Source organism: Bacillus sp. 1A, from assembly GCF_052682215.1.
This window is the reverse complement of the sequence record NZ_JBQYLZ010000001.1, coordinates 6000287-6050000: the sequence shown is the minus strand read 5'-3', so window position 1 is coordinate 6050000 and position 49714 is coordinate 6000287. Positions and strand designations below refer to the sequence as shown.

Annotated in this window: 36 protein-coding genes, 16 tRNA genes, 2 rRNA genes and 3 pseudogenes (2 of these 57 cut by a window edge); 54 read left to right on the top strand and 3 right to left on the bottom strand. The window is 35.1% G+C overall.

Going from position 1 to position 49714, the window contains the following annotated elements; genetic code table 11:
• The 17 genes from ACUN0F_RS31005 to ACUN0F_RS30925 all read left to right on the top strand — a co-directional run.
• A 23S ribosomal RNA gene (locus ACUN0F_RS31005) occupies nucleotides 1-1055 on the top strand (it extends 1867 nt beyond the left edge of the window).
• 101 nt (nucleotides 1056-1156) lie between these two features.
• A 5S ribosomal RNA gene (rrf, locus tag ACUN0F_RS31000) occupies nucleotides 1157-1272 on the top strand.
• A gap of 8 nt (nucleotides 1273-1280) precedes the next feature.
• Nucleotides 1281-1355 (top strand) — tRNA-Asn (locus ACUN0F_RS30995).
• A gap of 2 nt (nucleotides 1356-1357) precedes the next feature.
• A tRNA-Ser gene (locus tag ACUN0F_RS30990) sits at nucleotides 1358-1449 on the top strand.
• A gap of 17 nt (nucleotides 1450-1466) precedes the next feature.
• Nucleotides 1467-1541: transfer RNA gene (locus ACUN0F_RS30985), tRNA-Glu, on the top strand.
• A 5-nt stretch (nucleotides 1542-1546) separates the two neighbouring features.
• A tRNA-Val gene (locus tag ACUN0F_RS30980) sits at nucleotides 1547-1622 on the top strand.
• Nucleotides 1623-1646: 24 nt separating this feature from the next.
• Nucleotides 1647-1723, top strand: a tRNA-Met gene (locus ACUN0F_RS30975).
• Nucleotides 1724-1726: 3 nt separating this feature from the next.
• A tRNA-Asp gene (locus tag ACUN0F_RS30970) sits at nucleotides 1727-1802 on the top strand.
• A 9-nt stretch (nucleotides 1803-1811) separates the two neighbouring features.
• Nucleotides 1812-1887 (top strand) — tRNA-Phe (locus ACUN0F_RS30965).
• Nucleotides 1888-1905: 18 nt separating this feature from the next.
• Nucleotides 1906-1981: transfer RNA gene (locus ACUN0F_RS30960), tRNA-Thr, on the top strand.
• A gap of 10 nt (nucleotides 1982-1991) precedes the next feature.
• Nucleotides 1992-2075, top strand: a tRNA-Tyr gene (locus ACUN0F_RS30955).
• Between the two features lie 7 nt (nucleotides 2076-2082).
• Nucleotides 2083-2156 (top strand) — tRNA-Trp (locus tag ACUN0F_RS30950).
• 19 nt (nucleotides 2157-2175) lie between these two features.
• Nucleotides 2176-2251 (top strand) — tRNA-His (locus ACUN0F_RS30945).
• 63 nt (nucleotides 2252-2314) lie between these two features.
• Nucleotides 2315-2389 (top strand) — tRNA-Gln (locus ACUN0F_RS30940).
• A gap of 5 nt (nucleotides 2390-2394) precedes the next feature.
• Nucleotides 2395-2469 (top strand) — tRNA-Gly (locus ACUN0F_RS30935).
• A gap of 14 nt (nucleotides 2470-2483) precedes the next feature.
• Nucleotides 2484-2554, top strand: a tRNA-Cys gene (locus tag ACUN0F_RS30930).
• Nucleotides 2555-2563: 9 nt separating this feature from the next.
• Nucleotides 2564-2645: transfer RNA gene (locus ACUN0F_RS30925), tRNA-Leu, on the top strand.
• A gap of 212 nt (nucleotides 2646-2857) precedes the next feature.
• Here the strand turns inward: ACUN0F_RS30925 and ACUN0F_RS30920 are convergent.
• Nucleotides 2858-3178, bottom strand: a complete 321-nt coding sequence (locus tag ACUN0F_RS30920) for a DUF3884 family protein (RefSeq protein WP_264463231.1) — start codon at nucleotides 3176-3178, stop codon at nucleotides 2858-2860.
• Between the two features lie 351 nt (nucleotides 3179-3529).
• Here ACUN0F_RS30920 and ACUN0F_RS30915 point away from each other — a divergent pair, with 351 nt between their 5' ends.
• From ACUN0F_RS30915 to ACUN0F_RS30850, 14 genes and pseudogenes are all read left to right on the top strand, one after another.
• Nucleotides 3530-4249 (top strand): YebC/PmpR family DNA-binding transcriptional regulator, encoded by a 720-nt coding sequence (locus ACUN0F_RS30915; protein WP_000532975.1) that lies wholly within the window; start codon nucleotides 3530-3532, stop codon nucleotides 4247-4249.
• 148 nt (nucleotides 4250-4397) lie between these two features.
• Nucleotides 4398-4863: pseudogene (locus ACUN0F_RS30910) on the top strand (NUDIX hydrolase).
• Nucleotides 4864-5290: 427 nt separating this feature from the next.
• On the top strand, nucleotides 5291-6067 hold the full coding sequence (locus tag ACUN0F_RS30905) for a transglycosylase domain-containing protein (RefSeq protein ID WP_445540732.1): 777 nt from the start codon (nucleotides 5291-5293) through the stop codon (nucleotides 6065-6067).
• A gap of 188 nt (nucleotides 6068-6255) precedes the next feature.
• Entirely contained in the window at nucleotides 6256-6906 is a 651-nt protein-coding gene (locus tag ACUN0F_RS30900) for a DsbA family protein (protein WP_445540731.1), read from the top strand.
• Between the two features lie 114 nt (nucleotides 6907-7020).
• Nucleotides 7021-7094, top strand: a tRNA-Gly gene (locus ACUN0F_RS30895).
• 234 nt (nucleotides 7095-7328) lie between these two features.
• Entirely contained in the window at nucleotides 7329-7592 is a 264-nt protein-coding gene (locus ACUN0F_RS30890) for a MerR family transcriptional regulator (RefSeq protein WP_000816200.1), read from the top strand.
• The gene (locus ACUN0F_RS30885; protein ID WP_193674382.1) at nucleotides 7589-8746 is read left to right on the top strand and encodes an RNA-guided endonuclease InsQ/TnpB family protein; all 1158 of its coding nucleotides are present in this window, start codon (nucleotides 7589-7591) and stop codon (nucleotides 8744-8746) included. The genes ACUN0F_RS30890 and ACUN0F_RS30885 overlap by 4 nt, the downstream gene beginning before the upstream one ends.
• Before the next feature lie 159 nt (nucleotides 8747-8905).
• A complete protein-coding gene (gene queG, locus ACUN0F_RS30880; protein WP_264462961.1) occupies nucleotides 8906-10048 on the top strand; it encodes a tRNA epoxyqueuosine(34) reductase QueG in 1143 nt (380 codons plus the stop codon).
• Nucleotides 10049-10092: 44 nt separating this feature from the next.
• Nucleotides 10093-10980, top strand: coding sequence for an amidase domain-containing protein (locus ACUN0F_RS30875; RefSeq protein ID WP_445540730.1), 888 nt, complete (start codon nucleotides 10093-10095; stop codon nucleotides 10978-10980).
• Nucleotides 10981-11038: 58 nt separating this feature from the next.
• Nucleotides 11039-11527 (top strand): tRNA (uridine(34)/cytosine(34)/5-carboxymethylaminomethyluridine(34)-2'-O)-methyltransferase TrmL, encoded by a 489-nt coding sequence (gene trmL, locus ACUN0F_RS30870; protein ID WP_000538149.1) that lies wholly within the window; start codon nucleotides 11039-11041, stop codon nucleotides 11525-11527.
• 127 nt (nucleotides 11528-11654) lie between these two features.
• On the top strand, nucleotides 11655-13724 hold the full coding sequence (locus ACUN0F_RS30865; protein WP_445540729.1) for a sensor domain-containing protein: 2070 nt from the start codon (nucleotides 11655-11657) through the stop codon (nucleotides 13722-13724).
• Nucleotides 13725-14116: 392 nt separating this feature from the next.
• Nucleotides 14117-16012, top strand: coding sequence for a PrkA family serine protein kinase (locus tag ACUN0F_RS30860; protein WP_000353275.1), 1896 nt, complete (start codon nucleotides 14117-14119; stop codon nucleotides 16010-16012).
• Between the two features lie 446 nt (nucleotides 16013-16458).
• Entirely contained in the window at nucleotides 16459-17634 is a 1176-nt protein-coding gene (gene yhbH / locus ACUN0F_RS30855) for a sporulation protein YhbH (RefSeq protein ID WP_046957378.1), read from the top strand.
• A gap of 129 nt (nucleotides 17635-17763) precedes the next feature.
• The gene (locus tag ACUN0F_RS30850; protein WP_445540728.1) at nucleotides 17764-20700 is read left to right on the top strand and encodes a leucine-rich repeat protein; all 2937 of its coding nucleotides are present in this window, start codon (nucleotides 17764-17766) and stop codon (nucleotides 20698-20700) included.
• 212 nt (nucleotides 20701-20912) lie between these two features.
• Here the strand turns inward: ACUN0F_RS30850 and opuD are convergent, their stop codons facing one another.
• Complete coding sequence (gene opuD, locus ACUN0F_RS30845; RefSeq protein WP_445540727.1) at nucleotides 20913-22463, bottom strand: glycine betaine transporter OpuD; 1551 nt, start codon at nucleotides 22461-22463, stop codon at nucleotides 20913-20915.
• A 328-nt stretch (nucleotides 22464-22791) separates the two neighbouring features.
• On the opposite strand from opuD, the gene colA reads away from it, so the two are divergent.
• From colA to ACUN0F_RS30810, 7 genes and pseudogenes are all read left to right on the top strand, one after another.
• On the top strand, nucleotides 22792-25689 hold the full coding sequence (gene colA, locus ACUN0F_RS30840) for a collagenase ColA (RefSeq protein WP_445540726.1): 2898 nt from the start codon (nucleotides 22792-22794) through the stop codon (nucleotides 25687-25689).
• 246 nt (nucleotides 25690-25935) lie between these two features.
• Nucleotides 25936-26484, top strand: a complete 549-nt coding sequence (locus tag ACUN0F_RS30835) for an NfeD family protein (RefSeq protein ID WP_001173145.1) — start codon at nucleotides 25936-25938, stop codon at nucleotides 26482-26484.
• A 12-nt stretch (nucleotides 26485-26496) separates the two neighbouring features.
• On the top strand, nucleotides 26497-28071 hold the full coding sequence (locus ACUN0F_RS30830) for a flotillin family protein (protein WP_000154996.1): 1575 nt from the start codon (nucleotides 26497-26499) through the stop codon (nucleotides 28069-28071).
• A 112-nt stretch (nucleotides 28072-28183) separates the two neighbouring features.
• Nucleotides 28184-29353: pseudogene (locus ACUN0F_RS30825) on the top strand (HAMP domain-containing protein); the annotation flags it as partial.
• The gene (locus ACUN0F_RS30820; RefSeq protein WP_370458318.1) at nucleotides 29348-30295 is read left to right on the top strand and encodes a methyl-accepting chemotaxis protein; all 948 of its coding nucleotides are present in this window, start codon (nucleotides 29348-29350) and stop codon (nucleotides 30293-30295) included. The pseudogene ACUN0F_RS30825 and the gene ACUN0F_RS30820, both read left to right, overlap by 6 nt.
• A gap of 189 nt (nucleotides 30296-30484) precedes the next feature.
• Nucleotides 30485-32095, top strand: coding sequence for an ATP-binding protein (locus ACUN0F_RS30815; RefSeq protein WP_445540725.1), 1611 nt, complete (start codon nucleotides 30485-30487; stop codon nucleotides 32093-32095).
• Nucleotides 32095-32787: a response regulator gene (locus ACUN0F_RS30810; protein ID WP_445540724.1), complete on the top strand. Its 693-nt coding sequence runs from the start codon at nucleotides 32095-32097 to the stop codon at nucleotides 32785-32787. Before ACUN0F_RS30815 ends, ACUN0F_RS30810 begins: the two co-directional genes overlap by 1 nt.
• Nucleotides 32788-32834: 47 nt before the next feature.
• On the opposite strand, the gene ACUN0F_RS30805 is transcribed toward ACUN0F_RS30810, so the two are convergent.
• Complete coding sequence (locus ACUN0F_RS30805) at nucleotides 32835-34139, bottom strand: CitMHS family transporter (RefSeq protein ID WP_000880457.1); 1305 nt, start codon at nucleotides 34137-34139, stop codon at nucleotides 32835-32837.
• 256 nt (nucleotides 34140-34395) lie between these two features.
• Here ACUN0F_RS30805 and ACUN0F_RS30800 point away from each other — a divergent pair, with 256 nt between their 5' ends.
• The 16 genes and pseudogenes from ACUN0F_RS30800 to ACUN0F_RS30725 all read left to right on the top strand — a co-directional run.
• Entirely contained in the window at nucleotides 34396-34650 is a 255-nt protein-coding gene (locus ACUN0F_RS30800) for a hypothetical protein (protein ID WP_000857650.1), read from the top strand.
• A 131-nt stretch (nucleotides 34651-34781) separates the two neighbouring features.
• Nucleotides 34782-35285: a nitrous oxide reductase accessory protein NosL gene (locus ACUN0F_RS30795; protein ID WP_046956759.1), complete on the top strand. Its 504-nt coding sequence runs from the start codon at nucleotides 34782-34784 to the stop codon at nucleotides 35283-35285.
• A 439-nt stretch (nucleotides 35286-35724) separates the two neighbouring features.
• Entirely contained in the window at nucleotides 35725-36603 is an 879-nt protein-coding gene (locus ACUN0F_RS30790) for an ankyrin repeat domain-containing protein (protein ID WP_431098246.1), read from the top strand.
• A 575-nt stretch (nucleotides 36604-37178) separates the two neighbouring features.
• On the top strand, nucleotides 37179-37745 hold the full coding sequence (locus ACUN0F_RS30785) for a glycerol-3-phosphate responsive antiterminator (RefSeq protein WP_000472008.1): 567 nt from the start codon (nucleotides 37179-37181) through the stop codon (nucleotides 37743-37745).
• Complete coding sequence (locus ACUN0F_RS30780; RefSeq protein ID WP_264462944.1) at nucleotides 37742-38839, top strand: ABC transporter ATP-binding protein; 1098 nt, start codon at nucleotides 37742-37744, stop codon at nucleotides 38837-38839. Before ACUN0F_RS30785 ends, ACUN0F_RS30780 begins: the two co-directional genes overlap by 4 nt.
• Nucleotides 38839-39771: a carbohydrate ABC transporter permease gene (locus ACUN0F_RS30775; protein ID WP_264462945.1), complete on the top strand. Its 933-nt coding sequence runs from the start codon at nucleotides 38839-38841 to the stop codon at nucleotides 39769-39771. Before ACUN0F_RS30780 ends, ACUN0F_RS30775 begins: the two co-directional genes overlap by 1 nt.
• Nucleotides 39768-40589: a carbohydrate ABC transporter permease gene (locus ACUN0F_RS30770; protein ID WP_264462946.1), complete on the top strand. Its 822-nt coding sequence runs from the start codon at nucleotides 39768-39770 to the stop codon at nucleotides 40587-40589. The genes ACUN0F_RS30775 and ACUN0F_RS30770 overlap by 4 nt, the downstream gene beginning before the upstream one ends.
• A 21-nt stretch (nucleotides 40590-40610) precedes the next feature.
• Nucleotides 40611-41987: an ABC transporter substrate-binding protein gene (locus ACUN0F_RS30765; RefSeq protein ID WP_000060583.1), complete on the top strand. Its 1377-nt coding sequence runs from the start codon at nucleotides 40611-40613 to the stop codon at nucleotides 41985-41987.
• Nucleotides 41988-42404: 417 nt separating this feature from the next.
• The gene (locus ACUN0F_RS30760) at nucleotides 42405-43109 is read left to right on the top strand and encodes a metallophosphoesterase family protein (protein ID WP_000821979.1); all 705 of its coding nucleotides are present in this window, start codon (nucleotides 42405-42407) and stop codon (nucleotides 43107-43109) included.
• A 150-nt stretch (nucleotides 43110-43259) separates the two neighbouring features.
• On the top strand, nucleotides 43260-43931 hold the full coding sequence (locus ACUN0F_RS30755; protein ID WP_264462947.1) for a response regulator transcription factor: 672 nt from the start codon (nucleotides 43260-43262) through the stop codon (nucleotides 43929-43931).
• Nucleotides 43928-45178, top strand: a complete 1251-nt coding sequence (locus tag ACUN0F_RS30750) for a sensor histidine kinase (RefSeq protein ID WP_418910060.1) — start codon at nucleotides 43928-43930, stop codon at nucleotides 45176-45178. The genes ACUN0F_RS30755 and ACUN0F_RS30750 overlap by 4 nt, the downstream gene beginning before the upstream one ends.
• 206 nt (nucleotides 45179-45384) lie before the next feature.
• Nucleotides 45385-46206: a hypothetical protein gene (locus tag ACUN0F_RS30745; protein WP_000728598.1), complete on the top strand. Its 822-nt coding sequence runs from the start codon at nucleotides 45385-45387 to the stop codon at nucleotides 46204-46206.
• Between the two features lie 13 nt (nucleotides 46207-46219).
• Nucleotides 46220-46969 carry a C39 family peptidase gene (locus ACUN0F_RS30740; protein WP_264462949.1) on the top strand — a complete coding sequence of 250 codons (750 nt, stop codon included), beginning with the start codon at nucleotides 46220-46222 and terminating at the stop codon, nucleotides 46967-46969.
• A 253-nt stretch (nucleotides 46970-47222) separates the two neighbouring features.
• A pseudogene (locus ACUN0F_RS30735) lies at nucleotides 47223-48266 on the top strand (HAMP domain-containing protein); the annotation flags it as partial.
• Complete coding sequence (locus tag ACUN0F_RS30730) at nucleotides 48258-49205, top strand: methyl-accepting chemotaxis protein (protein ID WP_438264006.1); 948 nt, start codon at nucleotides 48258-48260, stop codon at nucleotides 49203-49205. The pseudogene ACUN0F_RS30735 and the gene ACUN0F_RS30730, both read left to right, overlap by 9 nt.
• A gap of 79 nt (nucleotides 49206-49284) precedes the next feature.
• Nucleotides 49285-49714, top strand: partial view of a sensor histidine kinase gene (locus ACUN0F_RS30725; RefSeq protein ID WP_000746410.1) — the start only. 1172 nt of this gene lie beyond the right edge of the window; the window shows 430 of its 1602 coding nt (coding positions 1-430); it begins with the start codon at nucleotides 49285-49287; its stop codon lies beyond the right edge, outside the window.

Below are 49714 nucleotides of genomic sequence, written 5' to 3'. Positions count from 1 at the left end.
GGAAGGTTAAGGAGAGGGGTTAGCGTAAGCGAAGCTCTGAACTGAAGCCCCAGTAAACGGCGGCCGTAACTATAACGGTCCTAAGGTAGCGAAATTCCTTGTCGGGTAAGTTCCGACCCGCACGAAAGGTGTAACGATTTGGGCACTGTCTCAACCAGAGACTCGGTGAAATTATAGTACCTGTGAAGATGCAGGTTACCCGCGACAGGACGGAAAGACCCCGTGGAGCTTTACTGTAGCCTGATATTGAATTTTGGTACAGTTTGTACAGGATAGGCGGGAGCCATTGAAACCGGAGCGCTAGCTTCGGTGGAGGCGCTGGTGGGATACCGCCCTGACTGTATTGAAATTCTAACCTACGGGTCTTATCGACCCGGGAGACAGTGTCAGGTGGGCAGTTTGACTGGGGCGGTCGCCTCCTAAAGTGTAACGGAGGCGCCCAAAGGTTCCCTCAGAATGGTTGGAAATCATTCGTAGAGTGCAAAGGCATAAGGGAGCTTGACTGCGAGACCTACAAGTCGAGCAGGGACGAAAGTCGGGCTTAGTGATCCGGTGGTTCCGCATGGAAGGGCCATCGCTCAACGGATAAAAGCTACCCCGGGGATAACAGGCTTATCTCCCCCAAGAGTCCACATCGACGGGGAGGTTTGGCACCTCGATGTCGGCTCATCGCATCCTGGGGCTGTAGTCGGTCCCAAGGGTTGGGCTGTTCGCCCATTAAAGCGGTACGCGAGCTGGGTTCAGAACGTCGTGAGACAGTTCGGTCCCTATCCGTCGTGGGCGTAGGAAATTTGAGAGGAGCTGTCCTTAGTACGAGAGGACCGGGATGGACGCACCGCTGGTGTACCAGTTGTTCTGCCAAGGGCATAGCTGGGTAGCTATGTGCGGAAGGGATAAGTGCTGAAAGCATCTAAGCATGAAGCCCCCCTCAAGATGAGATTTCCCATAGCGTAAGCTAGTAAGATCCCTGAAAGATGATCAGGTTGATAGGTTCGAGGTGGAAGCATGGTGACATGTGGAGCTGACGAATACTAATAGATCGAGGACTTAACCATATAATATGTAGCAATGTTATCTAGTTTTGAGAGAACATAAAAAAACTTGTTGACTTTTAAAGTAAATAAGTTATAATAATGATTGTCTCAAAAGAATAATGTCTGGTAATGATGGCAGAGAGGTCACACCCGTTCCCATACCGAACACGGAAGTTAAGCTCTCTAGCGCCGATGGTAGTTGGGACCTTGTCCCTGTGAGAGTAGGACGTTGCCAGGCAATATTATTCCGCAGTAGCTCAGCGGTAGAGCTATCGGCTGTTAACCGATCGGTCGTAGGTTCGATTCCTACCTGCGGAGCCATTGGAGAGCTGTCCGAGTTGGCCGAAGGAGCACGATTGGAAATCGTGTATACGTCACAAGCGTATCAAGGGTTCGAATCCCTTGCTCTCCGCCATAGGATTTATCATATTTGGCCCGTTGGTCAAGTGGTTAAGACACCGCCCTTTCACGGCGGTAACACGGGTTCGAATCCCGTACGGGTCACCACTTTTGGAGGATTAGCTCAGCTGGGAGAGCACCTGCCTTACAAGCAGGGGGTCGGCGGTTCGATCCCGTCATCCTCCACCATATAAATTATATGAATAGTATTATCGCGGGGTGGAGCAGCACGGTAGCTCGTCGGGCTCATAACCCGAAGGTCGCAGGTTCAAATCCTGTCCCCGCAACCAAATGGTCCCGTGGTGTAGTGGTTAACATGCCTGCCTGTCACGCAGGAGATCGCCGGTTCGACCCCGGTCGGGACCGCCATTTTAATAAGGCTCGGTAGCTCAGTCGGTAGAGCAGAGGACTGAAAATCCTCGTGTCGGCGGTTCGATTCCGTCCCGAGCCACCATTTATCTTAATAATATACGCCGGCTTAGCTCAATTGGTAGAGCAACTGACTTGTAATCAGTAGGTTGGGGGTTCAAGTCCTCTAGCCGGCACCATGTAAGTTTCGGAGGGGTAGCGAAGTGGCTAAACGCGGCGGACTGTAAATCCGCTCCTTCGGGTTCGGCAGTTCGAATCTGCCCCCCTCCACCATTTACATAGGGGCATAGTTTAAAGGTAGAACTGAGGTCTCCAAAACCTCCAGTGTGGGTTCGATTCCTACTGCCCCTGCCAAATATATTTACACAACATGGCGGTTGTGGCGAAGTGGTTAACGCACCGGATTGTGGCTCCGGCATTCGTGGGTTCGATTCCCATCAGTCGCCCCATTTTTATTTTTAAAATTACAAATAATCTAATTGATACTTACATATAATTAAGTAAGAATTCGATGGGCTATAGCCAAGCGGTAAGGCAACGGACTTTGACTCCGTCATGCGCTGGTTCGAATCCAGCTAGCCCAGCCATTTTTGCGGAAGTAGTTCAGTGGTAGAATACAACCTTGCCAAGGTTGGGGTCGCGGGTTCGAATCCCGTCTTCCGCTCCAATAAAATTTAACATGGCGGCATAGCCAAGTGGTAAGGCAGAGGTCTGCAAAACCTTTACCACCGGTTCAAATCCGGTTGCCGCCTTTCTTTTGTGCCGATGTGGCGGAATTGGCAGACGCGCACGACTCAAAATCGTGTTCCTTCGGGAGTGTCGGTTCGACCCCGACCATCGGTATCATGAACGGCGTAAAAAACTCTATACAATTAGTATAGAGTTTTTTTGTGTTTTCTTTTCATTACATGACAAAATAAGCACAAAAAGTGTACGGTGAGTAAACTGCGAAACATTAAAAGGATAAAAACAAACATTCATTTTTATCCTTTTAAGTGTGGTATTCTATAAAATTCCAGCAAAATATTGTATATACAATATTCCCTTCGAGCACTCTAGAGAGAATTTCTCCACCCCGGTGACATGAAGTTAAATCCGATAGCACCAGTAGATATTAGTACATTATCAACGGTTAAGTTTGTAATTTCTAAAAACCTCTTTTCAAACTCTTCTTTGTTGTACTTGTACATAGTTGAGTGGCACGCCCACATGTGCGTTGAAGTACTCAACCAATCTCCTAATTCCTTTAATTCAGGAAACGACTCAAATTGAATTGGTTCATCTAATTTCATGAATCTCACTTGATAGATAGTTGGGTTTAACTGCTCTCCTATTCCTTTCAGACCATGTGCTTTTTTCTCATGTGAATGTGTCATAATTCTCCTTCCATCTTTCTTCAAATTTTTTCCTGTTTTTATTATATAACGATAGAAAGTAGTTATAGGGAAATTATAGAAATATGTATCAGCGATATAAAAAGACTCTAACATTTCTGTTAGAGTCTTTTTTGTTAAATTATACTATGTGCTTCTAAAATTCGTAATAAATGTAGAAATTCATGTATAATATAACTTGTCGAAAGAACAAAATGATAGTAATTTATATTATGTCTGTAATATGAATCAAAAATGAACTTTTTATATTTCTTTTAAAAATGTGTTGAATACACATTATATTTCATATTAATATTTTTATGTAGATTTAAAACGGGAAAGAGAGTGGAAAGTATGGGTCGTAAATGGAATAATATTAAAGAAAAAAAAGCATCAAAAGATGCAAATACAAGCCGTATATACGCGAAATTTGGACGTGAGATTTATGTGGCAGCAAAACAAGGCGAGCCAGATCCAGAATCAAACCAAGCGCTTAGAGTTGTATTAGAACGTGCGAAAACATACAACGTGCCAAGAACAATTATTGATCGTGCAGTTGAAAAGGCAAAAGGCGGTTCAGAAGAAAATTATGACGAGCTTCGTTATGAAGGATTCGGACCAAACGGATCTATGGTAATTGTAGATACACTTACAAATAACGTAAACCGTACTGCAGCAGATGTACGAGCTGCATTTAGCAAAAACAGTGGTAACATGGGTGTAAACGGTTCTGTAGCTTACATGTTTGATGCGACAGCTGTTATCGGTCTTGAAGGTAAAACATCAGATGAAGTTCTTGAAATTTTAATGGAAGCAGATGTTGATGCACGTGACATTCTAGAAGAAGAAGATTCTGTTATCGTGTATGCTGAACCTGATCAATTCCATTCCGTACAATCTGCACTTAAAGATGCTGGTGTTGAAGAATTCACAGTTGCAGAATTAACAATGCTTGCACAAAGTGATGTAGAACTTCCTGAAGATGCTCAAGTACAATTTGAAAAAATGGTTGATGCATTAGAAGATTTAGAAGATGTGCAACAAGTTTACCACAACGTAGACTTAGGAGAATAATACGATAGAAGCCCCTATTCATTTAACGGATAGGGGCTTTTTTTCATGAAGTTAATTAAGAGGATGAATTAGTAAAGGTATTTTGTTTTAGATAGGGAATATGCTTATAGGGATATGTGAAATATTCATTATTGCTAGGAGGCTTAATATGGAACATAAAACACCAAAGCATATCGTTGCTGTAGCAGGTTATTTAACAAATGAAAAAGATGAAGTGTTATTAGCTAAAGTACATTGGCGATCGGATACGTGGGAGTTGCCAGGAGGACAGGTGGAAGAAGGAGAAGCGCTCGATCAAGCAATTTGTAGGGAAATAAATGTTTGAGGAAACGGGTTTAACTGTGAAGCCGGTTGGAGTTACAGGTGTTTACTATAATGCTTCTATGCATATTTGATCTGTTGTTTTTAAAGTCGCATATGTGAGCGGTGAAATAAAAATTCAACCTGAAGAAATACAAGAGGCTAAATTTGTTGCTTTAAATGAAGAGAACATAGATGAGTATATAACGCGTCCTCATATGAAATCCAGAACGCTTGATGCGATGAGAGCAACACATTGTATTCCGTACGAAACGTGGGAAGTGCAGCCATATAATTTAATAGGTAGATTGTAAAGAAAAGAGTAGCCGGTTTGAGATACAATCAAATCACTACTCTTTTTTGTATACTGTTTAAGAAAAAGGTCAAAATAATAATAGTGTTAGTGTTGATTTTTAGAACGTTTGTTCTGTATAATGTATGATATATTGTATACATTTAGATTACTAGATACTTACAAATATATATATTTGTAGATGATATAATGAAAATAGGGTGTTTTAATAGGGAAGTATAGGCTTAAGGTATACTCTGCTATTGGTTTAGCATAATCTATATTCAATATTTCAGATGAATAGTAGATAAAAAAAGACTGTGATACAATACTTTTTTATACCTTACAATGATGTAAGGTACGTGTAAGAGAAATCGATGGGATGTTTTTTTACAACAAGGTATTCTTAAAGTAAGAGTTATACGCTGTGTGGAAAAGAGGTGTTCAAGATGAAAGAACGAGTATTATCTAGGGTGAACTATCATCAAAAAGTTGCATTAAATCCAATGACTAAATTCTTTTATAAAGCCATTATTTTATTATTATTGTTAAGTTGTACGTTATTATTCATTGGAAATGTAATGATCGAGCAAAGTGATATTAGTAAATTACATGTACCGGCTAAGTTAGAGGTGCCAGAATCATTAACACATGCATTTATTGCGACAGAAGATAAAAGGTTTTATCATCATAATGGTTTAGATTATATAGCGATTGTCAGAGCGTCTGTTGAGAATATAAAGGCTGGTGGTGTTGTGCAAGGCGGAAGCACAATTACACAGCAGTTATCCAAAAATGCTTTTTTAACGAATGAACGTACATTTTCTCGTAAGTGGAAAGAAATTTTTTATACGAAAAAAATTGAACGTACATTTACGAAGGATGAAATTTTAAAATTGTATGTAAGTAATATTTATTACGGAGAAGGAGCATGGGGAATTGAAAAAGCAGCAAACCTTTACTTCGGTAAAAAGGTGAGCCAATTAACGTTGGCTGAAAGTGCAATGATGGCTGCTGTAGTAAAGGCACCCGCTTATTACTCACCTGCACAAAATTATGATAAGGCCGTAGAGAGACGAAATGTCGTTTTGAGATTAATGGAGAAAGAAGGCTATATCAATCATGATGAGTATGTGCAAGCAGTTAGTGAGAAATTAGTAATTCGTCATGATATAAAAACAGAGCGGTCGATGTTAAATAGTTCTCGTGAAAAAGCAGTAAGCTAAAGGAAGTTCCTACATAGGAGCTTCCTTTTTTTGAATAAATTGTGACAAATTGTGACACAATATCGTCACAAATATTGTGTTTTTGTAATTTATGTGAGCGTGTTCATTGCGTGACATATATAAGTGTTGATATTATGTGTATTGTGTACAATGTTGTATACAGAATATGAATTTAAAGAGGAATGTATATGAAATCAAATAAACTCATGGTTCTTGGTGTAGTTTTTTCTATCGCAGTATTGATTGTAATCGGAACAATAGCGTATAGCATCATAAATGACAAAAAAGATAAAGGGAATGAGATGTTTGCTTATTCCACACAACAATCTTTAGGGAAAGATGATGCCCCAGTTAAGGTAGTTGAATTTGGAGACTTCAAATGTCCTGCTTGTCGTACTTGGGATGTAACAGTATTACCACGATTAAAAGAAGAGTATATCGATAAAGGTAAAGTGCAGTTATACTTTATTAACTTCCCATTTATCGGAAAAGACTCTGATTTAGGTGCAGCAGCTGGTGAAGCAATTTATAAACAAGATCAAGATTCATTCTGGATTTTCTACGATGAGATTTATCAAAGTCAAAAGAAAGACACGGAAGAATGGATTACAGAAGAATTACTTCTTAACATTGTGAAAGAGAAGCTTCCGAAAGTTGATGTAGAACAATTTAAGAAAGATTTACACAGTAAAGAAATGAAAGAAAAAGTACGTAAAGATTCAGATCGTGCTCAAAAATTAAAAGTTCAAGGTGCTCCTTCAGTATATGTCAACGGAAATCTTGCAAACCCTGATTTCGATAGTATGAAGAAGGCGATTGATAAAGAATTGAAAAAGTGATGAGCTACTCATCACTTTTTCGACTTTTTTCGATAAAATTCTTGCTTCCGTTTTTTTTACATGCTATACTACTTTACATAAGTTATTCTAATATCTTATATGTATTTCATATTTGCGGGTGTAGTTTAGTGGTAAAACAAGAGCCTTCCAAGCTCTGGTCGAGAGTTCGATTCTCTTCACCCGCTCCAAATTTTATTAAATGTTTTTCTATAAATTGTGATCAACGCAGTGTTTCGTTTCTAAGATAAACGAGGCATTGCGTTTTTTAATGTTTGGAAAACATTATTTTATGCGAAAATAGAAGTAAAGAATAGTATTCCAAAAGTGAATTGCTAACTAATATAGACGTTACATAAAGGGTGAATTCATCTGAGGAGAAAGAAACAGTAAACAAAAATGTGCGTATATAGTAAAAAGTAATTATGAAACAATATAAACCAAAAGAATTTTCAGAAATGCTTAATGTCTCTGTTAAGACATTACAAAGGTGGGACAATCAAGGTGTTTTACCTGCTTACCGAAACCCAAAAGGAAGAAGATACTATACAGAAGAACAGTATAAGGAATATATGGGGATTCAAGAAGAACTTGTTCAGGATTTAATATCTATCATTCATGTATTTAGCTGTAGAATATATGGGTTGAGAAAATACAAAAAGAAAATGTCGGAGGATGGAGACTTATGAAAAGAACATATTTAATAGAAATCAAACCGACAACTGAACAAATTAATAAAATCCGTCAAACTATTGGGGTGTGTCGATATGTATATAACCTGTATATCTCTAAAAATAAAGAGGCATATGAGTCGGAGGGGAAATTTCTTAGTGGCTATGACTTTTCCAAATGGCTGAACAATATTCATACAAAAGAGTGTGACCAGTGGATTAAAGAAGTGTCGAGCAAAGCGGTAAAACAAGCGATTATGAATGGAGATAAAGCTTTTAAGCGGTTTTTTAAAGGTTTATCTAAGTTTCCACGATATAAAAAAAAGAGAAAGCAAGATGTGAAGTGCTACTTTCCGAAAAACAACAAAACAGATTGGACAGTAGAAAGACATAGAGTCAAAGTTCCTACAATTGGTTGGGTAAGGTTAAAAGAATATGGATATATCCCTAAAAATGCAACTGTAAAAAGTGGCACAGTATATCAAAGAGCAGGAAGATATTTTGTATCTGTACTTTGCGAATTGGAAGAAATGGCAACAAAGTTGGCACTCAATAAAATAGGTCTAGGGATTGATTTAGGAGTGAAGGATTTTGCTACACGTAGCGATGGTATCGTTCATGAAAACATCAACAAAACAATAAAAGTAAAAAAGATAGAAAAACGGTTAAAACGTGAACAACGCTCTTTAGCACGTAAATTTGAAAATCTAAAAAAGAGAGGTGAAAAATCTGTTACTAATAAAAGAGTGAATATAGATAAAAATGTTCTTAGAGTGCAAAAGTTGCATGCTCGATTAGCGAATATTCGAATAGAGTATGTAAAGTCTATTGTAACGAATGTGGTGAAAACCAAGCCAACGTTTATTACAGTGGAAGATTTGAATGTGAAAGGTATGATGAAGAATAAACATTTATCTAAAACAATTGCCAAGCAGTCTTTTTTTGCTTTTAAAACGTGGCTTTTGACGAAATGTGAGGAATATGGAATTGAATTACGTCAAGTAGACCGGTTTTATCCATCGTCAAAGTTATGCTCATGTTGCAGTCAAAAGAAAGCGGATTTAAAGTTATCTGACCGAGTATATACATGTGAATGTGGCAATGTAATGGATAGAGATTTGAACGCAGCGATCAACCTTTTACAAGCAAAAGAATATACAATACTAACGTAAATAGATTGTATATATGTACGGTGGGCTACATCGGAATTTACGCCTGTGGAGTGTCACAGCAAACTGTAGTAGCAAGTGATTAGCGAGGCAGGGCACGTAGAAGCAGGAATACTCTAAGAATATACATTTGTCTATATTTTTAGTAGCAGGCGATTAGGAATGGATTTTGAACAATTAAAGCAAGATGTAATTGCGTATAGTAAAACAATTGGTATAGATAAAATAGGCTTTGCTAGTGCTTCACCATTTGAGGAATTAAAGCAGCGCTTAATCCAACAGCAACAATTAAATTATCAATCTGGATTTGAAGAGCCTGATATAGAAAAGAGAACGAACCCACAGCTTCTACTACCTGGTGCAAAATCAATTATTGCGATTGCATTAGCGTATCCTTCAAAATTAAAAAATGCACCATTAAGTAAGCGCGGAGAACGCCGCGGTATTTTTTGTCGTGCCTCTTGGGGACAAGATTATCATCTTGTTTTACGAGATCGTTTGCAAAAATTAGAAGCATATTTAATTGAAAAACTTCCCGATATAGAAGTTAAGTCAATGGTTGATACGGGTGAATTAAGTGATCGAGCTGTTTCGGAGCGTGCCGGTATTGGATGGAGTGGTAAGAATTGCGCTATTATTACACCTGAATTTGGTTCGTATGTATATTTAGGAGAAATAATTACAAACGTTCCCTTCCCACCAGATCAACCGATAGAAGATCAATGTGGAAGTTGTACAAAATGTATTGATGTTTGTCCTACAGGCGCTTTAATACAAGGAGGACAGTTAGATTCGAAGAAATGTATTGCATTTTTAACACAGACGAAAGGATTCCTACCGGAAGAATACCGCGACAAAATAGGAAATCGTATTTATGGATGTGATACATGTCAGACTGTTTGTCCGAAAAATAAAGGAATGGATTTTCATAATCATCCTGAGATGGAACCAGATCCTGAGTTAGTTAAGCCGTTATTAACACCACTTTTAACAATTAGCAATCGTGATTTTAAAGAGAAATATGGAATTATGTCTGGTTCATGGAGAGGGAAAAAGCCGTTGCAACGAAATGCGATTTTGGCACTTGCGCATTTTAAAGAGGCATCAGCAATTCCAGATTTAATTGGTGTTATGAAAGACGATCCAAGACCAGTACTTCGCGGAACAGCAGCATGGGCACTTGGGAAAATTGGTGGAGATGGCGTGGGCGAAGCTATTGAAAAAGCGATGCAACGTGAGAAAGATGAAGAGGTTCTTCATGAAATGAATCGCGGACTTGAATTGTTAGCGCAGAAAAAAGAGTAGATAATATCTCCCTTCTTCATATTGTAATATGGGAGGGAGACGAAATGGTTGTAAAAGTAAATATTGAAAAGCAAGTACAACAATTTTTAGCATATGTAACAGAGAAACGAACAAATGTAGATGGTATTGCTGAAGATTTATTACAAATAGCACGGAGAAAGAAACAATTGTTTCAAAAGCGTAATGCAGAGATAGTGAAAGCAACTGCGGATGTTTCTTTCATGAGACAATTAAATAATAGCAATCATCAAGAAATTGATTATCAAATACATTTTAAATATTTAATTAAGCATAAAGAATTATTTTATATCGAAGAGGAACAACTAAAACGAAGAGTTTGTTTAAATAATAGCCGGGTAATAGGTGATTATGCTATTGAAGTGCCAGAAGCAGTTGGAATGAGTGAGACGTTAGAAAGGGAAGTTACAAAAGAGAAGTACGGTTCTTATCAGTACAACCGTTTAGAGGCAGTTAAATATGCAGAGCGTTGGTGGGATGATCGAAACCCTGTATATCGTAATTTCCCTGATAATTGTACGAATTTTATTTCTCAATGTCTTCATACTGGAGAAGTACCAATGAATGGATATCCTAATATTCGCAAAGGATGGTGGCAAAGGGAGAATCAGTGGAGTTGGAGCTGGGCTGTCGCACACTCTTTTTATTGGTATTTGTCAGGTGCTACAACAGGGCTTCGAGCTGAAGCGGTAGAAAGGCCAGAGGACCTTATTCTTGGTGATGTCATCGCTTATGATTTCGAGGATGATGGTAGGTGGAATCATACGACGATTGTAGTAGCAAAAGACGCAGATGGTATGCCGCTTGTAAATGCACATTCAGCGAATAGCCGTCGGCGTTATTGGAACTATGAAGATTCTAGTAAATATACACCACAAATGAAATATAAATTCTTTCATATTATTAATGGGTAGAGATTTTTCGCTCAAGTGGTATAATACGTAGTAGACAAAAAACAGAGGTGAATATCGCGTGGGAGTACATGTTGTTTTATATCAACCAGAAATTCCAGCAAATACAGGGAATATTGCTCGTACTTGTGCAGCAACTGGAACAGAATTACATTTGATTAGACCGCTTGGATTTTCAACGGATGATAAAATGTTAAAGCGTGCAGGATTAGATTATTGGCAGCACGTGAAAGTTACGTATTATGATTCAATTGAAGAATTTTATGAGAAAAATAAAGACGGTGAATTCTTCTATTTAACAAAGTATGGCGAGAAAGCTCATACAGCATTTGATTATAGCAAACGTGAGAAGGATTACTATTTTGTATTTGGAAGAGAAACAAACGGCTTACCAGCTAATGTAATCGAAGAAAATTTCGATCATTGTTTACGTATTCCAATGACTGATAAAGTGCGCTCATTAAATTTATCTAATACAGCAGCTATTTTAATTTATGAAGCATTCCGTCAACAAAATTATCCGGGATTAGATTTAGAAATTGTTTATTAAAAGTCGCCATATGGCGACTTTTTTTCTAAAAATAAAAATAATATGTAATCATACATTTAAAAAAGGGTACATATTCATATAGAATGGGATATATGAATAAAAATAGATTAGACGGGTTGAGATAAATATGAAGGAACAATATAATAATCAAAATACCTTTTTAAGTATGATAGATATGGATTTAATAAGAAGAGGACTATTACATGCTATTCAAGATTTAGTATTTATTGTGAAAGTTATGGATGAGGAAACCTTTAAATATATTTATGTAAATAAGATAGGTATGGATTATGCGAAGCTAAGCGAAGAAAGTTATGGAAAAACGTTTGCTGAAGTATTATCAGAAGATACGGCGGAAATATTGCAAGTGCAATATGCAAAAGTAGCGAGCGAAGCGAAAGCACATACCTTTTGTGATGTAGTTAGTTTACCAAAGGGCGAGTTACATTATGAATCTTCACTTAATCCTGTATTCGACGAAGAAGGAGTATGTCAGTTTATTATTTGTATTACGAGGGATATCACAGCTCAGATTGAGGAAAAGGCAGAGATAGAGGAAAAACAAATGTTGTTTAAGTCATTATTAGAATATAATAATGACTCCATTATATCTATAGATTCTATAGGTAGAATTACATATGCAAATCCAGCAACGTATGAAATATTTGGATATCGATATGAAGAATTACATAATAAATTTATTTTTGAATTTATTAATAAGGAATATGAAAAAGATTTTCAAATTATATTTAAAGGAGCCCTGCAAGGAAGGGCAAAACAAATTGTTTCAAAGAAATATGTTCATAAAGAAGGGTACGAGCTCTATATTTCTTTGAGAACTATTCCGATTATTGTGAACGCCGAAATTGTTGGGGTATATATTGTTACGAGGGATGTTACAAGGCAAGTATTGAATGAAATGCGAACAGAATATTTAGCTTATTATGACCAATTAACAGGATTAATGAATAGAATTTCATGTGCAAATAAGTTAAATGTTTTTTTAAATGATAATACAGAGTTTGCGCTTGTTTTTATAGATTTAGATGAATTTCACCTTATTAATGATACTTTTGGTCATAAAGAAGGAGATAAAGTATTACAAAAAGTTACAGAATGTTTAAGCAGTCTTCAAATAGACGGTATGCACTTATTTAGAGAACACGATGATCAATTTGTTATGTTAATAGAAAATATAACGAAAGAACGTGTAGAGATAGTTGCAAAAAGCATACTAAAAAAGATTAGTGAACATTTTGTAATCGAAGAAGACGACGTCTATTTAAGTGCGTCAATCGGAATTGTAATGGCTCCAACAGATGGAGAGGATGAAAAAATATTATTCCAAAGAGTGGATGCTGCTTTGGAAAAAGCAAAAGAAAAAGGAAAAGGGCATTATCATTTTTATTGCAGTGGATTAGATTGTGAGCGTGAACAAAGATTTATAATAGAAAACCAATTGCATCGTGCTATAGAAAAAAATGAATTCTGCTTGTATTATCAGCCACAAATGAATATTGAAACGAAAAAAATAGCGAGTATGGAAGCTTTAATAAGGTGGGAGAATAAAGAATTGGGGTTTGTCTCTCCCAATCAATTTATTCCGCTAGCAGAAAGAACAGGGTTTATTATTAAGCTTGATGAATGGGTAGTAAATGAAGTGTGTCGGCAAATACGTGAATGGTTAAATAAAGGATATGAAGTTGTCCCGATTGCAGTTAATATTTCAGCCAGGCACTTTCGCTCGATTACATTAATAGAGATGATTACACGTGCTTTACATAAGTACAATGTACCAGCTCATCTATTAGCGATAGAGGTTACAGAAGGGGCCCTTATGCATAAAGACATATCAAAAAGAGTATTGCTACAATTAAAAGAACAAAATTTAAAGATTCATTTAGATGATTTTGGGACGGGATATTCATCTTTAAGTTATTTAAAAACGTATCCAATTGATACGTTGAAAATCGATCGTTCTTTTATGGAAGGTATACATGTAGATGAACGCGATACGAATCTTACAGCTGCAATTATTCATTTAGCTCATACTTTGGAATTAAATGTAATTGCAGAAGGAGTAGAAAAAGCGGAACAAATACAATTTTTGAAGGAAAAGAATGTGAAGTTTGTGCAAGGTTATTATTATAGCCGACCTTTATCAAAATATGATGTGGAAAATGTGTATTATAAATGATTGATAAAAAAAGTGATGTGCTAAGAAGCACATCACTTTTTATGTGTACCGGGTTTATCATTGTAACCAGATGTGAAAATAGCTGTAAGAAATGTGAGTGATACACCTAAAATTAATAATAATTTCATACTAATATCCCTCCTATTATTCAGTTTGCGAATCTTAAATATGAATCAAAATGTATGTAAGGTTCTTGGAAGAAAAGAATTTATTTAAAATGAATAGAGGTGTAAAAACTTTAATACCTATATTATACAGAATTTTCTTTGAATTTTGGAGAGAATTTTATAGAACTACTGTATATTTCATTTTGATTTAAAGAATGTTTAAGGACATCCTAGCATACCTTTTATAATAATCCGATTGAACAAGGAGATGGGGGAGGAGCTATAATGGATATTCTAAAAAAGATTGAACAGCATCGAGCAGCAGAAGAACGGTTACAGTGGGAAGGTACGTTTGCGGAGTATTTAGAGCTTGTGAAGGAAAGACCATGGGTGGCTCAAACAGCACACTCTCGCATTTACAATATGATAAAAGATGCTGGAATCGAAGAAGTAGATGGTAGAAGAAAGTATAACTTCTTTAGTAATCAGCTATTTGGATTAGAGGATGCTTTAGAACGTCTTGTGGAGGAATATTTTCATCCATCTGCAAAACGATTAGATGTTAGAAAACGTATTTTATTATTAATGGGTCCTGTTAGTGGAGGGAAATCAACATTAGTTACGATGTTGAAACGAGGATTAGAAACATATTCACGAACAGATCGAGGAGCAATTTTTGCAATTAAAGGCTGCCCAATGCATGAAGATCCACTGCATTTAATTCCGCATCATTTACGGGATGATTTCTTTGGTGAGTATGGAGTTAGAATTGAAGGGAATTTATCGCCATTAAACGTAATGCGTCTAGAGCAAGAATATGGTTCAAGAATTGAGGATGTAGTTGTAGAGCGTATTTTCTTCTCGGAAGATCGCCGTACAGGGATTGGTACATTTAGCCCGTCTGATCCCAAATCACAAGATATCGCCGATTTAACAGGTAGTCTGGACTTTTCAACAATCGCAGAATATGGTTCAGAATCAGATCCACGAGCGTATCGCTTCGATGGAGAATTGAATAAGGCAAACCGTGGGATGATGGAATTCCAAGAGATGCTAAAATGCGACGAGAAGTTTTTATGGCATTTATTATCGCTTACGCAAGAAGGGAATTTCAAAGCGGGAAGATTTGCGCTTATTTCAGCAGATGAATTAATTGTAGCGCATACGAATGAAACGGAGTATCGTTCCTTCATAGCAAACAAGAAAAATGAAGCATTGCACTCAAGAATTATTGTAATGCCAGTTCCATACAATTTACGAGTGAGTGAAGAAGAACATATTTATGAAAAAATGATTCGTGAAAGTGATGTATCCAATGTGCATATTGCACCGCACACACTTCGCGTTGCAGCAATGTTTACGATTTTAACTCGTTTAAAAGATCCGAAGCGTCCAGATATTGATTTAATTAAAAAGATGCGTTTATATGATGGAGAAACGGTAGAAGGTTATAATGCGATTGATGTAGAGGAGCTGCAACGTGAATATCAAGATGAAGGTATGAGAGGTATTGACCCTCGTTATGTTATTAACCGAATTTCCTCTACAATTATTCGAAAAGAGGTACCATCTATTAACGCATTAGATGTACTTAGATCGCTCAAAGACGGGTTGGATCAGCATCCGTCAATTAGTAATGAAGATCGAGAGCGTTATATGAATTTCATCTCATTAGCGAGAAAAGAATATGATGAAATTGCGAAGAAAGAAGTACAAAAAGCATTCGTGTATTCATATGAAGAATCAGCGAAGACACTTATGGATAATTACTTAGATAACGTTGAAGCATATTGCAATAAATCGAAATTACGTGATCCATTAACAGGTGAAGAAATGAGTCCAGATGAAAAGCTAATGCGCTCAATTGAGGAGCAAATTGGAATTTCAGAAAATGCTAAGAAAGCATTCCGTGAAGAAATTTTAATTCGCATTTCTGCTTATGCGCGTAAAGGAAAACGCTTTGATTATAATTCACATGAGCGTCTTCGTGAAGCGATTCAGAAAAAACTATTTGCTGATTTAAAAGATATAGTGAAAATTACAACATCAACGAAAACGCCAGACGAAAATCAACTTAAGAAAATCAATGATGTTGTTGCACGCTTAATTGATGAGCACGGCTATAATTCTTCATCTGCGAATGAATTATTACGTTATGTAGGTAGTCTGCTAAACCGATAGTTTGATAACAAAACGCTGTCTCTTGTATTTTGCGGGACAGCGTTTTATTATCCATTTATATGTGTAAAGTGTCATACCTTGTCCAAATGTAATAAATTAAGATGCAATTTCATGAATTTATTGTCAATTATTTTTACAATATGCATATGATAGAGTAACCAACCATTCATACGAAAAAAGCCAACACAATACAATATGTTGCAAAGTGTAAATGTGTGCAACTATGCATTGTGTTTCTTTCTTATCAACGGCTGAATATTTCTTTCTAGTATGTGAGTGGCAAAACTTTGTTTAGGATGCTCGGAGTATTATATGAAAAACGTTATATATGTTTATGGGATGAATTTCGATGGGCAGTTATCTTTCATTCTAGCTTGCACAGTATAAAACAAAATTTCTAGCTTACTGTTCATAGGGGAAGACAATTACAGTAAGGAGGGAAAGAAATGGGTGAAGAAAACCAACCAAATTATACGATTTCACAGGAAAACTGGTCCCTCCATCGCAAAGGATATGACGACCAACAACGCCATCAAGAAAAAGTACAAGAGGCAATTAAGAATAATTTACCCGATCTTGTAACAGAAGAAAGCATAGTTATGTCTAATGGTAAGGATGTTGTAAAAATACCGATTCGTTCTTTAGATGAATATAAGATTAGGTACAATTATGATAAAAACAAACACGTTGGGCAAGGAAATGGTGATAGCAAAGTTGGTGATGTCGTTGCGAGAGATGGATCAGGTGGTCAAAAGCAAAAAGGACCAGGAAAAGGGCAAGGAGCAGGGGACGCGGCTGGAGAAGATTATTATGAAGCTGAAGTCTCTATTTTAGAATTAGAGCAAGCATTTTTCAAAGAGTTAGAGCTGCCTAATTTAAAGAGAAAAGAAATAGATGAAAACCGGATTGAACATGTTGAATTTAATGACATTAGAAAAACTGGATTATGGGGAAATATCGATAAGAAACGAACGATGATATCCGCATATAAACGAAATGCGATGCGTGGTAAAGCCTCTTTTCATCCGATTCACCAAGAAGATTTAAAGTTCCGTACTTGGAATGAAGTATTAAAGCCAGATTCAAAGGCTGTTGTATTAGCGATGATGGATACGAGTGGATCGATGGGAATATGGGAGAAATATATGGCACGTAGCTTCTTTTTCTGGATGACGCGATTTCTACGAACGAAGTATGAAACAGTAGATATTGAGTTTATTGCCCATCATACGGAGGCAAAAGTAGTTCCAGAGGAAGAGTTTTTCTCAAAAGGAGAAAGTGGCGGAACGATATGTTCTTCTGTATATAAAAAAGCACTCGAGCTAATTGATAATAAATACTCACCAGACCGCTATAATATTTATCCATTCCATTTTTCAGACGGTGATAATTTAACATCAGATAATGCTAGATGTGTAAAGCTTGTCGAAGAGTTAATGAAGAAGTGTAATATGTTTGGATATGGGGAAGTGAACCAGTACAACCGCCATAGTACCCTTATGTCAGCCTATAAAAATATTAAAGATGAGAATTTTAGATATTATATTTTAAAGCAAAAAGCAGACGTATTCCATGCGATGAAGAGCTTTTTTAAAGAAGAAACCGGAGAAAAAATGGCATAACCCCCTTAAAAAGGGGTTATTTTTTTGTTAACTTTTTATTTTTTTAGTTGACAATGATAATGAAAATCATTATCATTTATTCGAGAAATGATTACATTTCGAATTATATATTTTGGAGGAGATGTAAAGTTGAAAAAAAATAAAAGAAAACATATAAATGCAATGTTAGTGGCAGCAGCTTTAGCGCTACCATTTGCTGCATACTCAACGCCTGCTTTAGCGGCAGTAGCAATTGAGGCTAATAAAAAGGGCTATGCTTTAGAAGATGGTACATATGATGCTGTTATGAAAGCATATAAAGATAAAACGAATGAGGAGTCTATGGCAGCAGTTTATATAAAGGATCCTAAGTTAACGATTGAGAATGGAAAGAAAATTGTAACGGCAACGTTAAGTGATAGTGATTTCTTTCAATACTTGAAAACAGAGGATATACATACTCCAGGTGTGTTCCATGATGTAAAAGTAATATCAGAAGATAAAAAGAAAAATGGAACGAAGGTTATTCAATTTGAAGTTGGAGAATTAGGAAAAAGATATAATATGCAAATGCATATTTATATTCCAACAATGGCCTATGATAATAAATATCAAGTGCAGTTTGAAGTGAATGCATTAAATTTAGGGAATATTGATCAAGAAGAGCAAAAGGAAAATACAGAGGATAAAGTGGATCAACAAGATGAAAGTGGAAATGTAATATTAGATAAACAATTACAAAAACATATTAATGAATATAACTTAGGTAGAGATAATCTAGATGCTCCAATAACTAAGGAAGATTTATTGCAGATTGAAACATTATCCATTTACTCAGGTGAAGGAATAAATGAAATAGCCGGTTTAGAACATATGACAAATTTAGAGAAATTAACGTTACAGAAATCGAATGTAAAAGATATAGCACCTTTAAGTAATCTAAAGAAACTAAAATATCTAGATTTGTATTCAAATCAAATTGAAAATATTGAACCAATTGCTCAATTGGAAAAGTTAAATATGCTCTCTTTAAGAAATAATAAAATAGTAGATATTACACCTATAAACAAATTGAAGAAGGTGAAAACATTAGATTTAGTAGGTAATAAAATTAAAGATATTAAACCATTGTTTGCGTTATCATCTATAAGTGAATTGTATTTATCTAATAATGAAATTAGTGATCTTACAGGAATTGAACAATTAAATAAAGTGAAACTATTATGGATAGGGAATAATAAAATTAGTAATGTTGAATCTATTAGTAAAATGAGTAATCTTACTGAACTCGAAATTACTGATAGTGAAATAAAAGATATATCACCATTATCTAAATTAGGAAAATTACAAGTACTGAATTTAGAAGAGAATTATATCTCTGATATATCGCCGCTGAGTACTTTAACAAATTTATATGAGATAAAACTTGGAGCGAATGAAATTTTTGATGTAAGACCTGTTGAGAAGTTAGGTAAGCGAACTTCAATTGATATTCAAAGACAAAAAATCTTTTTAGATGAAGCAAGTGTAGATGAAGAAATAAAAATTCCAGTATACAACCTTAAAGGAGATTCACTTGAAAATATTAATTTAAAAAGTGAGGGTGGTACTCTGAATAACGGATTTATAAAATGGAATAGTCCTGGAGAAAAAATATATGAATTTAAACTAGATACTAATTCTACTGAAAATAAAATAAGATTTAATGGTACGGTTATACAGAATATAGTTGAAAAACAAAAAGAACGTGCAAATGTAATTATTGATAAAACTTTACAAAAACATATTAATAAAGAGAATTTAGGTAGAGAGAATTTAAATGCGCCTATAACAAAAGAAGATTTATTACAGATTAAAGAATTAGAGATACTTAAAGAAAAAGGAAAAGAGATAAAAGATATAGCAGGTTTAGAGTACATGACGAACTTAGAAAAACTCACTTTAGAAGGAGTAGGCTTGAAGAATATTGAATTTATCTCGAGCTTAGAAAAGTTGAACGATGTAAATGTATCTCATAATCAAATTGAGGATATAACACCGTTATCTTCATTAAAAAATTTACAATGGTTAAACCTTACAGATAATCGTATTAAAGATGTGTCGGTTCTTGGATCAATGTTAGACTTACTTAGTTTAAATTTAGCTGGAAATGAGATTCGTGATGTAAGGCCGTTAATACAATTAGGTCAATGGGGAACAATTGATGTCAGAAGGCAAAAAGTCATTTTAGATGATGCAGAAATAAATAAAGAAGTGAAAATTTCTGTATATGATTTAGAAGGAGAGCGAATTGACAAGATTACACTAAAGAGTGAAGGTGGAACTCTTACTGATGAGGGAATCACTTGGAGTACTCTAGGAGAAAAAATATATGAATTTGACTTAGATGCAGATCATTATGAGACTGGGATATTATATAGTGGCATCGTCATGCAGAATATAGTAGAAAAATTAGAACCGAAAGAGGAAGTAAAAGAGCCAACAAAAGAAGTTGAAGAATCGAAAGAAGAAGAAAAAGAACCAACGAAAGAAGTTGAGGAAACAAAAGAAGAAGTAAAAGAGCCAGCGAAAGAAATTGAGAGTTCGAAAGAAGAAGTGAAAGAACCAACGAAAGAAGTTGAGGAAACAAAAGAGGAAGTAAAAGAGCCAACAAAAGAAGTTGAAGAATCGAAAGAAGAAGTAAAAGAACCAACAAAAGAAGTTGAAGAATCAAAAGAAGAAGTGAAAGAACCCGCAAAAGAAGTTGAAGAACCAAAAGAAGAAGTGAAAGAACCAACAAAAGAAATTGCAGAATCGAAAGAAGAAGAAAAAGAGCCAACAAAAGAAGTTGAAGAATCGAAAGAAGAAATCAATCAATCGGCACCAGTTCAAGAACAAAACGTGAATAATCAAGTTGTGAAAGAAAAAGTAGTAGAGAATCAAAGCATGAAAGAAAATAAACCAGTTGTTAATAAAGAAGAAGAAAGTAAGAAATCGCTAGGAGCAACAGGTGGACAAGCGAATACATCAACGTTACTTTCGGGTGTAGCATTAGTTCTTTCAGCACTGAGTATGTTTGTATTTAGAAAGAGATTATTTAAGAAATAAAAACGCTTAATCTTATTATAATGTAAAACAGTTATATAAGGTGTTAAGAAGAAAGCATGTTTACAACACTATATAATAGAGTAAAAACCCATTCGTATGAAAATTATATTTCATACGAATGGGTTTTATTTAATTTATTTTGCAGCCCTCAGTAATAATGGATTCAGGACTAATCGGAGGACCGAATTCTTCTTTAGGAGAGGTGCTAATCGTTACATAACCTTCTTTATTTTTTGCGGAACTTCTTTTGCTTGTAAATTAACATCTTCTTTTCGAAGCTCCTTAAAGAGCGAAATGATCATAAGAACGACTACGATAGAAAATGGTAGCGCAGCAATTATAGCTGCTATTTGCAGTGCATTTAATCCTCCAGCTTGTAATAAAATAGCAGCAATTATGGCGATTGTTAATCCCCATATAAGTTTTAAACTATTTTTCGGTGATAAGCTTCCGTTACTCGTTTGCATTGAAACAACAAACGTTGCCGAGTCAGCAGAAGTAACGAAAAATGTGGCTACTAAAATTAACCCGATAATTGTTAAAAATGTAGAGAACGGTAGGTGTGAAATAACAGCAAATAATCCAATCTCTGTACCATTTTTTGCGATTTCATCAGCTATCCCAAGCGATTGGAACATTTCCATATGGATAGCGGTACCGCCAAATACTGCAAACCAAAATGTACAGATAAGAGTTGGGACTAATACAACTCCAATAATAAATTCTTTTATTGTGCGCCCTTTAGAAATACGAGCGATGAATGTACCGACGAATGGAGACCAAGAGATCCACCATCCCCAATAGAAAATAGTCCAGTTTTCAATCCAAGAAGAAGATTTTTCATTAAATGCTCCTAAATTTAATCCCATACTAGGTAAAGCTGCGATATAAGAACCGAGTGTAGATGTGAAATATTTCATAATAAATACAGTTGGTCCTAAAAGTAAAAAGGAGACGAGTAATATACCTGCAAGAGAGAAATTTAAGTTACTCAAATATTTAATCCCACGATCTAAGCCTGTTTGTGCACTTGTTAAATATAAAACAGCGAAGATGGCGATAAGTACGAGCTGTGTAAGTACAGTGTTATGAATAGAAGGGAATAAATAGCTTAATCCTCCGGCGATTTGTTGAGCACCAATCCCAACAGATGGCACAATACCGAATACTGTGGCTAAAACAGCCAAAATATCGACTGTTTTTCCGATAGGAGAATTTTTCGATCGATTAAATAATGGAGTAACTGTAGCCCCAATTGTGCTACCTTTTTGTTTGCGGAATGTGAAATATGCAATTGTTAAAGCAACCATCGCGTATAGTGACCAAGGAAAGAGTCCCCAGTGGAAAAATGAATATTGCATAGCGAGTTTGGCGCTTTCCTCTGTACCTGCTTTTCCTGTTAATGGATCTGTAAAATGTGAAATCGGTTCAGTGATTCCATAAAAGAGGAGTCCAATTCCCATTCCTGCTCCAAACAACATGGATAGCCAAGATGGATAACTATACTTTGGTTTTTCTCCATCTTTACCGAGACGAATAGAACCGTATTTAGAGAATGCTAAATACGTGGCTAAAATAATCATTGCAGTCATAAGTAGAGAGTAAAACCATCCAAATTTATTGAGGATAAATGAGTTTAAAGAAGATGTAACGCTTTGTAAATCATAGCCTTGTATCCAACTTGCCGGGGTAATTCCCCATATGATGAATAATGTTGTTAGCAAGATGGAGATATAAAATACACTGTTTTCTTTTTTTATCATAGAATCCCACCCTTGTTTAATAAAGTTAACAATTATATTAATCATAACAATTGAAGGGTTAATTGTCAAAAAATTCGATTTTTAACGTGTGTAAAAGGATAGTTTAATCGCTATAGATTCATAACTATTGGAGGTTAGGTCAACTACCCAACTGAGATAAAACGTTTCAGTGGGGGTCTTACTGCCCGTTAATGCGGGATAAAAGTAAAAGTGTTCACGATATGTACAAAATATAGGAAGAAATAATATGAAATATTGCATTTTATATTGTTGTATCTAGATTTTATGTTAAATTCTTCAAGGGAATATATAAATAGGGGGCAATGATATGAACAAGAAATCAAAGATTAATAAAGTGATGCTTAGTATTAGTACAATGGCGCTATCGTTAGGAGCAATTCAAACGAATGTATCAGCAGAAGAAAAGGTGCCATACAATGTATTGCATTCGAAACCAGTTGGGATTGAAAAACCAGTAGATGAGATTGGACATGTTTCTAAAGCACAGGAAACATTATCGTTTCAAGAACGTTTAAAAGTAGGAGACTTTTCACAGCGACCAGCATCTATTATGAAGAGCTCAGAAGTAAAGCAAATGAAAGAAAGCTATTCAATGGCTGATTTAAACAAAATGAATAATCAAGAATTGCTTGAAACGCTAGGAAGTATTAAATGGAATCAAATTACAGACTTATTCCAGTTCAATGAAGATGCAAAGGCTTTTTATAAAGACAAAGGGAAAATGCAAGCAGTTATAGATGAATTAGCTCACCGAGGTAGTACGTTTACGAAAGATGATTCAAAAGGAATTCAAACGTTTACAGAAGTGTTACGTTCAGCTTTTTATCTCGCATTTTACAATAATGAATTAAGTGATTTAAATGAGAGAAGCTTCCAGGATAAATGTTTACCTGCTTTAAAAGCAATTGCAGCCAATCCAAACTTTAAGCTTGGTACATATGAGCAAGATGCAGTCGTATCTGCATACGGTAAATTAATTAGTAATGCTTCAAGTGATGTGGAAACGGTTCAATACGCATCGAATATTTTAAAACAATACAATGATAATCTTCATACGTATGTAGACGATCGTATGAAAGGACAAGCTGTATACGATATGATGCAAGGTATTGATTATGATATGCAATCTTATTTATTTGAAACTCGTAAAGAAGCAAAAGATACAATGTGGTACGGGAAAATAGATGGATTTATTAATGAAATAAATCGTATTGCTCTTTTAAATGAAGTAACACCAGAAAATAAGTGGCTCGTTAATAATGGAATTTATTTTGCTAGTCGTTTAGGGAAGTTTCATAGTAATCCAAATAAAGGTTTAGAGGTTGTTACACAAGCAATGCATATGTATCCGCGTTTAAGTGAGCCGTATTTTGTTGCAGTAGAACAAATTACAACAAATTATAACGGAAAAGATTATAGCGGTAATACTGTAGATTTAGAGACGATACGTAAAGAAGGAAAAGAACAGTACTTACCAAAAACGTATACATTCGACGATGGATCTATCGTATTTAAAACAGGAGATAAAGTATCAGAAGAAAAAATTAAGAGACTATACTGGGCTGCAAAGGAAGTAAAAGCACAGTATCATCGTGTAATTGGGAATGACAAAGCATTAGAGCCAGGTAATGCAGACGACGTATTAACGATAGTAATCTATAATACTCCAGACGAATATCAGTTAAACAGACAACTGTATGGATATGAAACAAACAACGGTGGCATTTATATAGAAGAAACAGGTACATTCTTTACATATGAGCGTACGCCAGAACAAAGTATTTATAGTTTAGAAGAGTTATTCCGTCATGAGTTTACTCATTATCTTCAAGGGAGATTTGAAGTGCCAGGTTTATTTGGAAGAGGAGATATGTATCAAAATGAGAGATTAACTTGGTTCCAAGAAGGAAATGCAGAATTTTTCGCAGGATCTACTCGTACAAATAATGTAGTACCGAGAAAGAGCATCATTAGTGGATTATCATCTGATCCTGCAAGCCGTTATACAGCAGAGCGCACATTATTTGCTAAATATGGTTCTTGGGATTTCTATAATTACTCGTTCGCATTGCAATCTTATTTATATACACATCAATTTGAAACATTTGATAAAATTCAAGATTTAATTCGTGCAAATGACGTGAAAAATTATGATGCCTATCGTGAGAATTTAAGTAAAGATTCTAAACTAAATAAAGAGTATCAAGAGTATATGCAACAGCTAATTGATAATCAAGATAAATATAATGTACCGGAAGTAGCAGATGATTATTTAGCTGAACATGCACCAAAATCGTTAACAGCAGTAGAGAAAGAAATTAGTGATACGTTGCCAATGAAAGAGGCAAAAATGACAAAACATAGCTCCCAATTCTTTAATACATTTACATTAGAAGGCACATTTACAGGTAGTGTAACAAAAGGTGAATCCGAAGACTGGAACGAAATGAGTAAACGAGTAAATGAAGCACTAGAACAACTGGCGCAAAAAGAATGGAGTGGCTACAAAACTGTTACAGCATACTTCGTCAATTATCGTGTGAATAGTTCAAATGAATTTGAATATGATGTAGTCTTCCACGGTATCGCAAAAGATGATGGAGAAAATAAAGCTCCAACGGTTAATATAAATGGACCTTATAATGGGCTTGTAAAAGAAGGAATTCAATTTAAAAGTGATGGCTCAAATGATGAAGATGGAAAAATTGTTTCTTATTTATGGGAATTTGGAGATGGCAGCACAAGTGCAGAAGTTAATCCAATACATGCATATGAAAGAGAAGGAATTTATAAAGTAGCGTTAAGAGTAAAAGATGATAAAGGTAAAGAGAGCAGAAACGAAACCACTGTTACGATTAAAGATGGAAGTTTAACAGAATTAGAACCAAATAATCGTCCAGAGGAAGCAAATCGTATCGGGCTAAACACTACTATAAAAGGTAGCCTTATCGGTGGAGATCACACCGATGTTTATACATTTAATGTAGCATCAACGAAAAATATTGATATTTCCGTTTTAAATGAGTATGGAATCGGGATGACATGGGTGCTTCACCATGAATCAGATATGCAAAATTATGCTGCTTACGGTCAAGCTAATGGAAATCATATAGAGGCAAAATTTAATGCAAAACCAGGTAAGTATTATTTGTATGTATATAAATATGATAATGGCGATGGAACGTACGAATTATCAGTAAAATAAGTGCTTTTCCAATGTATGTTTAACTTTACTTTTTGTGGAAAATAGTATATTATATAGATATATAATATATCGGTTATTTACTAGGAGGAGCCTGTCACAATAGGTTTCTCCTGTTCTTTTTTAGGGGCCTGTCATACAGGCTTTTCTTTAAAAGTGAAATAACTGAAAATTAAGAACTATAATCTTTGAAAGAGGTGGGGCATACACATAACAAAAAAGGGATTGTTTAAGAGAGGGGGATAAGAAATGGCTTTGTTTGGTTATCCACTTGAAACAATTTATTTATACGGATTTATTATTGCTACTATACTCACTGTTATTTATATCTTTTTTGGAGATATATTTGAATCCATATTTAGTTTTGGAGGCGGATCTGTATCCGTTGTTACTTTATTACTTAGTTTTTTCGCCATGTTATGTGGACTCAGCTATATAGGAGAATATTTATTTTCCTTTAATAGCATTCTTATTTTCGGGTCTGCATTTGCTATATCCTTTATTGGTGTTTTCATAATGAAAATATTAATTTTAAAGCCAATTGCAGAAGCAGAACAAAATACTGTGCAGCGTATGGATGAATTTATTGGTTGTAAGGGAGAGGTCATTACGACTATTCCTACAGAAGGGTTTGGTGAAGTATTAATTTCCTCCCAATTTGGAAACAATGCAATCCTAGCTAAAACAGTTGGAAAGAAAGATATTTCACAAGGAACTGAAGTTATTATCGAGGGAGTCCAAGATGGTGTTCTGCTTGTACAGAACATCGCTTATTCTTTAAAGAAACCAAAATTATAAGGGGGAATTTACATGACGATTCCATTAATTATCGGTGGAGTATTACTCGCAATTTTAATTCTACTCATTTTAGTATTCATTACAAAGTATCGAACAGTTGGACCAGATGAAGCATTAATTGTTACTGGAAACTGGCTTGGTGGCGGGAAAAATGTAGTTACCACTGATGATGGAAAGAAGATTAAGATTATTCGTGGTGGTGGTACTTTCGTAGTTCCGATTATGCAAAGAGCAGAGCCTTTAAGTCTATTAAACTACAAATTAGAAGTGGGAACACGTGATACGTATACGAAACAAGGTGTACCGATTACAGTAAACGGTGTTTCTATTATTAAAGTAGGATCTACCATTGAAGAAGTTTCTACAGCAGCTGAACAATATTTAGGAAAAGAAACAGAAGAGTTGAAAATAGAAGCAAAAGAAGTTTTAGAAGGGCATCTACGTGCTATTTTATCTTCTATGACAGTAGAAGATGCCTATAGTAATAGAGAGCAATTTGCTCAAAAGGTACATGAAGTAGCTTCTACAGATTTAAAGAAGATGGGACTTCGCATCGTTTCCTTTACAATTAAAGAAATCATGGATAAGAACGGTTACTTAGATGCACTTGGTCAGCCACAAATTGCGATGGTTAAGCGTGATGCAACAGTTGCAAATGCAGAGCGTGAAAAAGAGGCGCGAATTGAAAAAGCTCGTGCTGAGAAAGAAGCGAAAGAAGCTGAGTATCAACGTGATGCACAAATCGCTGAAGCTGAAAAACATAAAGAGTTAAAAGTACAATCTTATAAGAGAGACCAAGAACAAGCTCGCGCAGATGCAGATCTTTCCTATGAATTACAACAAGCAAAAGCGCAACAAGGTGTTACAGAAGAGCAAATGCGCGTTAAAATCATTGAGCGTGAAAAGCAAATTGAATTAGAAGAAAAAGAGATTGCGCGTCGTGAAAAGCAATATGATGCAGAAGTAAAGAAAAAGGCAGATGCAGATCGCTATGCTGTTGAACAATCAGCAGAAGCGGAAAAAGTAAAACAAATGAAAAAAGCAGATGCAGATCAATATAAAATTGAAGCGGAAGCAAGAGCACGTGCAGAAGAAGTTCGTGTAGAAGGTTTAGCGAAGGCGGAAATCGAAAAAGCGCAAGGTCAAGCAAAAGCAGAAGTACAAAAAGCACAAGGTACAGCGGAAGCAGATGTTATCAGATTAAAAGGTTTAGCAGAAGCGGAAGCGAAACAAAAAATTGCAGAGGCATTTGAGTTATATGGCCAAGCGGCGATTATGGATATGGTTCTTAACATGCTTCCAAGTTATGCGAAGGAAGTTGCAAGCCCACTTAGCAACATTGATAAAATTACAGTTGTCGATACAGGTGGCGGTGGTAAAAATAGCGGTGCCGGAAAAGTTGCAGGTTATGCGACTGATTTAATGGCAACGATGCAAGAAACATTAAAAGCTTCTTCTGGCATTGATTTAAAAGAGTTATTAGAAGGATTTGCTGGAAAAGGAGCAGTACAACAATTATCAAACGATAAACCTGTTGTATCTGTAGTAGAAGATGCGAAAAAAGAAGTAGAAAAAGATAAAGAATAGTAAAGCGGGAGGAACCTCTAGTAAGTGAGATACTAGAGGTTCTTCTGTGAATTTTAATATTTCGAATAATATACATTTTTATATATTGTTTTAATTATTTAATTTATATAGAATGAAAAAGGTATGTATCAACTCTTCAATAGAGAAAGAGATAGAGAGTCGCATTGATACATTTGAATCGTATGATTTATATAAAGAAATTAAATGTAAAACAATTACATTTAAAACGGTATGGAGGGGTAGAAATATGTTTCAAGGGAAATTAAGGAGTAGTAGTTTAAAAGCAAAGTTACTTGTGTCATTTGTTATCATTTTGATTCTTCCAAGTATTGTAATTGGTTGGACGTCTTATCAGCAGACCAAGACGAATTTTAATGAAACGATTGTAAACTCGGCGAAAGATAATATAAAAATTTTGGATAATGTAATTAACAAGGAATTGGATAGTAAAAAAGTAGATGCAACTTATTTTACGAAATTATTCACACACTCAAGTTACCAAGCAGACCAAATTCAAAATATCCAAAATAAACTAGAAGAATACAACAAATTACATCCAGAAATGGAAGCAATCTATACAGGATCTAGTAATGGACAGTTTATTCAATCACCAGCTATTCAGATGCCAGACGGATATAATCCTACAGAAAGAGATTGGTATAAAGAGGCAGTGAAGAAAAGCGGAGAGGTAATTGTAACTGCTCCATATAAGTCACAAACGACAGGGAATATTGTTATTACATTAGCGAAACAAAATGAGGATAAAAGTGGCGTTCTTGGGATTGACTTAATAATTAATGATATTGTTACTACTTCCAAGATGGTTAATATCGGTAAGGAAGGGTATGTAGCAATATTTGATCAAGATAAAAATGTAGTAGCACACCCGAAAATGAAGCCAGGAGAGAAATTAGAAGAGAAACTTAGTAAGGAATTTTATAAACAGGAATCTGGTGATTTTCATTATTCATTAGAGGGTGAAGACCGTAATATTACTTTTAAAACGAATAAGAAAACTGGATGGAAAATAGCAGGAATTATGCCTGCAAAAGAAATTATTGAAGCTGCTGAACCTATTTTCTATAAAACGATAACTGTTATTGGTATTTCATTAATAATTGGTGGGATTTTAATTTACTTCATAATTGCTTCTATTATTAATCCGTTAAAACAACTTGTTATATCATCGAAAAAGATTAGTGAAGGCGATTTAACAGAATCTATTGCAGTTCATTCTAAAGATGAAATTGGACAGCTAGGAGAAAGCTTTAACGAGATGGCAGCATCATTACAGAATGTCATTTCCAATATAAATACTTCAGCAGGTCATGTAGCGGCATCTTCAGAAGAATTAACAGCTAGTATGAAGCAGACGAGTGAAGCAACGGAACAAATTACACAAGCGATAGAGCAAGTGTCGAGTGGAGCGGAAATACAAACGAAAGAAGTCGAAGAAGGCGCAACATTATTAGAAGAAGTTACAGAAGGAATTCAACGTGTGGCAGACAGTTCTTCATTAGTATCCACAGCATCTATGTATACGAAGAAAAAGGCTGAAGATGGTGGGAAGTTAGTTGAACAAACGGTGAATCAAATGCAATTAATCCATGAGTCTGTTTCACAATCAGATAAAGTTATTGTTTTGCTAGATGATAAGTCGAAACAAATTGGAGCAATCCTTGAGGTAATTCAACATATTGCAGAGCAGACAAATTTATTAGCATTAAATGCTGCAATTGAGGCTGCGAGAGCAGGAGAACAAGGAAGAGGATTTGCAATTGTAGCAGATGAAGTGCGAAAGTTAGCAGAACAATCAGGACAGTCTTCTACGGAAATTGGAAAACTAGTAAAAGAGATACAATTTGACATAAAAGAAACAGTAAGCTCTATGAAGCAAGTTGGGACAGAAGTACAATCAGGACTTGTAGTTGCAAATGAAACGAAGCAAAGCTTCGCTGAAATATTGAAGTCTACAGATGATACAGTTGTACAAATTGATAGTATGGTAGAAGTAGCGGAACAAATGACAGTAGATGCGAAACAAGTTAGTGCATCTATTAATGAAATTGCAGCTACAATTGAAGAAAATGCAGCAAGCGTTCAAAATATTGCTGGTTCTTCAGAAGAACAATTAGCTTCGGTAGATGAAATCAATGCAGCAGCAGTTCATTTATCGCAAATGGCAGAAGAATTACAAGAGATGATTGGGAAATTTAAAGTGTAATAAAAAATGTTAAGAAACGAGGTAGTAATTGTACTTCGTTTCTTTTTTTATCCCGCTATTTGTGGGTTGATTAAAGTTTCACTTTATGAAGATAAAAAATAAAGAAATATAGAGTAACCGTGTTATGATTAGGTAAAAATATAAAAGACTGTATTTTCGTTAAATTCTATCTTTAATTATGTTAGGGGAATGGTTTTGAGGCTTAAAAAATTAAAACTACAACCGAGAATTACAATAACAATTAGTACACTTATTCTAGTCGTACTTCTATTAACAAGTTATTTATTTTATTACATATTGTCTGAAACGGTAGAAGAGCAAATTGGGAAACGGGCTTTGCATGTTGCGAAAACAGTTGCTGCTATACCTGAAATAATGGAAGCTTTTCAAAAAGAAAACCCAGCTTCTATCGTTCAGCCAATTGCAGAAAAAATTCGAATTGATACAGATGCTGATTTTATTGTAGTTGGAAACAAAGAGGGGATTCGATATGCACATCCTAAGCGAGATAAAATAGGAGAAGCAATGGTTGGTGGAGATAATAAAGGAGTTCTATTAGAAGGAAAATCTTATATTTCGAAAGCAACTGGATCATTAGGTCCTTCATTACGCGGCAAAGTTCCAATCCGTAATCAGGAAAATGAAATTATAGGCGTGGTGTCTGTTGGATTTTCAATGGATGATATTCATGGAGCGGTAGAAGTGTATGGAAAGCGTGTATTTTGGATTACAGTAATAGGTCTTTTAATCGGGATAATTGGTTCTATATATTTAGCCGGAAGTATAAAAAGAATGATGTTTGGGATGGAGCCAGAAGAAATTTCATCTTTATATGAAGAGCATAGTACAGTGATTCAATCTGTACGTGAAGGGATTATTGTTATTGATCGAAATGGCATGATTAGTTTAGTCAATCAAGCAGCTTATGATATTCTTTCGCTAGATAAACAGCGTAATATTATTGGAGAATTTATTTTAAATGTAATTCCTAATTCAACGATACTAGATGTACTTCAAACTGGTGAAGAACAGTTTGATCGTCAATTAAATATAAAAGGGCAGGCTGTGATTGCGAACCGTCTACCTATTAAAGTGAAAAATAAAGTAACTGGTGTTGTATCGAGCTTACGTTTGAAATCTGAAATGGATCAGTTAACAGCAGAGTTATCTCAGACGAAGCAATATACAGAGGCATTACGAGCGCAAACGCATGAATATAACAATTTGTTGTATACGCTTTCAGGGCTTATCCAGTTAGAATCATATGAAGATGCTTTAGAGCTTATTCATAAGGAAACAGCGGTATATCAAGATTTTGTTCAATTTATTATGAAGCGAATTCAAAATCCATGGTTAGGTGGAATTTTAATTGGATTCTATAATAGAGCGCGAGAGTTAAAGATTGATTTTATGCTAGATCGAGAAAGTAGCTTAGATAAATTAAGCCCGCACATTGAGAGTAATTACGTCGTTTCTATTTTAGGAAATTTAATTACGAATGCATTTGAAGCAATTGAAAGAAATGAAGAGAATGATAAGAAGGTAAGGATGTTTGTAACTGATATTGGAGAAGAGATAGTAATTGAAGTGGAAGATTCAGGACAAGGGATTCATGATGAAGTTATTACTAGCATATTTTATAAAGGCTTCTCGACGAAAGAAGGCGGGAAACGAGGATATGGATTAGCAAAAGTGAAAGAGTTAGTAGAAGATTTAAATGGAAGTATTGCAATCGAAAAAGGGGATTTAGGTGGTGCATTATTTATTATTGCATTACCAAAAGAGAGAGGCGAATTGTAATGGGTGAAGAGATTGAAGTATTGATTGTAGAAGATGATATTCGAATTGCGGACATTCATTGTCGTTTTACTGAAAAGATTGAGGGATTTAAAGTAATTGGAACAGCAACGACTGGAGAACAAGCGAAAGAATGGCTAGAGTTTGTGAAGCCACAACTCGTTTTATTAGACGTGTACTTACCTGATATGCAAGGAACGGAACTTGTCACATATATTAGGCATAATTTGCATGATACAGATATTATTATGATTACAGCTGCATCGGAAACAGATGTAGTGAGGCACGCTCTACGAGGCGGAGTAACAGATTATATCGTAAAGCCACTTATGTTTGATCGATTTAAAGCAAGTCTAGAAGGCTATCAAAAAAAGATTATACAGTTAAAGAAGAACAATCAATTATCTACGGAACAAATTGAATATTTATGGTCTCAAAGAGGCGTGAAGGGAAATGAAATAGAATATGCTCCGAAAGGGATAGACCCCTTAACTTTAGCAAAAATAAAAAAACATATGTTAACAGTGAATGAAGAAGGAATTACAGCAGAAACGTTAAGTACAATGGTAGGTGTAAGCAGATCAACAGCGAGGCGTTATTTAGAATATTTAATATCAGGAAAGAAAGTTCATGCGGAGCTTATATATGGGAGTGTAGGGAGACCAGAAAGAAGGTATTTTCTTGTTTCTTCATAACAAAAAAACAGTAGAGAATTACATTTCTTCTACTGTTTTTTCACGTCTTATATTGGAATAATCCCAATTACAATGCCAGTAATCAACATTACCATTGTCGTTCCAACTGCCCACAATAAAGTAAAGCGTTGATGTTCACCAAAATCAACTTTTGCCATCCCGACTAATAAATAGGTGGATGCGACAAGAGGGCTTAATAAGTGAACAGGTTGTCCGAGTAAGGAAGCGCGTCCCATTTCAGCTGCACTAATTCCATAAGTAGCAGCAGCTTTTGTCAAAATAGGTAATACTCCGAAGTAAAATGCATCATTGGACATGAAAAATGTGAATGGCATACTAAGAAGAGCTGTAATAATTGGTAGTTGTGGGCCAAGAGCGTCTGGTATAAGAGTGACTACACTTTTAGCCATTGCATCTACCATTTTTGTTCCTGATAAAATTCCAGTGAAAATTCCAGCGGCAAATACGAGAGAAACAACGGCTAATACGTTTCCTGCGTGAGAAGCAATACGCTCTTTTTGTTGTTCTAAGTTTGGGTAGTTAATCATAACAGCAATAGCGAAAGCGATTGTAAATAAAACAGGTAACGGCATAACTTCTAGTATGAGACAGACAAGTAAGGTAGCAGTTAATAAAAAGTTAATCCATAGAAGTTTAGGACGTTTATGAACCGCAGCTTCTACTGTTGCAGCTTGTTCATCCATTGTTTGCATTTGTTTTAAATATTGTACATCCATAATTCCTAAACGCTTTCTCTCTTTTTTTCCAAGATAGTAAGCGACGAAAACTACCCAAAGTGCACCAGCGATCATTCCTGGTATAAGTGGTGTAAAGAGCTCTGATGCGTCTAGTCCAAGAGCACTCATAACCCGAGCTGTCGGTCCGCCCCACGGTGTAAGATTTGTCACTCCTGCTCCTAACATAACAACCCCAGCTAGTATAAGTGGATTCATTCCAAGACGTTTATATAATGGGTACATTGCGGAAACCGTAATCATATACGTTGTTGTTCCATCCCCATCTAATGAAACGATAATAGTAAGAATCGCTGTACCAACAACAATTTTTAAAGGATCTCCTTTTACAAATTTCAAAATCCTACTAATGACAGGATCGAATAAACCGCTATCAATCATAATTCCAAAATACAAAATAGCAAACATAAGCATAATACCAGTAGGTGCTAGTTTTTGAATTCCTTCTAACATCATAGGTCCCATATTTGCATAAAAACCGCCAATTAATGCGAAAGTAATTGGAATTAATATTAATGCTACTAGTGCTGACATACGTTTCGTCATAATTAAAAACATAAAGACAAATACCATCGCAAATCCAAGTAGTGCTAACATGTAATCTCCCCCCCAAAAATGATTGCGCTTTCAAAAAAAGTAATGAAAATTCAGAAAAAAGTGTTTTTTATTTATCATAAAAGCATTCATTCAAATGGTAAATAATTTGAAAAATAACATCATTAGAAGCATAATTTTTATTTTGGTCATTTTGTTCACGGTAGTTAATTTGAATTTTTAAAAAGTAAGCTGCTCTCCGTAAGAATGGTAGAATAAGATGAAAATATTGAAGTGTGAAATAGGGAGTAGATTTTATATGAAAACGAGAATGGAAGAGATTTATAGTTCTTATGAAGGAAAAGTAGAAGAGATTTTTGTTAATGAATCTTCTTACGTATATGAGTGGGAAAATTTAATGATGATCCGAAAAAATAACGGTGAGCTTGAAAAAGTTGCGGTCGGTATTAGTGGAAATATAAGATTAGTAAATGTAGTTGCTGGGCAGCAAATTAATACAGATACATTATTAGTTAAGTTAGAAGACGATTTATTAATTACAGGTTGTGAATGATGAGAGATGTGTAGAAATGGCTACACATCTTTTTTTGTCTTTATATTACAAAAAGTACATTATTTTTTCACAAATCTCACACAACTTTTTGATATGCTCCTTGTGGAAGATACGGTTAGGGAGGAAGTAAAATGAGAACAAAGTATGTGACACTTGCTATATGCTTATTCTTTGTCTTTACGATAGTAGGATGTGGTAAGAAACAAGCAGAGGCTGTAGCGATTGATGAAAAACATGATAAGTGTGATATTTGCCAAATCGGGGTAATGGATAATCAATTTGCAACAGAAGTCATTTTAGAAAATGGAAAAGCGTTAAAGTTTGATGATATCGGTTGTATGTATAAATGGATGGAGATTAATCCAGGTGAAAAGACGAAAGAAAAATTTGTTCGAGATTATGATTCGAAAGAGTGGATTTCGTTAGAAGATGCGACTTACGTATATGATAAAACAATAACGACACCGATGGCTTATAATGTCATTTCATTTGAAAATAAAAAGGATGCAGAGAGTTTTGTGTCTAACTATAAAGGGAAAGTTCTTTCATATAAAGAGCTAGCAGAGCATAAATGGGAAATGAATAAAGAGATGATGGGGAACCCGAAAAAGGGAAATCACGGTGGTCATCATTAATACTAAAAAAAGACAACTACATAAGTTGTCTTTTTTTAGTATTACTCAGGTGCAAATATAGAAAAGGTGTAAAATTTTTAGAAGAACGGTTACAATGGAATATAGTAACCTAAAGCAATCATTTACCCCGTATTAACGGGCAGTAAAACTCCCACCTTAAAATTAGGCAGGAGCAAAGAAGTTAGGTGGGAGATCAACAGCCCGTAAATGCCCGATTGGTGCGGGCTGATAATCAGTGAGGTGAACCCTCCCACTGATTAAAGTTTCACTTTATGTACTTTTTAGAAATGTATACAAATGCGGTAAAATCGTGCTAAACTAATTGCTTCATAATGTTAATGATGAGGCCATCAGGCGCATCATTCCAATAGGTTGAGAAACATAGTATAGGTTTTAAGATAATCCGATTAAAGAAGGAATATAAAGGGCTTATGGATAAATGTACTCAAGAAGAGTTATTGTATGTGATGGAGGAATGGTTAAGAAAACATTATCTTTCATAGGAGCTGTAGTTGTGAGAAAACAAAAAATTTTATTATGTATGTTATTAGGACTTTTAATGACGGTAGTGGCTTGCGATAAGCAAGAGGAGCCAGAATCGAAACCGGTTCATGTGAAAAACGAAAAGAAAAAAGAAAAGCATAAAGAACAGGAAGAACCTAAAGAAGAAAAAAGTATAAATTTAATGGACAAACAGTTGCTACTTTCTGCGACTCTTGGCGACACGGAAACAGCTATGAAGCTGATTCAAGATGGAGCCAATATAAATGTAGAAGGTGACAACGGAGAAACTCCTATCCTTGCAGCTACGTATCAAAATCATGTAGAGACAGTTAAAGCATTAATTGGTGCAGGTGCTAATATTGAAAGGAAAGATGAGAAACAAAGCAATCCATTTCTTTATGCAAGTAGAGAAGGATATACAGACATTGTAAAGCTACTAATTAATGCAGGGGTTAATACGAAAGAAATTACTAAATCAGGTGGAACAGCACTTATTTCTGCATCTGAACGTGGCCATGTAGAGGTTGTAAAAGAATTGTTAGAGCATACAGATATTGATGTGAATTATAAAAATGCTCGTGGTGGAACGGCTTTAGTAGAAGCAATCGTATTAGGAAATGGTAGTGAAAATCATAAGAAAGTAATTCAAATGCTTATTGACCACGGGGCAGATGTAAATATGGCCAATAAGGAAAATATTGCACCACTGCAATATGCTGAAAAAAGAGGTTTTAAAGATATTGCAAATATGCTGAGGTTAGCTGGAGCGAATGAAGTCGTACAGCCACAACCACAACCACAACCGGTGGAATAACAAGATAAAGAAATAAAAAGTACGAAATAATCTCATTTAGATAGACAGAATGAAGAAGTCATTTAGTATGATGGATTCAGTAATGTGTATTTGAATGGGATTTTTGTTTTGAAAAAATTATTTGAAGAGAGGTATAGATAAGGAGTTTCAAGGAAGTAGTGTTGGTGTTGTTGCCATATGGACAATATCAATACAAGAAGAAACATACTTCTGGGAGTAACTTTACTTCAAACAGTGATAAGAAAATTAAAAAACATTAATTATAGAATATTAAAGGTGGCGGGGAGTTGGTTTGTATCATTCATATGTAATGATTAATGTAAAAGGGAATATGGTGAATATTAATATTCGATTAACACCTAATTAACAATCTATCAAAACTGACTTAATAAATGCGTAATATAGTAAAGGTAACAGAATAACTAGGGTAGAGAACATTTGAGAACACCCGCTTACATATAACGTGCCACTTTCTTAGGTGTGCTCTACTTCCTAGAGTTCAAATAAGGAGAAAGGTGTTCTATGTAAGTAGGTGTTTTTAGTTTGGATAAAAATTGAAAAGCTAGGTGGAACGAATGTTTAAAGAACCTTATATTGCGATGATAAAAGATTGGAAAGGGTACAAAACATACAAAAAATTACCGAAAACAGTTTTTCTTATGACTGGTTCAATGCTGGAGTTACCAGAGCGTGTATATGAATTACAGAAGCATGGACATGATGTATTTCTTCATTGTGACTTTATACAAGGTTTAAATACAAATACAGAGGAAGCTCTTTTGTATATTCAAGATGTTATCGGGGCGCAGGGTATTATTTCAACAAAAGGTTCGACAATTCGGAATGCTAATAAAATTGGATTAAAAACGATTCAACGCATTTTTATTGTTGATACTTTATCTCTTACAAAATCAATTGAGAATTGTAAAACGACTAAACCGAATGCGGTAGAGATTATGCCTGGTATTATGCCTTCCATTATTAAGAGGTTAGCAGAGGAAATAGAATTTCCTATTATTGCAGGCGGATTGATTCAAACACGAGAAGACGCGGAAATTGCTATTCGGGCAGGAGCAAGTGCAATTTCAACAAGTCATTATGAAGTATGGATACAAGAAGAAAAAAGGAGTGCAATCTTGTGATTGAATTGAAAAATGTTTCAAAGGTGTATAAAAATGCGGAAGAGACAGCGGTTAAAGGTGTATCGGTTCACATTAAAAAGGGCGAGTTTTTTGTTTTAGTTGGACCTTCAGGATGTGGGAAAAGTACACTATTACGAATGATTGCTGGTTTAGAAGAGATTTCTTCGGGGGATTTAATTATTAATGAACATGTTGCAAATGATTTAGAGCCGAAAGACCGTAATCTATCAATGGTATTTCAAAATTATGCATTATATCCACACTTATCTGTAGAAGAAAACATTATATTTGGGCTTAAAGTAAGAAAAGTACAAAAAGAAGAGCGACAAAAGCGATTAATGGAAGCTATTGAAATGGTAGGACTGAAAGAGTATGTGAAAATGAAGCCAGGTCAATTATCAGGCGGACAAAGGCAACGTGTTGCGCTTGCCAGGGCGATCGTAAGTCAAGCGCCGATCTGTTTAATGGATGAACCACTTTCAAATTTAGATGCGAAATTACGTGCGCAAATGAGGATTGAAATTAGAGAAATTCAACGACGTCTAGGAATTACAATGATTTATGTTACTCACGATCAAATAGAAGCGATGACTATGGGAGATCGTATCATGGTCTTAAATAAAGGAAGCATACAGCAAGTTGGAACACCGCTTGATATATATAATGAACCAGCGAATGAATTTGTTGCAAGCTTTATAGGGTCTCCTTCGATGAATATAAATGATGGAGAAGTGGACAAAGAAAAAGGCTTATTACATATAGGGCAATTGCAAATTCCATTATCTAATGGACGATTAAAACAATTACCAGAAGGAACAATTCGAATAGGTATGCGTCCTGAACATATTGAACTGTCTGAGGAAGGGGAAGAAGTTACGTTACAATCTGTAGAAGTATTAGGGAACGAATCTATATTAAACTTCGCGGTAAATGGAACAACTTGGAGTGCAAAAGTCATTGGACAGCTACTCCTGGACAAAGGTGACAAAGTAAAATTATTATTCTCACAAGATAAGTTATGCTTCTTTCATCAAAATACGAATGAACGATTAAAAGTGGTAGCTGAAGAAGAGTTGAAAGTGGTGGCGAAATAATGATTGAAGTAGGCAAGTTACCAGCCCAAGCAAAAATGTCAAAAAAGAAGAATTTATGGAGTAGAACGAAAGATTTAAGAATAGGATTATTGTTTTTGGCGCCATCTATTTTACTGTTTTCGATTTTTCTTTTTTATCCATTATTTAGGACGATTTACTATAGCTTTTATTTAACAGATATACAAGGAGAAGCTAATCTTTTTGTTGGCTTAGAAAATTATCAATACTTATTTTCTGATCCTGCTTTCTACAAAAGCATAAAGTCAACTTTATTATTTGTTGTATATACAGTGCCTACGAGTATTATATTCGCTTTATTTCTTGCATTGATTGCAAATGGAAAAGTAAGAGGTATTGGGTTATTCCGTGTGTTATTTTCTTCCACTATGGGAATATCAGTAGCTGCTAGTGCGGTGATTTGGCTATTTTTATTTCATCCAAGTGTCGGGTTATTTAATAATATATTAGCCTCTATGAATCTACCTGCAATCGCATGGTTAACGAGTCCAGATTGGGCATTGTTCTCTGTATCGGTTACAACGGTTTGGGTGAATACAGGATTTGCATTTTTAGTTATATTAGGTGGTTTACAAAATATTGATACGTCTTTATATGAGAGTGCATCTATAGATGGCGCTAGTTATTTATATAAGCTTCGCCGTGTTACATTACCGATGCTATCACCAACTTTATTTTTTATCGTGACAGTAACGTTAATTAGTGCGTTCCAAAGCTTTGGACAAATTGATATTTTAACGCACGGTGGACCAAATGATGCAACGAATTTAATTGTGTACTCGATTTATAAAGAGGCGTTTGTGAATCATCAATTTGGAACAGCAAGTGCACAAGCGATGATATTATTCGTTTTCATTTTTATTGCTACATTGATTCAATTCAAGTTTGCTGAGAGAAAGGTGCATTATAAATGATCGTTAAACAGTGGAAACAAAATTTCCTATTATACATGCTGCTCATTATTAGTGCAGTAATTGTGTTTTTTCCTGTACTCTATGCGTTTTTAATAAGCTTTATGACACCAGATGATATTCAAATGAGAAGGCTATTTCCGACCCAATTTACTTTCGATAATTTTATTAATATTTTTCAAAAAGTACCGCTTTTTACATACTTGTACAACAGTTTAATTGTATCGACGATTGTTATGATTGGACAACTTATCGTATCCAGTTTAGCAGCTTATGCTTTTGTTTTTCTTCAGTTTAAAGGAAGAAACCTTATTTTTTTCCTGTTTATTTCAACGATGCTTATTCCGTGGGAAGCAACGATGGTACCAAACTTTTTAACGATTCAAAACTTCGGTTGGATCAATAGTTTTGCTGGGATGACAGTGCCGTTTTTTGCAACAGCTTTCGGTATTTTCTTGTTACGTCAACATTTTATGACGCTTCCGAATGAACTGAAAGAAGCAGCTTTTATTGAAGGGATTGGAAATGTAAGGTTTTTATTTAGCGTTGTAATTCCGTATTGTAAAACGAGTTTTATTACGCTTGGAGTATATAGTTTTTTAACAACATGGAATATGTACTTATGGCCACTCCTAGTGACCACTGATGAAAAAGTAAGAACAGTTCAAATTGGTGTAAAGCAGCTTCAGTCTCAAGAAGTTGCAACTGATTGGGGAAGCGTAATGGCCGGTGTTACGGTTATTGTCATTCCAACACTGATTTTACTATTTGTAGGGCAAAAGCAATTACAACAAGGATTAACAAAAGGTGCAATTAAATAACTAAGGGAAGGTGAGATTAAAATGAGTTTAGTTAAAAAAGGTGCTGCTCTATTAATGGCAGCAACAATGGCATTATCTAGTGCCGCTTGTTCAAGTAGTAAAACGGAGGGGAAATCTGAAGCGCAGGCAAAAGTAGCACCAGTTGAAAAAAATGGTGATAAGACAGTAATTCGTTTTTGGCATGCGATGGGTGGAAAAACACAAGGCGTACTAGATGGGCTTGTTGCAGACTATAATAAGTCACAGAATAAATACGAGATAAAGGCAGAGTTCCAAGGGACATATGAAGAGTCTTTAACGAAATTTAGAACGATGTCTGCTACGAAAGAAGCGCCAGCTCTTGTTCAGTCAAGTGAAATTACAACAAAATATATGATTGATAGCAAAAAGATTACGCCAATTGATAGTTGGATAAAAAAAGATAAGTATGATACTTCAAAGTTGGAAAAAGCAATTACAAATTATTATTCAGTTGATGGAAAAATGTATTCTATGCCATTTAATTCATCTACACCAGTATTAATTTATAATAAAGATGCTTTTGCAAAGGCGGGATTAGATCCAGAGAAAGCCCCACAAACATATGCAGAATTACAAGAAGCAGCGAAAAAGTTAACGATTAAAGAAGGCGGAAATGTAAAACAATATGGATTCTCCATGCTGAATTATGGTTGGTTCTTTGAAGAATTGTTAGCGACACAAGGTGCTTTATATGTAGATAACGAAAACGGCCGCAAAGATGCTGCAAAGAAGGCGGTATTTAACGGTAAAGAAGGACAGAAAGTATTTGGAATGTTAGATGATTTAAATAAAGCTGGTGCACTTGGAAAGTATGGAGCAAGTTGGGATGATATTCGTGCCGCGTTCCAATCTGGACAAGTTGCTATGTATTTAGATTCTTCAGCTGGTGTTCGCGACTTAATTGATGCATCTAAGTTTAATGTAGGCGTGTCATATATTCCATATCCAGAGGATTCGAAACAAAATGGTGTTGTTATTGGCGGAGCATCATTATGGATGACGAATATGGTTTCAGAAGAAACGCAACAAGGTGCTTGGGACTTTATGAAATATTTAACGAAGCCAGACGTACAAGCAAAATGGCATACTGCAACAGGCTATTTCTCTATTAATCCAGATGCATACAATGAACCATTAGTAAAAGAGCAATATGAAAAATATCCACAGCTAAAAGTAACAGTGGAACAATTACAAGCGACGAAGCAATCTCCAGCAACTCAAGGGGCTTTAATTAGTGTATTCCCAGAATCACGAGATGCAGTTGTAAAAGCATTAGAAGCAATGTATGACGGGAAGAATAGTAAAGAAGCATTAGATGAAGCTGCCAAAGCAACTGATAGAGCAATTAGTATTTCAGCTCGCACGAGTCAAAAATAAGAAAAAGCCGTATCCCGAAAAAGGATACGGCTTTTTCAAGGAGATAAGGGATCAAAAAAATGAAGAAGTCTTATCTCTTTTATATGAGTAAAGGGTCTAGAATGAATCTTGTCCTTTTCATTATTTGTTTAACTCCATTGCAACTTGTTTACCATTTACGAAAACCTCTGCCACCGCTACTATAACTTCCATCACTTTTTTCATGTCTCATCTCTCCTTGTTTTTTTGTTTCATTTCTTACTTTTAGTATAAGGAAATATAGCACTTGCAACTATCGAATTGGATGACAAGAGACTTACATTGTTGTAAGGACAATCGTTTTATTTGTAATAAATGTGATTTTGAATGTGGATTCAGAAATTTCTGTTGTTTTGAACTATAATTAGAAAGAGAGTGGCTTAGAAAGAAGGGAATAATATGAAAAGAATTCTTGTTATTAGTGATATTCATGGAGAAATAGAAAAGTTCGAACAGTTATTGGAAGAAGCTCAATATGATGCAAGACAGGATCAATTGATTTTATTAGGGGATTATGTGGATCGTGGTCCAAATGCGCGTGCTGTAATTGAAAAGGTAAAAGAGTTAAAAGAAGAGGGAGCCTTCGTTCTAAAGGGCAATCATGAAGATATGATGATTAAAGCGTTAACGACAGATGAGGAACGTTCATGGAATCATTGGGTAAAAAGGAATGGTGGAGATAAGACTTTATACAGCTATGGCTTTGTAGAAGAAGATATTGTGGTTAATGAAGAAGTCTTCCAAAAACCGATTTTACAATCGCATGTTTTAGAGGACCATGTAAAATTTATTCAAGAATTAGATCAGTACGTTGAGACAGAAGAGTATATATTTGTACATGCCGGTGTTGAGCCATTGAAGCGAGTTTCGGAATGTGAACCATATACGTTAATGTGGATACGTAATGAGTTTCATAGTGGGTATAGTGGTGAAAAGGTTGTTGTATTTGGTCATACGGAAACAAAAACGCTTCATGGTAGTGAGAATTGCGGCGTGTATTTTGGAAGTAATCGTATTATAGGGATTGATGGCGGTGCTGTATATGGTGGCCAGTTAAATTGTTTAGAATTGCCGAGTAAAAAGGTATACGTAGTAAAAAGTTGAAAGAGATAAGGGGAATCTTATTTCTTTCAATTTTTTATTAAGCTAAATTTAAGGAAGAGCTTTTATAATAAATCTTCCAAATTTTACATTGAGAAAAACGTTGAAATGTAATTATAAATAGGATTGAACAATATGGTGGAAGGTGAGAATATGCGCTTACTCGTAGTAGAAGATAATGCTTCTTTATTAGAGTCTATTGTCCAAATATTACGCGACGAATTTGAAGTAGATACAGCATTGAATGGAGAAGATGGATTATTTCTAGCGTTACAAAATATATATGATGCCATTTTGCTTGATGTGATGATGCCAGAAATGGACGGTTTTGAAGTGATTCAAAAAATACGTGATGAAAAAATTGAAACACCAGTCCTATTTTTGACAGCGAGAGACTCTCTAGAAGATCGAGTGAAAGGCTTAGATTTTGGTGGAGATGACTATATTGTTAAGCCGTTTCAGGCTCTAGAATTAAAAGCAAGAATTCGTGCGTTGTTACGAAGAAGTGGTAGTCTAACAACAAAGCAGACTATTCGTTATAAAGGGATTGAACTGTTCGGAAAAGATAAAGACGTTCAAGTAGATGGACAAAGTATGAAGTTAACATTAAAACAATATGAGCTTTTAGAGTACCTTATTCAAAATAGCGGAAAGATTTTAATGCGTGAACAAATTTTTGATCGTGTTTGGGGATTTGATTCAGATACGACAGTAGCAATTGTAGAAGTATATGTACATCATTTACGTAAAAAATTAGAGCCATTCGGTTATCAGAAAGATATTCAAACTGTTCGAGGTATTGGATATATATTAAAAGAACAATGAAAAAGGGAAGCATGTTTCAGAAAACACGCATTCGATTGACTATATTGAATTCATTAGTATTTATTATCTTGATAGGTGTATTAGGCAGTATCATTTATTCATACACATATAATCGTATTTATAATGAAGTAGATAAATCGATAGGAAAATCCGTTCAGCATAGAAAGAATTCAGATGATAAAAAACTACCTAAAAAAATCAGGGGATATCCTCCGATTGGGGATCCAAGGATAATGGAGTTAACTTGGCTTGGAAACACAGTGGAGATAGGTATTGAAAACGGCAAACGCCGTTTTATCTTTGAAGATAATTTGGAAAAGTTTTCTCCAAAGAAATTAGGAACTTTGCAAGATATAGAAGTGCAAGGGCAATATTTTAGAACGTTTGCATTTCAACAAGATACAAAAATAGTTCAAATTGTACGCGATATAACAGCTGAAAAAGAAATGTTAAATACTTTATTTTTAATTCTTGTTATTGGTTGTAGTGTAGGAAGTTTATGTGCAATAGGCATCGGCTTTTTCTTAGCCGGCAGGGCACTCGTACCCATTCAAAATTCGTGGGAAAAACAGCAGCAGTTCGTTTCGGATGCATCGCATGAATTAAGGACACCACTTGCGGTTATTCAATCAAAAACGGATGTGTTATTCCAGTCACCATCTGCGACAATAGAAGAAAAAGCGATGGATATTTCTACGATTTCAAAGGAGTGTCGACGATTATCTAAGCTTGTAACTAATTTATTATTGTTAGCACGTTCGGATTCTAATCAAATTGAGATGGATAAGAAAACATTTGAAATGGATAAATTGTTAGAAGAAATAGTAGATCCATATAAGGAAATTGCTTCATATCAAGAAAAAGAAATGATATTGAAAGTAGAACATGACATATCATTTATGGGTGATAGAGAGAGAATTCATCAAATGATGGTCATATTGTTAGATAATGCGATGAAGTATACGAATGAAGGTGGTCATATTCAAATCGATTGTACGCAAACGAACAGTTCGATTCGTATACGGGTGGAAGATGACGGGATAGGGGTTAAAGATGAGGACATCCCAAAATTATTTGATCGTTTTTATCAAGGTGATAAAGCGAGAAGTGCGTCAGAAGGAGCGGGATTAGGCCTTTCAATCGCAAATTGGATTGTAGAAAAGCATTATGGGAAAATATCAGTAGAGAGCAAATGGGGAGAGGGTACTTGTTTTGAAGTGAATTTCCCTAAAAACCAAAGAATATAAGTGAGAAGACGATCTTGTTTTTGCAAGATCGTCTTTTTTTAAGGGAAAGTTAAGAAACTATTTATAACATGTATGATATACAGAAAGTTCGCCCTATGAAGAAGTGATTATAAAAAGGTATTTGAAAAGATTATATCGATCATAATGTTATTTCGATTATGTATAGGGAATGATGGAAAAGAAAGTGTAAGAGGGAGGAATTAATTTTGAAAAAGAAAATGATGACGGTATTCACTATTGGAGTAATGAGCTTAAGCATATTAGGGGGTGCCTCTCCTTCTGAAACATCACAAGGAAAGACAAATTACACGCAGCGCAGTAAAGAACAATTAAATAATGGGAAGATACATGCGGTGCATACAGAAGAAAAGGCGGAGAATCTAGGTATTGAAACGGAAGGGAAAGAACAAATTACGCTAGAAAAAGAAATTCATGAGACGGAAGTAGGAAGAGAAGCTGAACAGTTAGGAATTTCGATTGAAGGAAAAGACGTTGGAACTCTTTCAGAAGAAATCTATGAAACAAAAGTGAAGCAAGAAGCGTTAAAGCTAGGCATATCTATAGAGAATACAACGATTGTAAATTTAATTAATCAAATTAATACGATTAAAATTAATGATGAAGCGGATAAATTAGGCATTTCGACAAATGGAAAAGAAATAGAAGACACTGAGGAAGAGATCTATGGAACGAAAGTAAGAGAGGAAGCAGGGAAGTTAGGTATTTCCAAAAAAGGAAAAGAGATAGAAACGTTAGCGCAAGAAGTGTACGAACAAAAAGTGCAGGAAGAAGCAAAAAAATATCATATTGATTTGTATGGTAAAGATATATATCAAGTATTAAGCGAAATTAATGAACAAAAAGTGTTACAAATGGCAGATGAGCTTAATATGGATAAAACGAATATGAACGTTCAAGAATTAGCAGAAAAAATTAAAAAAAATCAGCCTGAAAAAGGAAAAGAACTAAATTTTGTACCGGTGATTCGCACGGATGCTGACGCGTTTTATTCTTATTTAACGAACTAAAAAGGGCGTGAGAGTGATACGGAGATGGAAGTGGTATATATGTATGGCTTTACTAGCTATAGCAGTATGGAATGTATATACAAATGGTATTACAAAGTATGTGGAGAAGTTAACATTCTTCAATATACAAAGCGGAAAAGAAGCAGATTTTAGTAATAATGATGAAAAGGTCATCTTATCGAATGTACCTTTAATTCAGCAATTACCAGAGCTAGATAGAGGCTGTGAAGTGACTAGCTTAGCGATGATGTTACAATATGCAGGCATTACAGTGGATAAGATGAAATTAGCAAATGAAATAAAGAAAGTTGATTTTATGAACGATGGTGTACGTGGGAATCCGAATGAAGGATTTGTAGGGAATATTTATACCTTTTCTGAATCCGGATATGGTGTATATCACGGACCACTTTTTCAATTAACGAAAAAGTATTTACCTAATAAAGCTGTGGACTTAACAGGGAAGAGTATAGAAGAACTTTATAAGAGTGTAAAAGCAGGACAACCGGTAGTTATGATTACGAATGCAACATTTGCGCCATTAGATGAAGATGAATTTACTACATGGGAAACAAATAGCGGAGATGTTTCTATTACGTATAATGAACATTGTGTAGTACTGATTGGATACGATGAAGAATTTGTATATATTCGGGATCCTCTCGAGGATAGCCTAGATGTAAAAGTGCCGAGAGGAAAATTTGAAAAGGCATGGATGCAAATGGGGAGTCAGGCGATTAGTTATGTGAAAAGCTCTAAATGAATTAGTAAGGAAATAGATGTAAGGAACTGTAAGAGGAGTTTTTGTGGGTGTTTTTTGTTAAGAAATAAGAGAACCTCAGCTTATTATATAAGCTGAGGTTCTCTTATTTTTTATGATTAAATATTTAGAAGTAGTGAATATGTAAAAATACATAATTGACAAAAAAAATTACATGTTATCATTATATATTGTTTTATATATGTTACTTGTATAAAATTACACAAGTATCCACATTACATAAAGGAGGATTATTATGCAAAAAATATTTAACTGGGTTAAATGTATGAGTATCAAGAAAAAATTAATCATTTCATTTTTTCTTATTTTAACTATACCAGGACTTATTATCGGTGGTGTTTCATATCAAACTGCCAAAACAAATTTTGAACAACAAATTACAGGTAAAGCAAAGGAAAATATTTCAGTTTTAAATACTGTTATTTCTCAAAATATAGAAGAGAAATTTGTTGATGCGGCGTACTTTGCAGACATTTTAACAGAGGATACATATCCAAACGGACAAGAAGAAATAGTAAGAACGAAGTTAACGCAATATATAAAACTTCATCCAGAAGTAGAAGGTATTTATATTGGAACACAGGCAGGAAAGTTTATAAGAGAACCATTTATCCAAATGGCTGATGGGTATAATCCAACAGATAGATCTTGGTATAAAGAAGCACATGAAAATAAAGGGAAAGTAATTGTTACTGCACCATATCAATCAGCATCTACTAAAAATATGGTAGTGACAATTGCTAAAGAAGTAAAAGATGGTAAAGGTGTTATAGGAATTAACTTAAATTTAGATAACATCTTAAAAATTTCCAAAATGATTAACATTGGTGAAAAAGGTTATGCAGTTATTCTAGATCAAAATAAGCAAATTGTTAGTCATCCATCTAGAAAACCAGGTGCAAAAGTTACTGATCCGTGGATTAAACCAATTTATGAAGAAAAACAAGGAAATGTGTCTTATACAGAACAAGGCGATAAAAAGAATTTAATCTTTGCAACAAATGAGAAAACAGGATGGAAAGTAGTTGGGGTTATGTTCGACGAAGAAATTACCCAAGCTGCGAATCCAGTGTTTTATAAGACTTTGATTGTCATTGCCATCGCTATTGTATTTGGTAGTGTATTAATTTATTTCATTACAAAGTCTATTACAAGACCATTAAGAAAAATAGCTGACTCGGCACATAAAATTAGTAAGGGAGATTTGACAGAGAAAATTACAATCCATTCCAAGGATGATATAGGGAAATTAGGGAATTCATTTAATGAAATGTCTGCCTCTTTACAAGATGTGATTACTCAAATTAGTTTTTCAGCAGAACATGTCGCTGCATCGGCTGAAGAGTTAACAGCGAGCGTACAGCAAGCAAATGATGCGACAGATCAAATTACAATTGCAATGGAACAAGTATCAGGTGGGGCTGAATCACAAAGTCAAGGTGTTGAAGAAGGTGCGGCTACATTACAACAAGTAAATACAGCAATTCAAGATGTAACTGGAAGCGCGGAATCAATTTCTATCTCCTCATTACATGCGAGAGAAAGAGCTGAAGAAGGGGAAGAATTGGTTGAACAAACAGCAAAACAAATGCAGTCTATTTCTAAATCGGTATCCGAGTCAGATGCTATTATTAAACTTCTTGATGAGAAATCAAAGCAGGTAGGAGCTATTTCTGAAGCGATTCAAAACATCGCTACTCAAACGAACTTATTAGCTTTAAATGCGGCTATTGAAGCGGCAAGAGCAGGTGAACAGGGCCGAGGGTTTGCTATTGTAGCTGATGAGGTTAGAAAATTAGCGGAGCAATCAGGAGAATCATCTGGAGAGATTGCAAATTTAATTGCAGAAATTAAGGCGGATATTGAACATACTGTTAAGGCGATGGATAATGTGAATGGAGAAGTTCAACAAGGCCTTGATGTTGTAACAAAAACGAAAGCAAGTTTTACGGAAATTTTAAGTTCTACTACACATATTGTTTCTCAAGTTAATCAAATGGTAGAAACAACGAAGAGAATTGCTGGAGATGCAAATGAAGTGACAAATGCTATTGATGAAATTGCAGCGGCTGCAGAAGAAAATACAGTTAGTATGCAAAGTGTTGCTGCTTCAACAGAAGAACAAGTGAATTCAATGGAAGAAATTAGTTCAGCTTCGCAAAACTTAGCTGGGATGGCCGAAGAACTACAAGCGATGACTAGTAAATTTAAAGTATAATAACAAGCAGATAAGTAAGGTGATATTATTTTCACCTTACTTATTTTTCTATTCAGCAATTAGGGGAGTCATTAACGGGATGAAAAAAAGAAAAAGATTATGGAATTTATGGAAAACGATTACATTGTTAGTTTGTACAGTTGTAATTTTTTCTTTACTTGTGACAGATATATTAATTAGTCATAATGTAGAACGGACGACGGAGGATAGCCAAGCAGAGAAAGCAAAAACAATTGCACACATTGTGGCGAATGATTCAATTGTAATCGATGGTTTGATTGGGAAGGCAGATACTTCTGCAATCCAAACGTATACAAATAGAATATTAAAAAACACAGGTGTTCAATTTATTGTAGTTATGGACATGAATGGAATAAGAAAATCACATCCAAATCCTCAAAAAATAGGCCATCATTTTATTGGGGGAGATGAAGGGCCTGCATTGAAAGGAAAGGAACATGTATCGCTGGCAGAAGGAACTTTAGGTATTTCAATGCGAGTGTTTGTAC

Excerpts from the sequence above, each read along its gene's own strand:
- ACUN0F_RS30920 (WP_264463231.1), bottom strand. The coding sequence starts at position 3,178 with ATGACACATTCACATGAGAAAAAAGCACATGGTCTGAAAGGAATAGGA.
- ACUN0F_RS30915 (WP_000532975.1), top strand. The coding sequence starts at position 3,530 with ATGGGTCGTAAATGGAATAATATTAAAGAAAAAAAAGCATCAAAAGAT.
- ACUN0F_RS30905 (WP_445540732.1), top strand. The coding sequence starts at position 5,291 with ATGAAAGAACGAGTATTATCTAGGGTGAACTATCATCAAAAAGTTGCA.
- ACUN0F_RS30900 (WP_445540731.1), top strand. The coding sequence starts at position 6,256 with ATGAAATCAAATAAACTCATGGTTCTTGGTGTAGTTTTTTCTATCGCA.
- ACUN0F_RS30890 (WP_000816200.1), top strand. The coding sequence starts at position 7,329 with ATGAAACAATATAAACCAAAAGAATTTTCAGAAATGCTTAATGTCTCT.
- ACUN0F_RS30885 (WP_193674382.1), top strand. The coding sequence starts at position 7,589 with ATGAAAAGAACATATTTAATAGAAATCAAACCGACAACTGAACAAATT.
- queG (WP_264462961.1), top strand. The coding sequence starts at position 8,906 with ATGGATTTTGAACAATTAAAGCAAGATGTAATTGCGTATAGTAAAACA.
- ACUN0F_RS30875 (WP_445540730.1), top strand. The coding sequence starts at position 10,093 with ATGGTTGTAAAAGTAAATATTGAAAAGCAAGTACAACAATTTTTAGCA.
- ACUN0F_RS30865 (WP_445540729.1), top strand. The coding sequence starts at position 11,655 with ATGAAGGAACAATATAATAATCAAAATACCTTTTTAAGTATGATAGAT.
- ACUN0F_RS30860 (WP_000353275.1), top strand. The coding sequence starts at position 14,117 with ATGGATATTCTAAAAAAGATTGAACAGCATCGAGCAGCAGAAGAACGG.
- yhbH (WP_046957378.1), top strand. The coding sequence starts at position 16,459 with ATGGGTGAAGAAAACCAACCAAATTATACGATTTCACAGGAAAACTGG.
- opuD (WP_445540727.1), bottom strand. The coding sequence starts at position 22,463 with ATGATAAAAAAAGAAAACAGTGTATTTTATATCTCCATCTTGCTAACA.
- colA (WP_445540726.1), top strand. The coding sequence starts at position 22,792 with ATGAACAAGAAATCAAAGATTAATAAAGTGATGCTTAGTATTAGTACA.
- ACUN0F_RS30835 (WP_001173145.1), top strand. The coding sequence starts at position 25,936 with ATGGCTTTGTTTGGTTATCCACTTGAAACAATTTATTTATACGGATTT.
- ACUN0F_RS30830 (WP_000154996.1), top strand. The coding sequence starts at position 26,497 with ATGACGATTCCATTAATTATCGGTGGAGTATTACTCGCAATTTTAATT.
- ACUN0F_RS30820 (WP_370458318.1), top strand. The coding sequence starts at position 29,348 with ATGGCAGCATCATTACAGAATGTCATTTCCAATATAAATACTTCAGCA.
- ACUN0F_RS30815 (WP_445540725.1), top strand. The coding sequence starts at position 30,485 with ATGGTTTTGAGGCTTAAAAAATTAAAACTACAACCGAGAATTACAATA.
- ACUN0F_RS30810 (WP_445540724.1), top strand. The coding sequence starts at position 32,095 with ATGGGTGAAGAGATTGAAGTATTGATTGTAGAAGATGATATTCGAATT.
- ACUN0F_RS30805 (WP_000880457.1), bottom strand. The coding sequence starts at position 34,139 with ATGTTAGCACTACTTGGATTTGCGATGGTATTTGTCTTTATGTTTTTA.
- ACUN0F_RS30800 (WP_000857650.1), top strand. The coding sequence starts at position 34,396 with ATGAAAACGAGAATGGAAGAGATTTATAGTTCTTATGAAGGAAAAGTA.
- ACUN0F_RS30795 (WP_046956759.1), top strand. The coding sequence starts at position 34,782 with ATGAGAACAAAGTATGTGACACTTGCTATATGCTTATTCTTTGTCTTT.
- ACUN0F_RS30790 (WP_431098246.1), top strand. The coding sequence starts at position 35,725 with ATGTACTCAAGAAGAGTTATTGTATGTGATGGAGGAATGGTTAAGAAA.
- ACUN0F_RS30785 (WP_000472008.1), top strand. The coding sequence starts at position 37,179 with ATGTTTAAAGAACCTTATATTGCGATGATAAAAGATTGGAAAGGGTAC.
- ACUN0F_RS30775 (WP_264462945.1), top strand. The coding sequence starts at position 38,839 with ATGATTGAAGTAGGCAAGTTACCAGCCCAAGCAAAAATGTCAAAAAAG.
- ACUN0F_RS30770 (WP_264462946.1), top strand. The coding sequence starts at position 39,768 with ATGATCGTTAAACAGTGGAAACAAAATTTCCTATTATACATGCTGCTC.
- ACUN0F_RS30765 (WP_000060583.1), top strand. The coding sequence starts at position 40,611 with ATGAGTTTAGTTAAAAAAGGTGCTGCTCTATTAATGGCAGCAACAATG.
- ACUN0F_RS30760 (WP_000821979.1), top strand. The coding sequence starts at position 42,405 with ATGAAAAGAATTCTTGTTATTAGTGATATTCATGGAGAAATAGAAAAG.
- ACUN0F_RS30755 (WP_264462947.1), top strand. The coding sequence starts at position 43,260 with ATGCGCTTACTCGTAGTAGAAGATAATGCTTCTTTATTAGAGTCTATT.
- ACUN0F_RS30750 (WP_418910060.1), top strand. The coding sequence starts at position 43,928 with ATGAAAAAGGGAAGCATGTTTCAGAAAACACGCATTCGATTGACTATA.
- ACUN0F_RS30730 (WP_438264006.1), top strand. The coding sequence starts at position 48,258 with ATGTCTGCCTCTTTACAAGATGTGATTACTCAAATTAGTTTTTCAGCA.